Consider the following 55,442-nt stretch of genomic DNA (forward strand, 5'->3'; position numbering starts at 1 on the left):
TAGGCGCCACCCCCCCCGCCTGTACCCGCCAGTTGTTGCTTGGCGTCACCGGCCCCCCCCGGCCTGGGGCTTCCGGGCGGCTACCCCGCCGGCAGGTCCGGTTGCTGCCGGCGGCTTCGCCGGTGAGCTACGCGCGTCGATTCAGCGCATCAACGCTTTACAGATGGATGCGACGGAGAAAGGCAAGGCGTTTCAGGCCGGTGACCCGGAGATTACGCTGAACGATCTGATGATCGACAAGCAAAAGGCCAGCGTGGCCTTCCAGTTTGGTCTTCAAGTGCGCAATCGGCTGGTCACCGCCTATCGTGACGTGATGAATATGCAGGTGTGAGCGCTGTGCGTCGAGCCCCCTGGCTCAGACATGGGCTCAGACAGTGGCCCGGACACCGGCTCAGACTTCGAGGCTGATCAACCCGCCCCGTGCCGCCGTCTGCATCTCATCGATGCGCTCTGCCAGGCGAAGCACTTCCTCAGGCGGGACTTGGCGGATCAGATCACCGGACTCCCGATCAACGATGCGCGTGATCAGGCGTTCGCCTGGTGGGTCGCTGAGTTCGAACTGCACACCGTAATTACTCATCACCTCATTGACCCGCTGCAGCGGCGCTTCGAGTTCGCTGCGGTTGGGGGCCTGGTTGCTCTCGGCTTGGGCGAGAGAAGAGCCTGCGGTGGGTAATGCCTCTAGCAAGGCTTCCACGCGCTGGCGCGGGTTGAGCTGATTCACGGGGGCGGCATTCGGTGCGGTTTGGCTGATGTCGGCGATCGAGGACGACATGATGGTGTGGCTCCTTTGTCAAGAGGGTGGGTGGTTGTTCGATTCGATAGGCTCTGGGGGGTGGTCTCGGTTGCAGGCGTGCTGCTGATCCCTTAGTTGATATCGGCCAACTGCAAGCAAACTTTAGCTGATGCCCAGGCGGCTTGCATCGGAATCAACAAGCCCCCATCACCCGTGCCTAGAAGCGCCTCATCCCTGCTGTACGGAACCCGTCCGGGCTCCGTCTGGTTGGTCGTGCGGTCGCGGTGGGTCGTCGCCATCAAGGTACCGCTGGCCATGCAGCCGAAAGACGCGACAAATAGCCAAGGATTCAAGGGGTTTACGAACGACAACTGTCCGTTTCTGCCTTGTCATTCGGGTGTCAAGCGAGAATTTAACTGTCTTTTTTGTTATTGTCCTCTCATCGCGTATGAGTGCCCGGGTCCCTACGAGGTCTTCACGGACGCGAATGGTTTGACCCGCAAGGACTGCACCGCTTGTACGCTTCCCCACGATGGCTACCAGGCCTCGTGGGCCTTCATCCAACAATGGCTGGCGAAGCCGGTGGTCTGGAATGGCCACCCTCAGCATGAGCGTTACATGCACAAGGCTCGCCTCAAGCCGGAACAGAGGCCGGGGCCGGCCGAGGACTCCGAGGGTTAGTCGCACCATCGGCGCAACCGCGGACCCGGCAAGCGCCGCACGCGCCCCCTCGTTCAAAACCGGACCCAGCAAAACAGTTATGACTGATCGCACCGCCCTCCTGAAGCAACGCCTCGAACAGACCATCCTCATCCTCGACGGTGCCATGGGCACCATGATCCAGCGCCGCAAGCTGGAGGAGGCCGACTACCGTGGCGAGCGCTTCGCGGGCTGGCCGAGCGATCTCAAGGGCAACAATGACCTGTTGACGCTGACACGGCCCGATCTGATCGCCGACATCCACGGCGAGTACCTAGCCGCCGGCGCCGATATCATCGAGGCCAACACCTTCAACGCCACCCGCATCGCGATGGCCGACTACGGCATGGAGGATCTCGCGCGCGAGATCAACGTCGAGGCCGCACGGCTGGCACGCAAGAGCGCCGAAGGTTACTCGACCCCAGACAAGCCGCGCTTCGTCGCCGGTATCCTCGGCCCCACCAACCGCACTGCGTCGATCTCGCCCGATGTCAATGACCCGGGCTTTCGTAACGTCAACTTCGATACTCTGGTCACGGCCTATGCCGAATCGACCCGCGGGCTGATCGAGGGCGGCGCCGATATCATCCTGGTCGAGACCGTGTTCGACACCCTGAACGCCAAGGCGGCGCTGTTTGCGGTCTGGAAGGTCTTCGACGAGGACGGCGTCGAGCTGCCGATCATGATCTCCGGCACCATCACCGACCAATCCGGCCGCACCCTGACCGGGCAGACCACTGAGGCCTTCTACAACTCGCTGCGCCACGCCCAGCCGCTGAGCATTGGACTCAACTGCGCACTGGGTCCGCAGGAGCTGCGCCCCTATGTCGAAGAACTCTCGCGCATTGCCGAATGCAAGGTCTCGGCGCATCCGAATGCCGGTCTGCCGAACGAGCTTGGCGGCTATGATCTCGAGCCCGAGGAGATGGCCGAGGAGGTCAGCGACTGGGCGCGCAGCGGCTTCCTGAACATCATCGGCGGTTGCTGCGGCACCGGCCCGGAGCACATCAAGGCGATCGCCGATGCGGTCGCCGGGATGGCCCCGCGCGAAGCCAAGGTGCTGGAGCCGGCCTGCCGTCTCTCCGGCCTCGAGCCGATGAACATCGGCGCCGAGACGCTGTTCGTCAACGTCGGCGAGCGCACCAACGTCACCGGCTCGGCGCGCTTCAAGCGGCTGATCAAGGAGGACGATTACGACACCGCGCTGAGCGTGGCGCTGGAGCAGGTCGAGGGCGGCGCCCAGGTCATCGACGTCAACATGGACGAGGGCCTGCTCGAGTCGGCCGAGGCGATGCATCGGTTCCTGAATCTGACCGCCGCCGAGCCTGACATCGCCCGCGTGCCGGTGATGATCGACTCCTCGAAGTGGGACGTCATCGAGACTGGCCTCAAGTGCGTGCAGGGCAAGGCCATCGTCAACTCGATCTCGCTCAAAGAGGGCGAGGACAAGTTCATCGAGCAGGCGCGACTGTGCCGGCGCTATGGCGCGGCGGTGATCGTGATGGCTTTCGACGAGGACGGCCAGGCCGATACCAAGGCGCGCAAGGTCGAGATCTGCACCCGCGCCTACAAGATCCTCACCGAGCAGGTCGGCTACCCGGCCGAGGACATCATCTTCGACCCGAATATCTTCGCCGTCGCCACCGGCATTGAGGAGCACAACAACTACGCCCTCGACTTCATCGAGGCCACCCGCGAGATCAAGCAGACCTTGCCGCATGCCAAGGTCTCGGGCGGCGTCTCCAATGTCTCGTTCTCGTTCCGCGGCAACAACCCGGTGCGCGAGGCGATCCACGCGGTGTTCCTCTACCACGCCATCAAGGCGGGCATGGACATGGGCATCGTCAACGCCGGCCAGCTGGCGATCTACGACGATCTGCCCGAGGAACTGCGCGAGGCGGTCGAGGATGTGATCCAGAATCGTCGTGACGATTCGACCGAGCGGCTACTCGACCTGGCGCCCAAGTACAAGGGCGACGGCTCTAGCGCCGAGAAGGTCGAGGATCAGGAATGGCGCAGCTGGGACGTCAACAAGCGGCTCGAGCATTCGCTGGTCAAGGGCATCACCGACTACATCGAGGAAGACACCGAGGCCGCACGCCAGGCCGCCGACAAGCCGCTGCACGTGATCGAAGGGCCGTTGATGGACGGCATGAACGTGGTCGGCGACCTGTTTGGCGAGGGCAAGATGTTCCTGCCGCAGGTGGTCAAATCGGCGCGCGTGATGAAGAAGGCGGTGGCCTACCTGTTCCCCTATCTGGAGGCCGAGAAGGAGGCCTCAGGCACCCAGCACGAGAGCAACGGCAAGTTCCTGATCGCCACGGTCAAGGGCGATGTGCACGACATCGGCAAGAACATCGTCGGCGTGGTGCTGCAGTGCAACAGTTACGATGTCATCGATCTCGGCGTCATGGTGCCGACCGAGACCATCCTGCAGCGGGCGCGCGAGGAGAACGCCGACATCATCGGCCTCTCCGGGCTGATCACGCCGTCGTTGGATGAGATGGTCCATGTCGCCAAGGAGATGAAGCGCCAAGGCATGACCCAGCCGCTGCTGATCGGTGGTGCGACGACCTCGAAGGTGCACACGGCGGTGAAGATCTCGCCACAGCGTGAGGAGCCGGTGATCTATGTGCCCGATGCCTCACGCGCGGTCGGCGTGGTCTCGAACCTGCTGAGCAAGACCCAGCGCGACGGCTATGTGGCGGGTATCGTCGAGGAGTATGCCGAGGTCCGCGCCAAGCGCGAGGCCAAGGGCAAGACCAGCAAGCTGATGGACATCGTCGCGGCGCGCGCGAACAAGACCGAGATCGACTGGGCCAGCTATGAGCCGCCGAAGCCGGCGATTTTGGCCGCTGGCGCCGAGCCGGGGCAGGGCGGCGATGCGGTTGCAGCGGCGCGTGATAGCGACAATGCAGCCGCGACAGGGGCCGGCGGCGACGCGGCGGCAGCGGCGTGGTCAAATGGCGACACGGCGGCGGCCCTCGCGGCCGCGCTGCCGGGGCTCGACGCCAAGGACATCAAGCTCGAGCGCAGTGGCGACGGCGTGATCCTGACCGTCAACAACTATCCGCTCGACGATCTGGTCAAGTACATCGACTGGACGCCGTTCTTCAAGGCCTGGGAGTTGGCCGGCAAATATCCGGCCATCCTCACCGACGAGGTCGTCGGCAAGGAGGCGCAGCAGCTGATCGATGACGCGGTGCCGTTCCTCGAGCAGATCGTCAAGGAGCGTTGGCTGCAGGCAAGCTGCGTCTGCGGCTTCTTCCCGGCCAATCGGGTCGGTGATGACGACATCGCGATCTACTCCGACGAGACCCGCAGCGAGGTCAGCGCGACCCTGCGCATGTTGCGCCAACAGATGCAGCGCACCGCCGGTCGGGGCCAGCCGAACGTCAGCCTGGCGGACTACGTGGCGCCGGCGGATTCACAGAAGCGCGACTGGGTTGGTGGCTTTGCGGTCACTGCCGGCATCGGCATCGATGAGCACCTGGAGCGCTTCGAGGCCGATCACGACGACTACAGCTCGATCATGCTCAAGGCCCTGGCCGACCGCCTGGCCGAGGCCTTCGCCGAGCGGCTGCATGAGCTGGTGCGGACAACGCTCTGGGGCTACAAGCCCGGCGAGCAGCTCGACAACAACGCGCTGATCGCCGAGAAGTACGAAGGCATCCGCCCGGCACCCGGCTATGCGGCTTGTCCGGACCACACCGAGAAGGGCACGCTCTGGGAGCTGCTCAAGCCCGATGAGCGCATCGGCCTGACCATCACCGAGAGCTTCGCCATGCTGCCGACCGCAGCGGTGTCCGGCTGGTACTTCGCGCACCCCCAGTCGCGCTACTTCGGCACCGGCAAGATCATGAAGGATCAGGTCGAAGACTACGCGCAGCGCAAGGGCTGGACGCTTGAGCAGGCCGAGCGCTGGCTATCGCCGGTGCTGGGCTATGATCCGGAGTAAGTAGGGCAAACGAGTGCGCACACGGCTTGGAAGAGGCGCCCCTGGCAGCCTCAGGGCTGCAGTTCGCTCTGAGCCCGCCGGCTGCCAGCAAACAACAGACCCTGTTTCATGACCGACCTCGCCACGCTCTACCAGACCGACTATAGCGCTTGGGCCAAGCGCAACGCCGAACTGCTGCGCGCGCGGCGCTTCGACGCGCTCGATATCGACCATTTACTGGAAGAGCTGAGCGATATGAGCAAAAGCGATCGGCGTGAACTGCACAGCCGATTGCTGGTATTGATCGCGCACTTACTGAAATGGGAATTTCAGTATCAGAACCTCACCGAGCGCTGGCGTGAGTTCGATGGACGCAGCTGGCGCTCGACCATCATCCAGCAGCGTGAGCAGATCATGGACCTGTTGAGCGAATCCCCTGGATTGAAATCCCAGTTCGACGAGGCCATTGCCGGTGCCTATCCCGCCGCCGTCAGGCTCGCGCACAAGGAGACCCGCCTGCCGTCAGCGACCTTTCCTGCGCTCTGTCCATATGCCTCGGAACAGCTGCTGGACGATGATTTCTACCCCGGCGTGCCGCCTCCTCAGATTTGACTCAAGACGCGGCCGATGACCGTCGCGTTGACTCGACAAATGACCGGCCACGCTTGATCTGATGCGCGTCATCGTCGCGGAAAAGCCTAGCGTCGCGCGCGATCTCGCGCGCATCGTCGGCGCGCGTGCTCGGCGCGAGGGCTACCTGGAAGGTCAGGGCTGGCGCGTGACCTGGGCGCTGGGCCATCTGGTGCATCTTGCCGAGCCGGATGCCTATGGTGATGCCTGGGCCGGGCGCTGGTCGTTCGCGCAGCTGCCGATGCTGCCGGAGCGTTGGCGGCTGCGCACCGACAAGAAGACTGCGGCCCAGTTCAAGATCGTCAAGGCGCTGCTCACCGACACTGCGACTGAGCGGGTGATCTGCGCGACGGATGCCGGGCGCGAGGGTGAGCTGATCTTTCGCCTCATCGCTGAGCATGCGCGCTGTCGCAAGCCGGTGCAGCGGCTCTGGATCTCGAGCCTGACCGATGCGGCGATCCGCGCGGGTCTGGAGCAGTTGCGCGATGGCCATGACTATGACGCGCTGGCCGCCGCCGCGCGCGCCCGAGCCCAAGCCGACTGGCTGATCGGCATGAATCTGACCCGCGCCTATACCGTCCACAATCGCGTGCTCTGCACCATCGGCCGGGTGCAGACGCCAACCCTGGCGATGATCGTCGCCCGCGATCAGGCCATCGATGCCTTTGTGCCGACGCCGTTCTACGAGCTGGTCGCGCGGCTGGCCGAGGGCTTCGAAGCCAAGTATCACAAGCCGCCACAAAAACAGGGTGGGGATCGCGATCAGAAGCATGATCCAGCTGAGAATCCAACTCGGCTGGAGAGCAAAGCCGAGGCCGAGGCGCTGATCGAGCGGCTGCGCGAGCGCATCCGGCCAGAGAACCTTGGCCAGGTGGTCGCGATCGAGACCAAGCCACAGCGCAACCGACCGCCGCCGCTGTTCGATCTCACCACGCTGCAGCGCGAGGCCAACCGACGCTACGGCTTCACCGCCGCCAAGACCCTAGAGCTGGCGCAGAGCCTCTACGAGATGCACAAGCTGATCAGCTATCCGCGCACCGAGAGCCGCCATATCGGCGAGGACCTGGTGCCGGAGCTGCCTGGTCTCCTGCGGCGGCTCGCGCACCCGCTGGCTGGCGAGGCGCTGGCGCGGCTCGAAGGCGGGCATCGGCTCGGGCGCGCCTATGTCGATCAGACCAAGCTGACCGATCACCACGCCATCCTGCCGACCGCGACTAGCCCGCCAGCCTCGCTGCCAGAGCCGCTGCGGCGCATCTATGACCTAGTCGCCGCGCGCTTCGTCGCTGTCTTCTTACCCGATCAGCTAGTCGAGGAAACCCAGGTTCAGCTCGACATCGGCGACGAGACCTTCATCGCCAAGGGGCGACGGGTCACCGATCCGGGCTGGACGCGGGCTGATCCGCGCCAGCTCGGCCGCTCGGATTGTTCGGATAATGCGGCGACGGAACCTTTACTGCCAGCACTCACACAGGGACAAAACGTGCATGTCGCCGCCTTGGAGCTAGCCGAGCGCGAGACCCAGCCGCCGCGACGCTTCGAGGACGCGACCCTGCTCAACGCGATGAAGTTCGCCGGCCGCGAGATCGAGGACAAGGCCCTGGCGGCGGCGATGAAGGGCGCAGGGCTTGGCACGCCGGCGACTCGCGCCGAGACTATCGAGAAGCTGATCCGCACCGGCTACATCGAGCGCAGTCGCAAGCAGTTGGTGGCGACCGAGAAGGGCCGGGCGCTGATCGGCCTGGTCGCTGAACCGCTGAAGAGCGCCGAGCTGACCGCTGGATGGGAACAGCGGCTGAAGGATATCGAAGAGGGGCGCGCCGAGGCCGCCGCCTTCCATGCGGATATCAATCGCTTCGTCAGCGAGCTGATCCCGCAGGTGGCGCGGGGTGCCGCGCTGCCGCCGGGGCAGGTGGTGGCGGCGCGAGCTGGGCGTTTGGATCCCAAGGCGGGCAAGGTGGGCACAGCGGGCAAGGAACCAAGTGAGATCCGTCGCGCCTTACAGCAAAGGCCGCTGCGCTGCCCAAAATGCCAACAAGATCAACTCATCGTTGGGCGGCGTGGCTATGGTTGCGCGCGCTGGCGCGAGGGTTGCAATTTCGTGATCTGGCAGGTCATCGCCGAACATCGGCTGACGGAAACCGAGTTGCGCGCCCTGGTGGAGCAGGGTGAAACGGCGCCGATCGATGATCTGCGCGGTGAGGATGGCCATGTGCGTCGGGGCGTGCTGCGTCTTGGTGCTGATGGTCAAGTTGTGGTGAGCTGGTAGCAGCTGCGCCAGCCTGGGACAGTCCATGCAAAACAGACCGCCCGGAGGCCTGACCTGTGGAAGTGAAACAGCAGCCGTCAATCCGGTAGTTCGTCGGACGCTTACGTATCGCGCCAGCCGAAGTCAGCAAACTTTACAGTCACGCCACCGAGTCTGAAAAAAGGATTTGGCATCAACAAGCGCTTCGCGGCAACGCTTCGAAGCGACACTGACGCAAAATCGAAGATCTCCAGCTGCGGCAATGCTAAAGGCGTGCTGCACAAACACCTGGCGGCGGGCCAATAGATCGCATGATCGATCACTAGGTCGCGGACGTTAGTCAAATTCATTCGATGCGGCATGACCCATACAAGTGTTGGGTCAAGGCGAAAGTGTGTGTAAAACATGACTGAAAAATGACGATTATGAAAACATAAGGTAACAATAATGAAGTCTATTTGTAAAAACGTCAGCGTTATTTACATTGTTGCATTGGCCTCTAGGAATCTGTCATTTAACTATTTGTTTTATTGGGAAAATACTAAATTGGCGCAGAATCTGCTATGACGCGGAAAACCTCTGCGTGGCCATTTGAGCTTTTTTCGTCGGCAGGAATCGAATCTCGACCCTGATGGTCATCACGACCAAGGGATTCTCACTCGATGCAGGAAAACCATCTACGTTGTGACGACCCAAGACGCACCAGCGCATCCACATGATTGTGTGCGTTTAGCAGATGGGCCCTACAGCTGCTCCGTGAAGCCCTTGTCACCGCTCTTTCACCAGTCCGCTGTCTCGTAATCTACTGTTGGAGTTGACGATGTCTATTGTCCTGAATCCTATCGGAACTTACCAAACCGGCGTCTTCGACGAGGGCGCGCAAGAGATCAATGCCTACGATTCAGTGACACAACGTCTATTTGTCGTCAACGCCAATGCCACGACGATCGACGTGCTTGATCTGAGTGATCCCGCTAATCCCATCAAGCTGGGTAGTATCGACGCGTCCGCTTTTGGCTCCGGAGCCAACAGTGTGGCGGTGAAGGGTGGTCTGATCGCGGTGGCGATCGAAGCCCCGGTTTCAACCGATCCCGGCAAAGTCGTGTTCTTCAATGCCAACGAAACCGACTTTGCTTCCCCCACTTTGGTCGCCGAGGTGGACGTCGGTGCCCTTCCCGATATGGTCGCCTTTACCCCCGACGCCACCAAGCTCGTCGTCGCCAACGAAGGCGAGCCCGCAGGTGGCGTCGATCCGGAAGGGTCGGTCAGCATCATCGATATCGCCACGTTTACCGAGCAAAAGGCGACCTTCGACGCCTTTAACGCGCAACAGGCCGCGCTGCAAGCCGCAGGACTGCGGATCTTTCCTGGCAAGACGCTCTCCGAGGATGTCGAGCCCGAATACGTGGCGATCACGAGTGACGGCGCACAGGCCTATGTCAGCCTGCAAGAGGCCAATGCAGTGGCGGTGGTCGATATCGCCAGTGCGACCGTCACCGACATCCAGCCGCTGCAGCCGATCGACCACAGCCAACCCGGTAATGGCCTTGACCCCAGTGACCGTGACTCCGGCATCAACATCCAGACCTGGCCCGTCTTTGGCCTGCAGATGCCGGACGCGCTCGCCGTCTACGAGGTCGGTGGTGAGACCTATTATGTCACCGCCAATGAGGGCGACGATCGCGGCGATGCCGATGAAGACGCGACCGGTGATGCCGTCCGTCTCAAAGATCTCGCCGATGTCACCTCCTTTGGCCGTGATGGCCTCGCGCTGGATCCCAGCATCACCGATGCGTTTCCCAACATCGCCGACGATGACCAGCTCGGCCGTCTCACCATCTCCACGGTCGATGGCGACACCGATGGTGATGGCGACATCGACCAGATCCATGCCTACGGCAGCCGCTCGTTCAGCATCTTCGACAGCCGAGGCAATCTGGTCTTCAACAGCGGCGATGACTTCGAGCAGATCACCGCGCAACACTTTCCTGCCGACTTCAACGCCAACAACGACGAGAACGATAGTTTCGAGAGCCGCAGCGATAACAAAGGCCCGGAACCCGAAGGCGTCGCCCTCGGCGAGATCGATGGCAAGACCTATGCCTTCATCGGTCTCGAGCGCGTCGGCGGCATCATGACCTACGACATCACCGATCCGGCCAATGCCTCGTTCGTCAACTACATCAACAACCGCAACTTCAGCGTCGAGGCCGAACGGTCCGATGGTTCGACCAATCCCGAAGTCGGCGACCTTGGCCCGGAAGGGCTGACCTTCATCGCTGCCGAGGAGAGCCCGCACGGCCAGCCGCTGTTGGTGGTCTCGAACGAGGTCAGCGGGACCACGACGGTGTACGGGGTCGAGTCAGAGTCGAATGAAGACCGCGCCTATACCCTAGAGCTACTCCACGTTGCCGACCAAGAAGCGGCTGTGGCAGCCATTCAGGATGCCCCGAACCTCTCCGCTGTGCTCAATGCCCTGCGGAATCAGGATCTCGGCAATGACGGTCTTCCCGATAACACCCTGACGCTCTCATCCGGCGACGCCATCATCCCCGGTCTGTTCTTCGATGCCTCCGAAGCGGTGTTTGGTTCCGCTGGCATCGCGGACATCCAGATCCAAAACGAACTGGGTTTCCAAGCACTCGCGCTTGGTAACCACGAGTTCGACTTCGGCACCGCCATGCTGGCCGGCTTGATCGACGGTTCGGCGACCGGCGACTTCTCGGCGCTCAGCAGCTCGGACTTGGCCGGGCAGGATTTCAACGGGGCGGACTTCCCCTACCTCGCCACCAACCTCGACTTCGCGACCGACGCCAACCTCGCACCTTTGGAGGTGCCTGGCGGGCAAGCCCCACAAGCCAACACGGTGACTTCCTCGGTGGTCATCGATGTCCACGGCGAGTCGATCGGCGTCGTCGGTGCGACCACGCCGACCCTCGACATCATCTCCAGCCCCGGCGATCTGGCCATTGCGCCGGCTGATTTCGATACAAACCCAACCCCCGCGCAGCTCGATGCGCTGGCCGCCGAGATTCAAACCGAGGTCGACGCGCTGCTCGCGGCCAATCCCAGCATGGATAAGGTCGTACTGTTGGCGCATATGCAGCAGCTCAATATCGAGCGGGCCTTGGCCGAGCGCTTGAGTCATGTCGATATCATCGTCGCCGGCGGTTCCAATACCCGGCTGTTCGACGACAACGATCGCATCCGCGATGGCGACAGCGACCAAGGCCCGTATCCTCAATTCGTCACCGACGCCGATGGCGTGGCAACGGCAGTGGTCAATACCGACGGCAGTTACAAGTACGTCGGCCGCCTGGTGATCGACTTCGACGAAAACGGCCATATCATCCCCGACAGCTACGACCCCGACATTTCCGGCGCCTATGCCACCGACGCTCAGGGCGTCGCTGACCTGAATGCCGAAGACCTGATCGATCCCGAGGTTCAGGCCATTGCCGATGCGATCGAGGCCCAGATCATCGCCACCGAAAGCAATGTCTTCGGCGTCTCCGACGTGTTCCTCAACGGCAACCGCTCCGGGATTGACACCGCCGAGGACACCGATGGTGTGCGCACCCAGGAAACCAACCTGGGTAACCTGACGGCCGATGCCAATCTGGCACTCGCCAAGGAGTTCGACGAGAGCGTACTGGTGTCCATCAAGAACGGTGGCGGCATCCGGGCCTCGATCGGTGAAACCATCGTGCCGCCTGGTGGCAGTGAGGCAGTGCGTTCCCCGAACGAAGCGGTGATCGATAGCGATGGCAACGTCGTCAAGCCAGCCGGCGGGATCAGCCAGAACGATATCCAGACCACGCTGGCGTTCAACAATGACCTCAGCCTGTTAACCCTGACCAAGGCAGAATTGGTCGCCGTACTCGAACATGGCTTGGAAGCGGTTCCGAATGCTGCGGGTGGGTTTCCTCAGGTCTCCGGGGTCAAGTTCTCCTACGACGCGGACTTGCCTGAAGGGGATCGCATCCTCAATGCTGCCATTGTCGACGAGAACGACACCCTCATTGCCGAACTAGTCCGCGATGGCGAGCTTGTCGGCGATGCCAACGAATCCTTCCGTGTCGTCACCCTCAACTTTCTCGCCGGTGGCGGCGATGGGTACCCATTCCCGGCCGGCCCTGAAGCCAATCGGATTGACCTCACCGACCTTGATGGCGATGGCGAGCCGGATGAAGGCCTGACGGGCGATGCCACCTTTGCGTTTGACGGCACCGAGCAGGATGCGCTCGCCGAGTATCTGAACGACCACTTCAATCCAGCCAATGGCGGCGAAGCGTTTGCCATTGCCGATACTGGACGGAATCTCGATGAGCGCATCCAGAACCTGGATTTCCGTGCGGATGCTGTGTTCTATTCTGAAACACGGGCGCCTGAGCTGATCATTTCCGAAATAGCCATGCAAAGGTTAGCTGGTGAGGTTGATCTATCTGAGAATCTATTAAGCATTTTTACCCGTATTCTGAGCCGTCAAGTCACCGTCAATGATGAGACTAACGAGGTCGAATACGGTTCTGCATTCGATAACCTGCTCTCTGTTTTTACCTTTGTCGCCACCGACACAGGTGATCGCCCTGCCTCGCCTTTCGAGTATGGAGATCAGGTTGCGCAGGCGAAGGAAGAAGCAAAGACAGAGGTTCTCGGGCAAGTCAATGCAAATGTTCTGGGGCAATTCGAGGTTGCTCCCAACATTAGCCAACCACAAGGGGTTGAGATCGATCCAGCATGGATGGGCACAAGCGACGAACGTGACATTTTCGTCAGTCCAATCCAAGTCGACAGTAATGGAGCGTTTGCAACGATTGGCAATGCGCTGATTGAAAACCTTCAGCTAGAAGATGGAGACGCGATCCTATTCATGGATCAAAACAACGAGTGGAGCGGCCCCATCGACGGTCTGTTTGTCTGATGACTCTGCATTAACCGTCACTGACGCGTGTTGCTGCTGGCAGGTAGCGGCACGCGTACTTTGACCCTTGGCTTTGACGACGACTGTCTACGCTCGGAGAGCGATTCATCGATCGCATCGAGTCTGTTTTCAGTGGCGCGGTAACGATAAAGCCGCCACACATTGGTCGGCTCATCGCAGCCGCCGGCGCTCCAGGCTGCAGAACCATCAACCACGATGAAGCGACCATCGGGACAGCTGGACAGGCTGCGCGTCTCGACCGCTTCGAATTCGGTGATCTCTGGTGCCGAGAACTTGCCCGTCAGCAGCCAGAAGCCAGTTTGCCGCAACGCTTGCGGGTTTGGCAGCGGCGCGATCCGCCCGCGTCCATACTCCGATGGTCGGGTAATGCCTGGCCATTGACTCACCGCGAGCTGAGGCTGATAGAAGTTCAGCATGGCGGCGAACTGATAGCGATCCGCGATCACCGACTCGGGCAAGCGCGCGGCGTAGTCGGCCAGCTCCGCGAAGCCGTGGCTCTCGCGCAGTACACGCCCGGCTGCATCCGGCAAGGGGGGAAAGGTCGTGACTGCGTACAGCACATAGACACTGATGAGTATCAGGTTGCCAGCGGCTGCGGCCAGCGCAAAGGCGCTGGCCCAGCCATCAGCCCAGCGCCGCAGCAGCAGCGCGACGAAGGGCACGGCACCAATCAGATAGGGCGCCGCCCAGTTCGCCTCGACCTCGCTGCCGAGCGCGACCAGCGCGAACAAGCCCAAGGGCACCAAAGCCGCCGCTCCGAGCAGTGAGACAGCGGCAGGATCGAGCGTGCTGGTCGCGCGATCGTGCTCGTCGGGCTTGATGCCGCCCCCAAGGCGCCAGCTAGAGGACCAACCAAAGCGCCAAAAGAGACGTCGAGCAGGGCGTTCATCTGAGCGACGATCAGGGTGCTGACCAGCGCGCTCATGTGAGCGCTGACCAGAGCCTTCATTCGCGCGCTGGCAAGCGCGTCGACCAGCACGCCAAACTGCAATCCCAATCGGCACCAGCAGTAGCCCCCAGAACAGCAGCTGCTCGCCGATGAAACCGCCGAGGCTGGAGAGCCGCTCGCGCAAGTCCATCGGCTCCGACGGCTCGTGCGTATAGGCATGCGCGCCAGTGACAGTAGGCAGGGCGTCAGCTGCTAGCCTGATCGGGCCGCTATCGGTCGAAAAGCCGTGCCCAAACTGAAACCGCAGGGTCAGCCACTCATTCTGCGTGTTCCAGAGCAGGTTCGGCGAAAACACCAGCAGCGCGAGCAGCCCCCCAAAATAGGGCCAAGGTGTGCGCAGCGCGCGCGGGTCGGCGCGCACCAGCGCCCAGAGGAAGACCGGGCCGATCATGACCATGCTGTACTTGCCGAGCAGCCCGAGCCCGGTCGCGAGACCCGCCGTGAGCCAGCGCCGGCGCTGGCCTTGGAGCGCTCGCAGGGCCTCGTGCAAGGCCAGCGGCCAGCACAGCAACAGCACGCTGTCCGGCGTGGTGATGACGCCGGCGATCAGCCCAGGGATGCTAGCGACCGAGAGGATGAGCGCGAGCAGCAGCCCATTGCCCGCGCGCAGACCACTGGCACGATACAGGCGCCAAAGCACCAGCAGCGCCGCGCTGCCAAACAGCACGGCACCGAGCCGGGCGGCCAGCGTGGAGCCGGGCTCGATGACGACACCGAGCCCGAGCAGGGCGATGGCGGGAGGATGGTCGAAATAGCCCCAGGCGAGTCGGCCCGCCCAGTCGAAATAATAGGCCTCATCGCGCATGACCGGCAGCAGATCGGCGACCAGCAAACGCCAGGTCGTGATGCCGATGATCAGCGCTATGACCCAGCGACGCTCGTCGCCCGCAGCCTGCGGAGCAGACAACAAACGCTTGCTCATGCGGGTCCGGGAGCTTGCGCGCAGTTGCTCTTGCGCAACTCTTGCTCGATCAGGGTTTGCAGCCGTTGATGATCGTTCATCAGCTCGGCGGGCGGCGCCGGTGTCTGTTTCAGCATCGCCTCGGCCTGGCCCAAGCCTTGACAGCGGTCACCGCCGGACTCCTTCAGCAGCGCGTGATAGAGCAACGCCGAGGCGGTGTAGATGAAGCCGAGCGCGCTGTCTGGCACCTGCGCACGCGCCTGGTTGGCGGCCGCCAGCAGCTTCTGGTTCTCACGGTCGAGCGTCCTTTCCCGAACCGAGGCATCGAGCCGGTTGCGCCGCTCGCTCAGGGTCAATAACAAGCCGCCGTGATAGGACGCCATACTTGGCGACTCGCTCGAGCGCTGCAGCAGCAAGGCTTGGCGGTAACCGGATTCGGCCGCGTCGAGCAATTGCCGGGTTCGCCCCCTGGTCGCGGAGGCGTCAACCGGTAACTGGATGGCGAGTCGCAAACAGGCGTCGGCGCGAATGGCGTGGACCTCGGCGCAGTTATCGGAGGGCTCGCCGCAGTTGATGTCGGCGGCCACGATCGCCTCCCAGTCACTGGCCGCGACCAACGCCTGCAACTGCTCCAAATCCAGCTCGGGGCCGGAGCCGACGATGGGTTGGGTCTCGCAGCCCACGGCGAGGCCGAGGAGGGCGACCACGCAGCATGCTCGGAGCCACGTGCAAGGCAGTGTATGGCGCGAATGGCTCATCGAGCTGTCCGCTCCTCGCGCGTCTTGAACTGGGGCTCGATAGGCGTCTCGATAGGGGCGTTGAGCGGAAGGAGACGTTGCAGGATGAGAAAACCCATCCAAACCAGCAGGATCGAGGTCAGCGCATCGCTGAGGAAATGCGCGCCTGCGGCCATCCGCGCGAGCACCATCGCCAGCAGATAGAGCAGGGCCAAGCCGGTCCACACCGAGCCGACCCCAAACACCACCACCGGCACCGCGACCAGCCAGGCCGCAGCCGCGACATGGCCGGATGCGAAGGCGCCGCCGCCCTGGTCAGAGACGATGAAGGCCGGCGAGAAGGCGCGATTGCCGCTGAACTGCTCAAGCTGAATCGGGCGCGCCCGGCCCCAATGCTCCTTGAAGAGCGTATTCACGATGAGGCCCGGCACCAGCGCCAGCAGCAGCAGCAGGAAGACGAGTCGTCGGCCGGTGACGCGCTTGGTGTCTCGCGCCGATGCACGCCAGCGTCCGATCGCCCAGGCGCCGATCAGGCCGAGGCCGATGATCACCAACAGCTTGTCGATAGAGCCATACATCACCTGCTCCCAGAAGGTACCGCGCGCGGCAAAGTTGTCCTCCGGTGTCCAGAACAGGCTAGCAACGGCGAGATCGATCTGCGGAAACGCCAGCCAGAGGTCGGCCAGCGCAAAGAATAGGATCGAGACGGCAAGCAGCGGCGAGGCGCGCATGGGCAAGACGGGGTCGGCTTCAGAACAGGGTGTAGATGAACGGCGCCACCGCCGAGCCCTGCGCGAGTACGATCAGCACCCCGAGCAGTAGCATGACGACGATGATGGGCGCAAGCCAGAACTTCTTGCGCTCACGCATGAAGCCCCAGAGGTCTTTGAGCAGGTCGAGCATCGGTAGCAGTTTCTCGTCGGTCAGGTTGTGCGTCAGTAGGGTCGTTCGAAGGAATTTGGTGAAATCGGTTGGCTTGGCTCCCGGTAGCTCTTGGCTTCGGGCTGCAGCCGGCGCCGCATTGGGTCATGGCGGAACAGGCGCATCACCGCGCCGACCGGCACGAACAGCACAAAGAACACCAGGCCCAGGATCAGCGGCGTCGTGATCCGACTCATCAGCAGGCCGAAGCGCATCCAACCGCGATAGACCGGGCGCAGACTGCGCGGTGCCAGCAGCCCCCAGAGCGCCAGCACGGCAGCCAACGGCCAGGGCCAGATTGGCCAGCCAAGGCTAAGCAGCCAGGGTAGCAAGAGCCCGAACAGCAGGGCGATGATTGTTGCCGTGGTCAGCGCGAAACGGCGCAGACCGGCGCGGTCGAGTTCGGGGATTGGGTGCATGGGGTCAGTCCAGCTCGAAGGTCTGTTGCCAGCTCAGGTCCTGCTCCTGCGCGGGTTGCGCGGACTTGGCAAGCAGGCAGTTCTCGAGCACCAGATAATCCATCTCGGTCCGCATGAAGCAGCGATAGGCGTCCTCGGGCGAGCCCACAATGGGCTCACCACGGACATTGAATGAGGTGTTGACCAGCAGCGGACAGCCAGTGCGCTCGGCGAAGGCCTCGATCAGCCGGTGAAAGCGCGGGTTGGTCTCGCGGTGCACCGTCTGTAGCCGCGCCGAATAGTCGACATGGGTGATGGCTGGGATCTCGGAGCGGGCGATGTGCAGCTTATCGACCCCGAACAACTGCTGCTCCGCCGCAGTCATCCTGATGCGCTTTGACTCTGCCACCGGCGCGACGATCAGCATATAGGGGCTCGGCTGCGACTGCTCGAACCAGTCGCCAACCTGCTCGGCGAGCACTGCTGGCGCGAACGGCCGAAACGACTCGCGGTACTTGATCTTCAGGTTCATCACCGACTGCATGCGCGGATTGCGTGGGTCGCCAATGATCGAGCGCCCACCGAGCGCGCGTGGGCCGAATTCCATCCGTCCCTGGAACCAACCGATGATCTTGCCGTCATCGATCAGTTCGGCCAGCCGCAGCATTAGCGCCTCATCGTCGAGCCGTTGATAGCGGATCTCGGCGCGATCGAGAAAGGCCTGGATCTGGGAGTTCGTGAAGCGCGGCCCGAGATAGGCGCCCTGCATCCGGTCCGTCTTGGCACCGGAGCGCGGCTGATCCAGATACTCATGCCAGACCGAGAGCGCGGCCCCAAGTGCGCCGCCAGCATCGCCTGCGGCGGGCTGAATCCAGATATCCTCGAACGGCCCTTCGCGCTGTAGGCGGCCGTTGGCGACACAGTTCAGCGCCACCCCGCCAGCCAGGCAGAGCCGATCGACGCCCAGCTCGCGATGCAGGCTGCGTGCAAGCCGTAGCACCACCTCTTCGGTCACCACCTGGATCGAGCGTGCCAGGTCCATCTCGCGCTGGGTCACCGGCGACTCGGGTTTGCGCGGCGGGCCGCCGAATAGCCGCTCGAAGGCGCGGCTGGTCATAGTTAGCCCGTTCGCATAGTTGAAGTAGCGCATGCCCATGCGGAAGCTGCCGTCATCCTTGAGCGCGATCAGGTGCTCAAGGATCAGGTCGACATAGCGCGGCTCGCCATAGGGCGCCAGCCCCATTAGCTTGTACTCGCCGGAGTTGACCTTGAAGCCGGCAAAGTAGGTGAAGGCCGAGTAGAGCAGGCCGAGCGAATGCGGGAAAGGGATCTCCCACTGCGGGCTGAGGCGGTGACCTTCGCCGAGCCAGGCGCTGGTGGTCGCCCACTCGCCGACGCCATCAAGGCAGAGCACCGCAGCGCGCTCAAACGGGCTCGGGAAGAAGGCCGAGGCGGCATGGGATTGGTGGTGCTGGGTGAACAGCAGCGGCGGCAGTTGCGGGATCGGCACCGCGCCGAGCTGGGCCAGCTCCTTCTTCAGCAGGTCCTTTAGGAACAGCTTCTCCTTGAGCCAGACCGGCATCGCGGTGATGAACGAACGCAGCCCGCGCGGTGCATAGGCCAGGTAGGTCTCGAGCAGGCGCTCGAACTTGATCAGCGGCTTGTCATAGAAGACGATCTGATCGAGTTCGGCCAGCGTGATGCCGGCCTCATCGAGGCAGTAGCGGATCGCCTCGGCCGGGAAGGCGGCATCGTGCTTCATGCGCGAGAAGCGCTCCTGTTGCGCCGCCGCCAGCACCTCACCGTCGTGTACCAGAGCGGCCGCGCTGTCGTGATAAAATGCCGAGATTCCGAGGATGTTGACCGCCATGTGCGCCGCAATCGTGTCTGCCGAAGACCGTTCTGCGGCAAGGCCGCGTTAGCCGGCGGAGTATAGCGGAGTTCGGGGTCGGCTGATCTGTCGGGCTGGTTGACCCGGTTGACCTGCTCGTGCCTTCGGCTGGTCTCTTGCAGAACGCATGGCATGAGCGTTGGACGCGGAACGCAGCTCGGCTGTTTCGCAGTGAGGAATCGGCATGGTGCGACGTCTAATTCCAGGGGTGGTCTGGCTGCTGTTCGTCTTTCTGCTGCTGCAGTTGGCGGGCTTTGTGTTCTACACTTTCGTGGTCAGCCGGCCGATCAGTGGTTATGGCTACCCGGCCGGGCTCGAGCGGCCGCATCCCGAGCTTGGCTACCATTACCAGCCCAACTTCTCAGGGCACTTCAAGGGCACCGCCTATCAGCACATCCTGATCGAAACCAATGCCCAGGGTTTTCGTGACGCCGATTTCGCCCCGCAACCGGACGAGGGACTCAGGGTGGCCGTGTTGGGCGATTCGGTGGTGCTCGGTCCAGGGGTCGAGGCCAAGGAGCGCTTCACGCACTGCCTCGATGAGCCTGTGACCGCGCGGGCAACGCCTCCCGCGCGGTCACAGGGCTGGCGGGTTCTCAACCTCGGCGTGCATGCGTATAGCGTCGGGCATTACGTCACGCTTGCCGAGCTAGATTTCCTCGGCGCCGAGCCAGATGCGGTGCTGCTCGGCATCACCTTGAACGACTTCGCGCCGATGGAGAGCGTCGGTCCGGCGCGCCGCGCGCGCCGCCAGGCTGAGGGACTGCATAAGCCGGACTGGATCGCGCGCATCCAGGCACGGGTCGCGCGCACCTATGCCGCGCGCTTCCTCGATGAGATCGACACTCGCATCCGCTATGCACTGCTCAGCGCCGACGAGCGCGAGGCCTATCACACGACCTGGATGCGCTCCGTGGTCGCGGCCTGGCAGCAGGACGAGAACCGCGAGCGTTTCGCCACCCGCCTGGATCAATTCACCGACCTGATCGAACAGCGTGGTCTGCCGCTCGGCATCGTTCTCTTCCCCGAGTTGAACGCGCTACGCGATTCCGAGACCTTCGATGGTCCGCGCCAACAGGTGCGGGCGATGTTCGAGGAGCGGGGGCTGGACTACTGCGATCCCTACGAAGACTTTGCCCGGCAGCCAGACTTGGAGGCGCTGTTCCTGCTGCGCGACAGCGTGCACTTCACCCCGAAGGGGCATCAGGTGCTGTGCGAGGCGGTCGAGCGTTGTCTCGACAACGGGGCGCTGCCTGATCTCCAGGCCGCAGGTGCTGGGGGGCTATTGTGGTCTGAAGCATCGCCCGCCGAGACGCCAGTTACTGTCGGCACCAGGGTTTTTGCAGGGCGGCAATAGTTGAGAGCGATGGCCCGAGTGGCCTGATCCAGTGGTTCGGCGCCCTAGGGTCCGTCCTGAGCAATGATCAGCCTGGCTCGGCGAGTGGCTCCCTATTGATGCCGAGCGCCGCAAGATAGGCGCGCGCGCTGGCGCTGACCGAGAAGGCCTGCGCGCGTTCGCGCAACAGCGCTGGCGTCGGCGGATGCGCCAGGGTCTCGCTGATAGCCCGCGCCAGTTCCCGATGGTCGCCGACCGGTACTAGGGCCTCTGGGCAGCAGGAGCCGAGGATCTCGCGCGGGCCGGACGGGCAATCGGTACTCACCGCCGGCGTGCCGCAGGCCAGCGCCTCGACCAGCACGATCCCCAAGCCCTCCCAGCGCGAACTCAGCGCAAAGACCGCCGCTTGACGCATGTACGGGTAAGGATTGGCGACGAAGCCGGGGAGGTCGACCGCGTCCGCGACGCCGAGATCGGACGCCAGCGCTAACAGCCGTTCGCGCTGGCGTCCGCGACCGAGGATGAGTAGCCGACAGGTGCGCTCGGCCCGTACCAGCGCGAAGGCGCGGATCAGAGTGGCAAAATCCTTGCGCGTGCCGAGTTCGCCGACACCGAGGATCACCGGTGGCTCGCCGGCCGAGAACCAGGGATGCTCGATCGGCTCCTGCGCCAAGTGCTCCAGCCGCGCCGAGACGATCGGGCTATGAGCGACCTGGATGTGCGCGCGGGCGACGCCGAGCTGTTCGACCAAATCGGTGGCGACCCCGACCGAAGGCACGATGAGGCGATCGGCGAGCCGATAGAGATAGCGAATCGAGGCGCGCTGCAGCACGCGCTCACTGAGGCCGCGACTGGCGAGATTGACCGAGACCGTGGTGCCGAGACGCACGGCGAGCCGGGTGTTTGAGCCAGACAGCATTCGCGCCAGGATCGCGATGCGATTGACGCGATCCTTATCCGAGAGCAGGGCGCTCGGGCGCCCGCGCCGCAGATAGCGCACCAGCGCTGGCAGCGCGCTGTTCACATGCGAGCAGCCGAGATCGATGCAGCGCACGCCTTCCGGGACAGGTTCAAGTCGTGGTCCATGTCGACGCACCTGCAGCAGATCGACCCGCAGCCCCCAGGCAGCCCATTGCTCGATCAGGTTGACCAGGATACGGTCGACGCCGCTGTGGCCCGAGGTGGCGGCGAAGATTGCGATGCGTTCGGCCGCTAATGGTTCGCCGCGAGCCAATGCTTAGTCCGTCCCAGGATGGCCTGTCTCTGACCTGAAAGCGCTCCCCCCGACCCGGGAACGCTTAGCCCGAGCACTTCAGCATAGCGCGCGGCGCTGCGTTTGGGATCGAAGCGCGCGGCACCGGCGCGCAGTCGCTCGGCCGGTAGTGGCGCCTCGAGCACCGAACGCATCGCTTCAGCCAAGGCAACCGGGTCATCAACCGGCACCAAGGGGCCGAGGCGGCCGTCGTCGAGGATCTCGCGCGGGCCGCTTGGACAGTCGGTCGAGACGCAGGGCGTGCCGAGCGCGATGGCCTCAATCAGGGCATTACTCGAGCCCTCGAACAGCGATGAGCAAACGAACAAGTCGGCGGCGGCGACGTAGCGAAACGGGTTCGACTGATAGCCGAGCAATTCGATTCGATCCGCAATCCCGAGCTGCGTCGCCAGTGCCTGCAACCGATCATGCTGGCCACCACTGCCACAGATCATCAGGCGCGCGTCGAGTGCCGGCCGTAGCAACGCGAAGGCACGCAACAACAGGCCGAAATGTTTGGCGCGCACCAGACGGCCAACACTGACGATCACCGGCCCGGTCTTCTGCTTGAGCCAGGGATGCAATATCGGCTCACTGGCCAAGCGGGCGATGGCCTCGGCATCGACCGGATTCAGGATGGTTTCGATGCGCGGTTGGCGGTAGCGCAGTATCGATCCCCGGCTCAGCATGCGCCGCAGGGCGGCACTAACCCCGGCTGAGTTGCCGATCAGCAGATCGGCTTGACGATAGAGCGCGGCGAGCCGCCAGCCATTCCAGGTCGCCGTCCAGGGACTATTGCGCTTGAGCCGTTCCGGAACATTGGTCCCAATACGAAAAGCGGTGAAGGGACGCTCCCCGGCGAGTGTGCGCCGCAGGAGCAGTCGATGACTCTGATCTCGGTTGCTGAGGATGGCGTCTGGCCGTCGCTGGCGCAGATAATCAAGCAGCGTCGACTCGGCCAGCTTGAGTTGATCGAGATCGATGACGAAACGATTGACCTCGCCCCTGAGCGCGCTCAGGTCTGGATGCTCCGCGTTCGGCAGCAGTAGATCGATGTCAATGCCGCCATCAAGCAAGGCATCTATCAGCGTCGTCATCACGCGCCCGATACCGCCGCTCCCCTGGCGGAAGCCGATCATGGCCAGTCGCCGTCGTGGTGCGCCCGCGCTCGCATGCGTGAGTGCTCTGTTATTGGTCATGCTCGGTGCCTTCATCAGTCTTGCACCCCAGTTATAGTACAGTGTTCGATCGTGTCATCGCTGTTGTTCGCCCTCGAAGACCCTGCTCGCCATGTCCTTGCTACTGCTTTTGTGACCACTGCAATCACTCGCCCCAGGAAAGGCACGCTAGACGCCTTGCGTCTGTTCAGCCTCTACGGATTGTCTATCAGCCTGTTTATGGCGCCAGCTGGTGTTTCGGCGGGGCTGCTCCTGATCTGGGTTTGGTTCTTGGCGCTGTTGCTGAGCCGGCCCCACCAGCCTCAGCCCCAGCTGCCGCGTCATCCGCTGGTTTGGCTGATGGTCGCGTTCGCGCTCTATTGTCTGCTGCAGGCACTCTTCCCTCGCGTTGCGAGCGCCGAGTTGATGCAGCGTTGGGAGGCCGCATTCGGTTGGGCGCAGCTCGCTGTCATGGTGCCGATCGCCTATGCGCTGCGCGGTGAGGAGCGGCTCGTGCTGCGCTTGTTCTTGCTGGTGCTGATTGGGCTCTTGCTCGGCACCCTATGGCGACTGGACTGGGCATTGTTGCTTGGCGATGCCGAGGTCTTCTTCGAGTCACGCCCGGGCTTCGGCTTTCCGGCACTCGCTTATGCCCTCTATGCGGGGACGGCGCTGATCGGGCTGCTGGTGCTACGCCGGCGCTGCTGGTACCGGCGCGATGGCCGGCTGTGCTGGTGGGCCTTGCTGCTGTGGCTTGCGGCGCTGGTCATGCTGGCTGAAGGTGTGGTGCTGACCCAGGCTCGTGGTAGCTGGCTTGGGCTGATCCTGGTTGCGTTGCTCGGGGCTGGGCTGTGGCTGCGCGGGCAGTGGCGACAGCACGGGCGGATTCCGCGCCCCCCTTTGTTGGTGGCGGCAAGCGCGCTGCTGCTGCTCATCGGCTTGAACGCCAGCGAGATCGGCGAGCGCCTGAGCGAGGAGCAAACGGTCGCCGAGCAACTGCTGCGCGGTGAGGTGCCGCCCGATCAAGTCACCTCACTGACATTGCGTTGGCATGCCCAAAGCTTCGGCCTTGAGATATGGCGAGAACGGCCTTGGCTGGGCTGGGGGCCCGGCGCCAGCGCTCCGCTGATGGCCGCAAGCGTAGCCGCGCTCGCTGTGGAGACTGAAGTCGATTCTTGGACAGGGGTAGGGACCGGTACTGGTGCGGCAGAAGCTGGTGCTGGTGTGGTAGGGACTGATGGCGCTGATGAGGTGGCGGGGCTTGCGCGTGGCGGCAGGGCGAGCGTCGTGGACGTTAGGCTGGCCGTCGCTGCGAGCGGGATCTGGCATCCCGAGGATGGCGTCATCAAGCATCTGCACAACAGCTACCTGGAGCTTCTGGCCCAGCTTGGTCTGGTCGGCTTCGGACTCTGGATGCTGATCGCCCTGCTGTTGCTCTGGTCGGTCTATGACGCGGTTCGGCGTAAACGGCTGAGCCAGGATTTGGGCCTGTTCCTGATCCTTGCGCTGCTCTACCTAGCGGTTTGGAGTCTGTTCAACTTCCGCATGGTGCATCAGGACTTCCGCAGCTATTGGGCGTTGCTCGCGGGAACGGCGCTGAGCATGGCGTTGTACCAGCGTGGCAGCATTGAGGACGGTCTCGGCTCATGATGGCTTCGCGTGCGGATCAGGGGGCAGGGACCCACAACTCGCTCGATGTCTCGATCGGGGCACCCAAAAGCATTCTACTGGTGCGCCTGAGCGCGATCGGTGACATCGTCTTCGCCTCGCCGCTGATCGCAAGCGCTCGGCGCGCCCATCCACGGGCGCACATCGCCTGGCTGGTGCAGCCCGAATGTGCGCCGCTGCTAGCGCATCACCCGGACCTTGACCAGGTGATCGAGTGGCCGCTGCCGCGCTGGCGCCGGCTCTGGCGCCAACGGCGTCTCCTCGGGCTGATGGCGGAGGTCATCGCGGCGGTGAAGGCGTTGCGCGCGTGCCGCTTCGATCTGGCGATCGATCTGCAAGGGCTGCTTAAGAGCGCGCTTCCTGTGCGCTGGTCCGGAGCGCCGGAGCGCATCGGCCTGGGCGCGCGCGAAGGCGGCCAGTGGCTGATGACGCAGCGGGTCGAGCGGGGGCCAAACAGCGACTGGATCAGCTCCGAGTACCGTCACCTAGCCTCCAGTCTGGGCTGGCCGAGCGATGATTTCCGCCCACGAGTGTCTCCAGGCCGCGAGGCCGAATCGGCGGCCGAGGCGCTGATCGCCGAACATGGACTGGACGCCGGCTATGCCGTCATCTGTCCGTTTACCACGCGCCCGCAGAAGCATTGGATCGATGCGCGTTGGTCGGCGCTGGCAGCGCGGATTCACGCGCGCTTTGGGCTGCCGACGCTGATGCTAGGCGGTCCGGGGGATCGTGAGGCTGCGCAGCTGATCAGCAGCGGGCCACTGGTCAATCTGGTCGGTGCGACCAGCCTACTGAGCGCGGCGGGGCTGATCCGTAGGGCTCGCCTCGTGGTCGGCGTCGATACCGGGCTCAGCCACATGGGCATCGCCTTTGATCGGCCGACGCTGCTGCTATTCGGCTCGACCTGCCCCTATACCGAGACCGGCAGCGCAGCCGCACGCGTGCTCTATCATCCGCGCCACTGCTCGCCCTGCCGCCGCCGGCCGACCTGTGATGGCGCCTTCACCTGCATGCGCGAGATTCAGATCGACGAAGTCATGGCGACGTTGGTTGAATTGCTGGACCGGGCCGAACAGACGAACCGGGCGGATCAGGTTGGTCGGGCTGATCGGCCTGATCAGGCGAATCAAGCCGATCTCTCGGTGAATCGAACATCAGGATGAAGGTGCTGCACGTCGAGGGTGGGGCGCACCTCTATGGCGGCGCACAGCAGGTACTCTATCTGCTGGAAGGACTGGCGGCGCGCGGCATCGAGAATCATCTCGCCTGCCGCCGTGGCTGCGCGCTGGGAGTCCGTGCCGAGCCCTTCGCCGAGGTGCATGGCATGCCGATGCATGGCGATTTGGATGTGCTGATGATCGGGCGCCTGTATCGGCTGATCCGCCGCGTACAGCCGGAGCTGGTGCATCTGCACAGCCGCATCGGCGCCGACCTGATGGGCGGCCTTGCGGCGCGGCTGACTGGGGTGACGGTGCTGCACACGCGTCGGGTCGATAATCCAGAGCCGCGCTGGCTGGTGGCGCTCAAGTATCGGCTGCATGATCGGGTGATCGCGATCTCCGAAGGAATCGCGTGCGTGCTGTGTTCCGAGGGGCTGCCGGAGGCCAAGCTGCGGGTGGTGCGCAGCGCGGTCGTCGCCGAACGCTTCGCTCAGCCCTGTCGCCCGGGGCTGATCCGCGAGCGGCTCGGGTTGCCGGAGAATGCGTTGGTGCTCGGGGTGGTCGCGCAGCTGATCGCGCGCAAGGGGCATGCGGTGCTGCTGCGAGCGCTGCCAGCCTTGCTCGCCGAGCAACCACGGCTGCGAGTGGTGTTTTTCGGTCAGGGGCCACTGGCCGACGCGCTCACACAGCAGATCGACGCGGCGGGGCTCAACGGGCGCGTGCATTTGGTCGGCTTTCGCGATGATCTCGCCGAGCTGTTGCCTTGCCTGAGGCTGCTGGTGCATCCGGCGCTGATGGAGGGGCTCGGCGTGTCCTTGTTGCAGGCAGCGGCCGCTGGGGTGCCGATCGTCGCGAGCCGCGTGGGCGGTATCCCGGAGGCGATCGAGGATGGTGTCACGGGGCTGTTGGTGCCTCCCGGCGAGGCGGCGCCCTTGGCGCAGGCCATGCGCGCCTTGCTCACTGATCCCGCGCGGCGCGAGCGGTTCGGGCAGGCTGGGACCGAGCGGGTGCGCCGGGTGTTCTCTGTCGATGAGATGGTTGAGGGGAATCTGAGGGTCTATGACGAACTGCTTGCGGAGGCTCAGCGATGAGTGCCAAGCCCGGATCAGCGCCCGATACCAGGGCTGACACGGGCGCTCAGATGAGCGCTAACGCCGAGGCTCATCCTGACAGGCTGGTCTCGGCCCACTGGCCCTCGAGCCTGCAACTGATCGGCAGCAAGGGGCTGGGCGGCGCCGAGCGCTGGTTCCAACGCTTCTGCGAGGCGCTTGCCGACCGGCAGGCACCGGCGGCCATCGGTATCCGCGCCGGCGGTGAGCTGGATCGCTTGTACGGACAGGAGCTGGGTGCACGGCTAACCTGCCATCGGTTGCCGTTTCGCACCGTTTGGGACCCGGCCTCGCGGCTGGCCGTCGAACGGCTCGTGCGGCGCGTGCAGCCGCAGATCGTGCAGACCTACATGGGCCGGGCGACGCGACTGACCCGTTTGTCGCACCGCCCTGGCTTGGTCAGGCCGGTCCATCTGACACGGCTCGGTGGCTACTATGCGCTGTCTCCATACCGGCATGCGGATGCGTGGATCGGCAATACGCGCCAGCTTTGCGACTGGATGCTGCAACAGGGATTACCTGCGCAACGGGTGCATCAGATCTATAACTTCGTCGATCCGCCGCAGCCGCTCCCGGCGGCTGAGATCGAGCAGCTGCGTCGAAAACTGGGATTGAGTCCCGAGGAGCAACTGCTGCTCTGCATGGGCCGTTTCGTCACCGTCAAGGGCCAGCGTTATCTGCTCGATGCGCTTGCGCGTTTGCCAGCCGAGCTAGGTGGCCGCCGCTGGCGCCTGCTGCTGCTTGGCGATGGACCCTTGCGACAGCGCCTGCAACAACAGGCGCGCGAACTCGGCATCGATCGACGCATCCTCTGGCTGGGTTGGCAGCCGGAGCCGGCGCCCTATCTGCAGCTCGCTGACCTGGTGGTGTTTCCGTCGCTCGAGACCGAGACCCTGGGCAATGTCATCCTCGAGGCCTGGGCCTGGCGCCGGCCGCTGCTGACGGCGGCGTTTCGCGGTGCGCGCGAGATCGCCCAGCACGGCGAGGATGCCTGGTGCGTGCCCTGCGAGGACGCGCCAGCACTGGCTGAGGGTATTCGGTTGCTGCTGCGGGAGCCGGCCTTGGCCAAGGCGTTGGTGGAGCGGGGCGCCCAGCGGGTCGAGCAAGCTTTTTCGCGCACTGTGATCATGCAGCGTTACCTTGAACTCTACACCGACCTGACCAATGGCTGATCCCGTTCCAAGCCCAAGCCCAAGCCCAAGCCCAAGCCCAAGCCCAAGCCCAAGCCCAAGCCCAGGCGCGGATGAAAGCGGCGACAGCCGGCTCGTGCCACGTCTGTCGATCCTGATGTACCACCAGGTTGGGCGTTTCAAGCCGATGCGCGCGCATCGCGCCAACTATTGCGATGCCGGGCGTTTCGCGCGCCAGATGGCCTTGCTGGCCTATGGCGGCTTCCATGTGATCTCTCTCGAGCGGGCACTGGCGGGACTGTATGGTCAACAACCCTTGCCACCGCAGGCGGTGCTCTTGACCTTCGACGATGCCTACGCCGGCTTCATCGAGCACGCGCTGCCGGTGCTGATGGCGCATCGGTTTCCGGCCGTGGTCTACGCTATCAGCGATTGGGTCGGACAGCGCATGCGCTGGGCCGAGCAGGTACCAGGTCGCGCCGAGCCGGGCTTGATGAGCGCCGTCCAATTACGCGCGCTCAAGGAAGTCGGCATCAGCGTCGGCTCGCATGGGGTCTCGCATCGCAAGCTCGCTGAGCTGACGCCGGCGGAACAGGCCCGGGAGCTGAATCAGAGTCGGCTGGCGCTCGAAGACCTACTCGGGCAGCCGGTCCAAGATCTTTGCTATCCCTTTGGCCGCTTCAATCAGGACACGGTGCGCCTCGCTGCCGAGGCGGGCTATCGCAGCGCGATGACCTGTCTACGTGGTGCGGCCACTGGCTTGGATCATCCCCTAGTGCTGCCGCGCAAGGCGGTCTCATTCGGTGATAGCTGGCTTGGCTTTGTCTGGAAGCTGGCCAAGCATCGACCAAAACCGGCGCTGGAGGACTGGCGCCGCTGGAGCCGCCAGCGCGCGGTCGGTGTCCGAGGCGGTTGTTGACGATGCGTTACCTGTATTCACTCCTGCTCTCGCTTTTGCTGCCGCTGGTGCTGCTGCGTCTGCTCTGGCGCGGCTACCGCAATCCGGCCTATCTCCAGCGCTGGCCGGAGCGGCTTGGGGTTTGGCGACCGCCACCGCGTCCGGTTGACCTCTGGATTCACGCGGTCTCGGTGGGCGAGGTGCAGGCGATGCAGCCGCTGATCCGCGAACTGCTCGGGCGTGAGCCGGCGCTGGAGCTGATCGTCACCACCACCACCCCAACCGGCGCTCGGCGGCTGCGGGATCTGTTCGGCGATCGCGTGCAGCACGCCTATACGCCCTACGATCTGCCGGTGGTCATGCGCCGGTTCCTGCAGCGCGCCCAGCCGCGTCTGGTGTTGGTGGTCGAGACCGAAATTTGGCCGAATATGCTCGCGGTGTGCGCCGAGCGCGGCATCCCGGTGATCCTGGCGAATGCCCGGATGTCGCCGCGCTCGGCGCGTGGCTATGCGCGGTTTGGCGGCTTGACCGCGCGCACGCTGCGCGGCTTTGCGTGGATCGCGGCGCAGAGCCAGCCCGATGCCGAGCGCTTCATCCAGCTCGGTGCCGACGCGCGTCGGGTGCGGGTGACCGGCAGCATCAAATTCGATGTCCGGCTGCCGGCGAGCCTGCGCGATCGCGCCGAGGCGATGCGCCGTGCTTGGGGCATCAACCGTCCGGTCTGGGTGGCCGCGAGTACCCATGAGGGCGAGGAGCAGCCATTACTCACCGTGCAACGCCGGCTACGGGCGGTGTTCCCCGAGGTCTTGTTGGTCTTGGTGCCGCGCCATCCGGAGCGCTTCGATCGGGTCGCGGCCTTGGTCCGCCGCGAAGGCCAGGCGCTGGTGCGGCGCAGCCAAGGGCAAGGCTGCGATGCCACCTGCTCGGTCTATCTGGTCGATAGTATGGGCGAGCTGCCGATGTTTCTGGCCGCTGCCGACGTGGCCTTCATCGGCGGCAGTTTGGTGCCGGTCGGGGGCCATAACCTGTTGGAGGCTGCGGCGTTGGCCGTGCCGGTGGCGATTGGCCCGCATTGCTTCAATGTCGCCGAGATCACCCGCCTGTTGGTTGCGGAGGAGGGGGCGGCGCGGATCAAGGATGCCGAGGCGCTGGGCCGCTTGCTCGAAGGTTGGCTCGGCGATGCCACCGAGCGTGCTCGCATCGGCGAGCAGGGGTTTGCCTTCGTCGAGCGCAACCGGGGCGCCTTGCAGCGCCTGCTGGCGCTGCTGGATGCGGAACTCTAGGGCGCTGCCGGCTCGGCTGTAGCCTGAACTGCGCTATTTGAACAGGCGCGAGACTTCGCGGAACTGCCCGTGCTGGGAGTCGCTGAGCCATTCAAAGGCGACCGACTCGGTATTGCTGACATGGATACCGGAATGACGCATGCGCTCGAGGGCGTTATCGGCTTTCTCCGGATGCCGCGAGCAGATGCCATCGGCGGCGACGAAGACCTGATAACCCCAGCGTTGCAGGCCAGAGGCGGTCTGGATGATGCAGATATGCGCCTCCATGCCGACCAGGACCACTTGCTTGCGCTCGGGCTGCTCGGTCAGCGCGCGCTCGAAGCCGGCGGCGGTACAGCACGAGAAGCAGGTCTTTTCGGTCGGCGCGGCGGTCTCGGGTAGCTGTTCGCGTATTGCGCCGATGGTTTTGCCGAGTCCTTGCGGATACTGCTCGGTCGAGATGATCGGGATCTCGAGGGTTTTGGCCGCGCCGATGAGTCGGTTAATGTTGCTGACCGTGCGCTCGAGCACGTCCTCGGGCATGGCGGCGGCTAGGCGCTCCTGCGCATCGATGATCAGCAGCTGCGCGAACGCGGCCTGGCACAACGGCATCGGGGCCTGATGGATGCTCATGACGATCTCCTTGCGGGGGGTGAATCAGCAGCGCGTTCGGGCGCTGCTCAGTAGGTCGGCATTTCGGGGTCGACGTCGCTCGCCCAAGCGGCGACGCCGCCGCGCAGGTTGATCACGCGCCGGAAGCCTTGGAGTTCGAGAAAGAGGGCGACCTGATGCGAGCGGATGCCGTGATGGCAGATGACGACGGTGGGGCGCGTCTGATCGAGCTGGGGGGCGGTGGCCGGGATCTGGCGCATCGGTAATAGCTCGCTGCCGTCGATCCGGCAGATGGCATGCTCCCAGGGCTCGCGCACATCGAGCAGCAGCGGTCGCTGTTGGTCGAGCGTGCTGTTGCTATCGAGCAGGTCTTTCAGGGATTGGGGAGTGATTTGTTCTATCACCTGCGCCTCGCATCGGTTGGGTGGGATTCAGAACGCGAAGCGTTCCGGCAGCGGGGCATTCTCGAGCGCAGCGATGCAAGTCTCGAACAGGCTTTCGCGGCGAAAATCGTTGCCGATGCGGGTGATGCGCATCGCCTCCATCAGCGGTGGCTCGCCGACGACGATGAACAGGCGGCCGCCATCGGTGAGCCGTTGCTCGAGTGCCGCAAGGGGCTCGGCGGTGGGCACCGAGCCGGTGACCGCGATGACATCGAAGGGGCCGCCGTCGATGCGCCCGGAGAAGGCATCGGCTGTGTGCACCTCGGTGTGTGAGAGCCCCAAGGCGCTAAGGCGCGCGCGGGCACCCTCGGCCAAGGCCGGGTCGATCTCGAGGCTGAAGACATGCTCGCCGAGGTGCGCAAGGCAGGCGGTGACGTAACCCGTGCCGGTGCCGATCTCAAGCACCGTCTCGTGCGGCTGCACATCCATTGCCTGCAACAGGCGGCCGACCATCCTGGGCGCCAGCATCGCGGTGTGGTCACCGAGCGGGATCTCGATATCGGCATAGGCCAGCCCACGATACGCATCGGGAACGAAGGCCTCGCGCGGAAGCGCGCGCATCACCGCGAGCACCCGCTGATCAAGCACTTCCCAGGGACGTACTTGCTGCTCGATCATGTTGAACCGTGCGCGGTCCGTGGTCGCTTGCATCGGTTTGGATCCTCTTCTTGCGATGGTGGGCGGTCGCTCGATAACGCAGTTGACCACCAATAAAGGGTATAAATTTTGATCCGGGGAGGCAAGCGCCTTGCGGAGCACTCAGTCTCGAGCGCTAGATCAGGACCAGATTATCTCGATGGATCAGCTCTTCGTCATCGATGTAGCCGAGGATGTCGATGAAGGCCGCACTGGGCTGGCCCTGGATGCGCAGTGTGTCTTGCACGTCATAGTTGACCAGCCCGCGGGCGATCTCCTGGCCTTGCTCGTCGACGCAGGCGACCACCTCACCGCGTTTGAACTGCCCGCGCACCGCTTTGACGCCGACCGCGAGCAGGCTGCGGCCCTGTTCACGCAACGCGCGCGCGGCGCCGGCATCCAACACCAGGCGGCCGCTCACGCGTAGATGGCCGGCCAGCCATTGCTTGCGTGCCGCTTGCGGCTCTTGCACCGGGCTGAGCAGGGTGCCAATCGGCTCGCCCTGGCCGAGCCGCGCGAGACCGTCGGCGGCGCGCCCCGAGGCGATGATGGTGGTGCAGCCGGAGCGCGCAGCGAGGCGTGCGGCGCGCACCTTGGTAACCATGCCGCCGCTGCCGAGACCGCCGCCACTGCCGCCGGCCACTGCATCGAGTCGATTGTCATCGACCCGCGTCTCGGTGATCAACCGGGCCTCGGGGTGGGTGCGCGGGTCGGCCTCGAAGAGGCCATCCTGATCGGTCAGCAGCACCAGGAGTTCGGCCTCGATCAGATTCGCGACCAACGCCGCCAGGGTGTCGTTGTCGCCGAAGCGCAGCTCGTCGGTGGCGACGGTGTCGTTCTCGTTGACCACCGGCACCACGCCGAGCGCGAGCAGGGTGCGCAAGGTGCTGCGGGCGTTCAGGTAGCGCTCGCGGTTGGCGAGATCGTCGCGGGTCAGCAGGACCTGCGCGGTGTGCAATCCGTGGCGGGCGAAACAGGTCTCCCAGGCCCGGATCAGGCCCATCTGGCCGATGGCGGCGGCGGCTTGTAGCTCATGCAGCGCGCGCGGTCGTTGGCTCCAGCCCATGCGGGCCATGCCCTGGGCCACGGCTCCGGAGGAGACCAATACCAGGTCATGGCCGGCAAGCCGGCGCGCGGCGAGCTGGGCGACCCAGGGTTCGAGCACATCGATGTCGAGACCCGCGCCGTCGCGCGTCAGCAGCGCGCTGCCGATCTTCACGACCCAGCGTCGGGTCCGCAGGATGCGCTGGCGGTTGAGCATGTGGGCGCGGAGGCTTCAGTTGAATGGATGCAGGCGAGGCTAGTCGAGCGGATGCCAGCCGCTGGCGGCGTCCGGATCGGCCTCGCTCGCGTCCTGTTCCGGCTCGAGCGGGTGTTGGATCTCGGTGAGCCGCTGCATCAAAGCGCCGATCAACGCATCGGTGCCGGCGCCGGTAACGGCCGAGATCAGGAACACCGGGCCGGACCAGCCCAGGGCCGCGACCAGCGCGCGTTGTGCCTCGGCGCCCTGCTCGGTGTCCAGCACATCGCTCTTGTTCAGGACCAGCCAGCGCTCCTTGGTGGCCAGCGCCTCGCCGTGGGCGACAAGCTCGTCCTCGATGATCCGCGCCTGCTCGAGCGACGTCGGACTGCCCTCGAGCGGGGCGATGTCGATCAGATGCAGCAACAGGCGCGTGCGGGTCAGGTGCTTCAGAAAGCGCGTGCCGAGCCCCGCGCCTTCGGCGGCGCCGGCGATGAGGCCAGGGATGTCGGCAATGACGAAACTCTTCCGGGGGCCGAGCCGGACCACGCCGAGATTGGGATAGAGGGTCGTGAACGGATAATCGGCGACCCGCGGACGGGCGCTGGACACCTGCCGGATCAGGCTCGATTTGCCGGCATTGGGCAGCCCGACCAAGCCGACATCGGCGAGCAGGATCAGCTCGAGCCTCAGAAAGCGCCGTTCCCCGGGTGTACCCGGCTTCGACTGCCGGGGCGCGCGGTTGGTGCTCGACTTGTAGCGTGCGTTACCGAGGCCGTGGAAGCCGCCTTGGGCGACCAGCAGGCGCTGCTCAGCGGTGAGCACCTCGCCGATGCATTCCTCGGTCTCGGTATCGAAGACGCGGGTTCCGAGCGGAACCTGGATCGAGAGATCCTGTCCGCCACGGCCGGTGCGGTTCTGGCCCATGCCATCGCGACCACGCTCGGCGCGATGGCGGCGTGCTTGGCGAAAATCGACCAGGGTATTCAGCCCCGGATCGCCGATCAGGTAAACGCTACCGCCGTCACCGCCATCGCCGCCGTCGGGGCCGCCCTTGGGGATGAAACGCTCGCGCCTGAAGCTGACGCAACCGTTGCCGCCGTCACCGGCCTCGACCCGGATCTCCGCCTCATCGACGAATTTCACGCACTGGTTTCGATCGGATCGATGCTGACGAATTTGCGGTTGCGTGGGCCTTTGACCTCGAAGCGCACCACGCCATCCTTGAGCGCGAACAGGGTGTGATCGCGACCACAGCCGACATGCACGCCGCCGTGAAAATGGGTGCCACGCTGGCGCACGATGATGCTGCCGGCCTGCACGGTCTGACCGCCGAAGCGCTTGACGCCAAGGCGTTTCGATTCTGAATCGCGGCCGTTGCGAGAGCTGCCGCCTGCTTTTTTATGTGCCATGGTGTAATCCTCTCAGCCGTTGCTGATCGCGGTGATCTTGAGCTGCGTGAAGCATTGGCGATGACCCTGCCGCTTCATGTGGTGCTTGCGCCGCTTGAATTTGATGATGCGCACCTTGTCATGCTTGCCGTGGGCCGCGACCTCGGCGGTGACCTTGGCGCCGTCCAGATACGGCTTGCCGAGCTGGACTGAATCGCCATCGGCGAGCATCAGGACGCGCGGCATATCCAGGGTCGCGCCCTGATCGACGTCGAGCTTCTCGACGGTCACGAGATCGCCCTCGGCGACGCGGTACTGTTTACCGCCAGTTTCGATGATTGCGTACATAACGATGTCGAGATGCCTCGGAGCAGAGAAAGGGGTTGGCTGAGCGCGAGGGGCCGCGCGCTGGTGCCTTATCCGGGGCGCCGCTCGCAGGAACCAGTTCATCGCGCAAGACCCCCTAGTATGCCGGATCGCGCGGGGGGCGTCAAAGAGATGCGATCGGGTCAGCAACTCAGGCGCTGCTCGCTGCGGCCGTCGCTGGCGCCGGCTTGCCGAAGAGATAGCCTTGGAAGGCGCGGCATCCATGCTCGATCAGGAACCGGTGTTGGTCTTCGGTCTCGACGCCTTCGGCGATCACTGAGAGCCCCAGCCTCGGGGCCAATGCGAGGATGGCGCGCACGATGGCGGCATCGTTGACGTCCGTGGTCACGTCGGCGACGAAGGAGCGGTCGATCTTCAACTCGTCGAGCGGCAGGCGCTTGAGATAGGCCAGCGAGGAGTAACCGGTGCCGAAGTCGTCCAGGGCGAAGCGCAGCCCGAGCGCGCGCAGGGCGGTCATCTTGGTGATGGTTTCCTCCACATCCTGTAGCAGCAGGCTTTCGGTCAGTTCCAGCTTGAGCCGGTGCGGATCAACCGCATGCCGCAGCAAGGCGCTCTGAACCCGCTCGACAAACCGTGGGTCGAGGAATTGGCGGGCACTGATGTTGATTGCGATCGATGCGGCGGGCACCCCGTGCTGGAGTGACCAGTGGGATAACTGCGCGCAAGCCGTGTCGAGCACCCAGGCGCCGAGGTCGAGGATGAAGCCAGAGGTCTCGGCGAGGGGGATGAACACATCCGGGGTCAGCAGGCCGCGTTGCGGATGCTTCCAGCGCAGCAGCGCCTCGGCGCCGAACACGCGCCCGCGCTCATCGACCTGCGGCTGATAGTAGAGCCGCAGTTGTCCTTGCTGCAGCCCTTCATGCAACTGCGCTTCCAGACTGGTGCGCAGCTCCAAGGCGGTCTGCATCTGCGGATCGAAGAAGCGCAGCTGGTTGCGGCCGGCGTTCTTGGACTGGTACATGGCCAAGTCGGCGCGCTTCAGCAGCTCCTCGACGCTCGACTGGGCGGCATCGATCAGGGTGGCGCCGATGCTCGGGGTGCTGTGGTGGGTGTGAGCGCCAAGTTGATAGGGTTGGCTCAGGGTCTGCCACAGTTTCAGGCCGATTTGGCGCGCGTCTGCGGCGGCCTCATCGGGCTCGTGACTGAGGTCATTGAGCACGACGACGAACTCATCGCCGCCGAGCCGGGCCACCGTATCGCTGGCGCGCATGCAGGCCTGCAAGCGCTGCGCGACCTGCATCAGGAGCAGATCGCCGACATCATGCCCGAGGCTGTCATTGAGATCCTTGAAGTGGTCGAGATCGAGGAACAGCAGCGCGCCGTGACCGCCTTGGCGCTGGACATCTGTCTGAATCTGGCCGAGGCGGTCCAACAGCAGCCGGCGATTCGGCAAGCCGGTCAGGGCGTCGTAGAACGCGAGTTGCTCGATGCGATCCTCGGACGCCTTGCGCTCGGTGATGTCCTGATTGAGCACCACCGCCCCTGCGATCTGTCCATTGCCGTCGCGGATCGGCACCGCTGAGTTGAGGATGATCTTGTGCGTGCCGTCGAAGCATTCGATCTCGAGTTCTTCGTTGAGCCGGGTCTCGCCGTGGCTGATGGCGCGCGCGGCCGACCAGTCTTGCGCGACCAAGGGGTGGTGTTGGTGCGGCGCCCAGGCCTTGTAGTCGTCGAAGTGCTCGGGGCCGACGAACTTGGCTCCGCCCCAGATGCGCTGAGCGGTGGCGTTGCCATAGGTGATCTTGCCGGCGGCATCGAGAAACCAGACCCCGATGGGCAGATTCTCGACGATGGTCTTGAGCCGCTGTTCACTGACGCGCAGCGCCTCCTCGGCTTGCTTCTGCGCACTCAGGTCGGTGGCGACGACGCAGAAGGCGCCTTGCTTCTCGGCCAGAGGGAGTTCGGTGAACGAGAGATGACAGGGCAAGGCCGTGCCCCGTGCGTCCAGCAACGCCATCTCTAGGCGTTGCTGCGGACGTGGCGAACGGCTGTGCAGCCAGGCCTGATAGCGCGCTCGATCCGCCACCGCGATGTGCTCGGCGAGCGTCCGGCCGAGGAGGCACTCACGCGCGATCCCCAACATCGTCGCCAGGCGCCGATTGGCGAAGTAGATGAGCCCGTTGGCGGTCAGGGTCATGGCGCCTTCGCCCATCTCCTCGACCAAGAGCCGATAGTCGTGCTCGGCGCGTTTGAGCGTGAAGACCTGCTCGCCGCGAGTGTCGGAGACCAGTAAGGCGTCGACCTGCCCACCGCGAATGGCCTCGAGCACCGCCTCGGCCTCGGCGAGGCGCGCGCGCAGGATCTCGATCTCGGTGGTTGAATCGCTGGCGGGATCAGTCGGAGTGGCGGTCAGGTTCATGGGATCGTGATTGAGCAGCCCGGATAACGTTGCCGCGCCTCAGTCTCGGACCTGGGGCTAGACGAGCACGCGTTAGCCGCAGACCGGAGAGAGGCGGCAATCGGCCGCTAACGGCTGCTAGGAGGGGGCGCTGGACGGAGATCCAGTCCAACGAGCGCGCGTTCGGTATCGGAAAGGTCTCCGATGATCTTGCGGATCGGCAATGGCAGCCGACGCACCACGGTGGGGATGGCCAGGATCTGATCTCCTTGAGCCAGTTGCGGCTGCTCGAGCAGATCCACCACCTCGATCTGATAATGGCCAGCCAGGTGCGCCTCGCACATCGCCTGCAGATTGGCGAACGCGGCGATGGATTTCGGCGTCTGTCCGGCAATGTAGAGGCGCAGGGTCCACAGCTCCTCGGTATCGGATGATGCACTCATGAAGCCGGTGACTCCTGCGATTGCGCGGCGTCGGCCCGCCGTGATGAGGCCATCGAGGCCTGCACCTCGCGTGAGCGCGCCTCGCGGCGCTGTTCGCGCTCGATCAGGGCGATGGTCTCCGCCTCGCGCGCCTGATACTCCTGCTGCAGGGCGGCGATCTGCGCCGCGAGCAGGGTGCGGCGTTGCTCGAGGTCGCGTTGGTGGCGCTCGATCTCCTGACGGCGTTCGAGCAGCTCAGCGCGTTCGGCGGACTCTTGCGCGAGGCGTGCCGAGCCGGTCAACACCCCGCTCGGGCCGACGTAGACGTCGCGCAGCTCGATGCCCTGGCTGGTGATGCGGAACTCCCGGGTCTGGTTGGAGTGCGCCATGCCGCGCGATTTCAGAATGCTGAGGACACGGTTGCGCTCGCCGCCGGTGTCGACGGCCATGAGCAACAGCCAGGTGTCGATGAGGGAGGAGATGGCCGAATCGGTGGCCTCGACGGAGGCGCCGCCCGAGGTCAGATTGGTGAACAGCCCGGTGATCTGGCGATGCTTGAGGAAGTCGATCAAGCGCGTCAGCATCGCCTTGACCTCGAGCTGATTGCTGCCGGCGATGAAGCTGTTGATCGGGTCCAGGATCACCACCGAGGGCTGAAACCGCTCGACGGCGCGATGGATCAGCGTCAGATGCATCTCCAAGCCGGCCAGGGTGGGGCGCGCGGCATGAAAGCGCAGTTGATCCTGTTCCACCCATTGGCCCAGATCGACACCGATAGAGCCGATGTTACGGATGATCTGCGATTGCGACTCCTCGAACGCGAAGTACAGCACCCGCTCGCCTCGACGACAGGTGGCGTCGGCAAAATGTCCTGACAGGCTCGACTTGCCGGTGCCGGCGGTGCCGGAGACGAGCACGCTGCTACCGCGATAATAGCCCGCATCCCCGAGCATGGTGTCGAGCCGGGGGATGCCGCTGGAGATGCGCTCAAAGCTGACGGCCTGATCCAGTCCGACCGAGGTGATGGGCAGCACCGAGATGCCGTCTTCGTCGATCAGGAAGGGATAATCATTGGTGCCGTGGCTGGAGCCGCGGTATTTCAACACCCGCAAGCGTCGTGTCCAGATCAGGTCGCGCTCCTGGTGATCGAGCGTGAGGACGCAGTCCGAGACATATTCTTCAAGACCTTGGCGCGTGAGCTGACCGTCCCCGCGCTCGGCGGTGATGATCGCGGTGACGCCCTTCTCCTTGAGCCAGCGAAACAGGCGCCGCAGCTCTGCGCGCAGGATGGCGGGGTTGGGCAGCCCGGTGAACAGGGTCTCGATGGTGTCGAGCACCACGCGCTTGGCGCCGATGGCATCGATGGCGTAGCCGAGCCGGACGAACAGGCCGCTGAGATCGAAATCGCCGGTCTCGCTGAACTCACTGCGCTCGATGGCGACGAAATCGAGCGCGAGCAGCCCCCGGGCGATCAGGTCGTCGAGGTCGAAGCCCAGCGAGGCGACGTTCTGGGTCAGCTCGGCGGCGGTCTCCTCGAAGGCCATGAACACGCCCGGCTCGCCGAATTCGGTCGCGCCTCGGAAGAGGAATTCCATCGACAAGAGGGTCTTGCCGCAGCCCGCGCCGCCGCAGATCAGGGTCGGCCGGCTGCGGGGGAGGCCGCCGCCGGTGATCTCATCGAGCCCCGAGATACCGGTGGGAGCCTTGGGGAGTGTAGTTTGTACTGTGCTCACGCGCGCTCTACATTGGAACGTTGCTTGGTCATAAGGCGTTATGGCCGTATCTTAACGGAAGTGCAGTTTTTAGGTGCCGGTCGATGCGATGAGGTGTTTAGGTCGTTGACGGGGGCTCTATGTTCCATTGGCGTTGGCCGTATTATCGGGATGCTGTGCTCGCGGATGCTGGTGCTCGCGTGCTGGTCGATGCGAGCGCGCACACGCGGATCGATACTGCGGTAGCGGATGGCGAGCCGGCGCGTCGCTTCCCGATCGCGCCGCCGTCGCTGCTTGGGCTGGCGCGCGCGTCCTTCGTCGAATGGCGCTATTTCTCGGTGCTCTCGCAGGCCTTTCACGGCATCGTCGGCCTTGCCCTAGTCAATCCCGATCGTCGCTTTGCGCGCATCGCCGAAGGTGGGCTGCTGCTGATCGTCGCCGGGGTGATCGATCGCCCGCCCTTGCCGAGAATGGCGGCCGCCGACGCTGATAGCGGCGCTGGTGCCAGCACTGGCACTGGCACCGAAACTGGCACCGGCGCTGATACCAGCCCTGGCGCCGACACCGATGCTGGCCCGCTCTTTGCAGACGATACCGCCGAGCTGTGCTGGATGCACCTGTTTGCACCCGCGTCCTGCGAGTTCGATCCGCCCAGCGAGTTCGACCTGCCCGGCAAGTCGTCATCCGCCACAGCCGGACTCCGCGCTCGCGACGCGCATTGCCGCCTCGAGCTGGAGCAAACGGATGCGTCCCGGGCCGTGCTTCACATCGAGGCCGGCGCCGGGCTCAAGTTGCATCTGTCGCATGTCGGCCTACCGGAAACCGCCTTGCCCAGCGCGCTCGATGCCGACCTCGACGGCTGGCTCGGACGCGCACTCGGCGCGCATTGGCAGGTCCAATGCGCCTCGCCGGTGGCGCGCTCGGACGGCGAGCTGGTGCTTCAGCCCGGCCTGCTGAGCGGGCTCGCGCAAACGCCCGGTGGCGATAACCCCTCGTATGCTTCGGCGGCATTACACGCGCGCCTTAAGGCCGGCCATGCGCGCATTGCCTGGCAGGCTGCTAGCGGCTACGCAGAGCATAGCTTCGGGATTCGGCCGCTGCCGTTGCAGGGCTGGGATTTTCTCTTCGTGCCCAAGGCCGAGACCGGCGAGGCGCTGGTGCTGCAGACCTATTCAGGCAGTCAGGCGTTGCGCTATCTCGAGGTCTGCTGGCAACAGGATGGCAAGGCCCGCCAGCATCGCTTCAGAGCCGAGGCGCTGCGGCTGGACTGGGTAGAGCAGACGCGCGATCCGGTCCTGGGCGTGTGCCGGCCGCTGCGGCGGCGGATCAAGGCCGAGGCCGATGGGCTGCGGTTGACCTTGGAGAATCGCGTGCTGCATCGCATTCCGCTGCTGCGCCGCGACCGCTTCGCGGTGCGACATTTCTTCATCAGCGAAGAGATCGGGGTTGCCGATTGGCGTTTGAGCGATGAGTCGGGTCGGGTGCTTGCCGAGGTGCGTGGACAGCCCTGTGGCGGGGAACTCGCGCATCGACGCCTGCGCGTGCCACGCTGTGCGCTCTGATCAGCCTTGTCAGCGTCCAGCTTGACCGGCCTGAGCCTGAACATGAACCAGCATCAGCATCAGCATCAGCAGGTCATCGTCGTCGGCGCCGGTCCCGCCGGTAGTGCGACGGCCTATCATCTTGCGCGGGCCGGCGTTTCGACCCTGTTGATCGACAAATCCGCATTTCCGCGCGACAAGGTCTGCGGCGATTGCCTGAGTCCGCGCGCTCAGCACGCGCTCGCCGATCTGGGGCTCTTGGACGCAGTTGCCGCCGAGGCCCATCAGGCGACCCGGATTCGGTTTCGCGCGCCAAGCGGTGCCGAGGCCGAGACGGCGATCATCGGCGATGGCGCGCTGCCGAACCGAACCCTGGTGTTGCCGCGCCAGCGCTTCGATCATCTGCTCCAGCAGCAGGCGCTCGCGGCGGGGGCGCAGTTCCGCGTGGGGCATGTGCGTACCCTGTGCTCGAGCGGCGGTGTCGAACTCGATGGCGAGACGCTGCCGGCGCGGCTCGTCGTCATCGCGACCGGCGCCGCGTTGTCGCTGATCAAGCACACGCCGCTGGCGCCGAGCGGCCCGGTGCATAGCATTGCCGCGCGCTGCTACTTGCCGGCGATACCGCCGCCTGGGCCGGATCTGCGCTTTTTCTTCGATCATCTGCCCTTGCCCGGGTATGCCTGGCTGTTCCCGACCGGACCGAACAGCGCCAACCTCGGCTACTGGTATAGCGGCAGCGGCGGCGGCAGCGGCGGCGTCAGCGCGGCCTCGCTGTTATCCCAACTCTTCACCCAGCATCCCACGCTATCCCGGCTCAGCGCCAACGGCCAGGCGGCGAGCGCCATCGCGGGCTATCCGATCCGCAGTGATTTCCTGCGCGCACCGACGCGCGCCGATGGCCTGCTCGCGGTGGGCGAGGCGGCCGGCTTGGTCAATCCGTTCACCGGAGAGGGGATCGACTACGCGCTGGAATCGGCGCAACTGGCGGCGGCGTCGATTCTGGCGGCGCTGCGCCAAGCCCCCGCCGAGGGAATGCTGCCGGCGGCGGCGCTTGCCGGCTATTCCTCCAGCCTGCGCCAGCGCTTTGGTTCGCTGTTTCTGCTGATGCAGTTGGCTCAGCGGCATGCCTTCACGCCCTGGGTGTTCGACCGGCTGTTCGGACGCGGTGCCAAGGGTCAGCGGTTGGTCGATACCCTGATCCAGGTCTGTTTTGGCGCCGCGCCGCCACGGCGGGTGCTGGCCCCGGTCGAATTGCTCCGGCTCCTGATCTCGCAGCCCGCGCCAGTGCGGCACGATGGCTGACAGAATGGTGAAGATACCCGAGGATTCAGGTAGACTTAGAGGCCCTAACAAAATGCACATCAGGCCATCCGCTTCAAAAGCTTACGCGAGATCCTTGGTCATTCTGGCGATTGATCAAGGCCGCGACTATAAAGTGCGGGTGGCGCTTAGGCGGTGTCATAAAATCGTCATGAGACTGTCACTATACAACAACACTTCAGGTTGAAAATACGAGGCTCGATTCACCGCTGCTGGAGTCTCTCCATGAAGAAATCTGTACTTGCCGTTGCTGTCCTAGGCGCGCTTTCGATGTCGTCGCAGGCAATGGCCCGCGACACCATCAACATCGTCGGCTCGTCGACAGTCTTCCCGTTTGCCACAACCGTCGCGGAGCGCTTCGGTAACACCACCGAGTTCCCGACGCCAAAGATCGAGTCGACCGGCTCGGGCGGCGGCATGAAGCTGTTCTGCGCGGGCGTCGGCGTTCAGCAACCCGACATCACCAATGCCTCGCGTCGGATGAAGGTCTCGGAGTTCGAACAGTGCCAGAAGAACGGCGTCGAGGAGATCACTGAGGTCAAGATCGGCTACGACGGCATCGCCATCGCCAACTCGAAGAAGGCACCGCAACTGGAGCTGTCGCTGCGCGACGTCTGGCTGGCGCTGGCCAAGGATGTGCCGAACCCAGAGGGCGGCGAGGAGCTGGTCCCGAACCCCTATAAGACCTGGAAGGAGGTGAATTCTGAGCTGCCCGATGTTGCCATCGAGGTGCTCGGCCCACCGCCGACCTCTGGTACCCGTGACGCCTTCGCCGAGATCGCGATGGAAGGGGGCTGCAAGACCTTCGACTGGATCGCCGACATTAAGGGCGAGGACAAGTCGAAGTACAAGTCGATCTGCCGCACCGTGCGTGAAGATGGCGCCTATGTCGAGGCCGGCGAGAACGACAATCTGATCGTGCAGAAGCTCGACCGGAACGCCGATGCACTCGGCATCTTCGGCTTCAGCTTCCTGGATCAGAACGCCGACAAGCTGCAGGGCACCATCATCGATGGTGTCGAGCCAACCTTCGACAACATCGCCAGCGGCGACTATCCGGTGTCGCGCTCGCTCTTCTTCTATGTCAAGAACGCCCATGTCGGCACCATTCCTGGCATCCAGGAGTTCGTCACCGCCTTTACCAGCGACAACGCTTGGGGGCCGGATGGCTACCTGGTTGATAAGGGTCTGATCCCGCTGCCGGAAGACATGCGGGCTGACGTCGCCAAGACCGCACAGAACCTGGAGCCGATGTCGAGCCCTAAGTAAAGGTTGGCTCGATGCCCTGATGTCGTCTCCAGGCGGCATCGCGGCTGATGAACGCCGGTGGCCCGTAAGGGCTGCCGGCGTCTTGCATGATTGTTATTTTGTCTTTTGTTAAAGAACACTAGCCGCTATGAGCCCCACGCTGTTGTTGTTCGTTGTTCTGGCCGCCATGGCGCTGGCCTATCACCTCGGGCGTAAACGCGCCATTAGCGTGGTTGGCGGCGTTTCCCAGATCAATCGCCTGCATTCTCTTCCCGCCTATTACGGCTACTACGCGGCGCTCTGGGCCGGTCTGCCGGCGCTGCTGCTGCTGTTGTTCTGGATTGGGCTGCAGGAGCAGATCCTGACCGCGCTGACCGTCGCCGAGCTGCCGCCAGAGGTAACCGCAGACCTCTCCAAGGGTCGGCTCAGCCTGCTAGTCAGCGACATCCGCAGTGTGGCCACGGGCAATATCTCCTCGGGCGAGATCAGTCCCGAGGTCGCCGCCGCCGCCGAACACTATCGACGTCTCGAGGGCATCGCCGACCTCGCGCTCTGGGGACTGATCTCGGCCTTGGTGCTCGCCGGAATGGCCTGGGGCTGGCAACACGCCAAACCCAGCTTCCGCGCCCGCAATCGGGTCGAGTCGATCGCGATGCTGGTGCTGATCCTGTTCTCGTCGATCGCGATCCTGACCACGCTCGGCATCGTTCTGTCGGTGCTGTTCGAGTCGATCCGCTTCTTCCAAAAGGTGCCTTGGACCGAGTTCCTGTTTGGCACCAAATGGAGTCCACAGATCGCGCTGCGCGCCGAGCAGGTTGGCGCCTCTGGGGCCTTTGGCGCCATCCCGCTATTCACCGGCACCTTGCTAATCTCCTTTATCGCCATGGTGCTGGCGGTGCCGATTGGGCTGCTCTCGGCCGTCTATCTGGCCGAATACGCGCCGCGCACGGTGCGCGCCTGGGCCAAGCCGGTGCTCGAGATTCTGGCCGGCATCCCGACCGTGGTCTATGGCTTCTTTGCCGCGCTGACCGTGGCGCCCTTTTTGCGCGGATTCGGCGAGAGCGTTGGCCTGGATATCGCCTCTCAGAGCGCGCTCGCGGCGGGCTTGGTGATGGGCATCATGATCATCCCGTTCGTCTCCTCACTCTCCGAGGACGTGATCAATGCCGTGCCGCAATCGCTGCGCGACGGCTCTTATGCGCTCGGCGCCACGCAGTCCGAGACCATCCGTCGGGTGATTTTTCCGGCCGCGCTGCCGGGCATCGTCGGTGGTGTGCTGCTGGCGGTCTCACGCGCCATCGGCGAGACCATGATCGTGGTGATGGCCGCTGGCCTGGCCGCGAATCTGACCGCGAATCCGTTGGAGAGCGTCACCACCGTCACCGTGCAGATCGTCACCTTGCTTACTGGTGATCAGGAGTTCGACAGCGCCAAGACCCTGGCCGCCTTCGCGCTCGGGCTCACTCTCTTTGTCGTCACGCTAATCCTCAATGTCATCGCGCTGCACATCGTGCGTAAATACCGTGAACAGTATGACTAATTCAACCACCGCCAGCGGCCCCGCCCGCAGTCCGAAAGAGATCGTTGAGGCCAGCCTCAAGCGTCGCTATGCCTCCGAGCGCCGCTTCCGGCTGCTTGGCGCCAGCGGTGTGGTGCTGGGGCTCAGCTTTGTGCTGATCCTTTTCGTGAGCATCATCAGCGAGGGCTACACCGCCTTCTTTCAGTCCTACGTCGAGCTGCCGGTGGCCTTCGAGGCCAAGGCGATCGATCCGAACGGGACGCTGCATGACGGAGCGCTCGATGAGACCGAGGTCGCGCGTCAGCTCAGAGCCGTGAACTTCAGGAAGCTCGCCCTTGATGCCTTGCACGCTGAGTTTCCGCAGGTCACCGGTCGCACCGAGCGGCGCAACCTGGATGCGCTGTTGAGTCCGGGCGCGCCGCTGCAACTGCGGCGCATGGTGACCGATGACCCGACCGTGATCGGCACCGAGCAGTCGGTGCGTCTGCTCGTCGATGACGATGTCGACATGTTCATGAAAGGCCGCTCCACACCGATCGTGCGCTCGGGAGGCGCCGGTACGCTGAGGCTCGAAGGCCGCATGGGCGAAAGCGGTGACGAGGTGAGGATCGAGGGCAGTGACAGCGCCCTGCTGCCCATCCTCGAGCAGGCACGCAAGCGTCTCACCGACGTGGCCGATGAACTCGAGCGCCAGCAGGGACTGACGCAGAGCGATCGCGACCTGCGGGCCAATCAACTCGAGCGATCCGATCTCCTGGAAGAGCAAGCCGACGAGTTCGAACGTGAGATTGCCCGCAACGAGCGCGATATCGAGCGCTTGGAGACCAGGATTCAGGCCCTGCGCGAGGAGGCCACAGGCAGCGATGAGCTGGTGCTGAGTGCCGATGCGCCGAGCTTCCTGCTGCGCATCAACGACGGCCTGATCAAGCTGGTGGCCCTGGAGGCGGATCGCGCCCGCGGTGAGGTGCTGGTGCCACCGGCCTCGGCGGCGCCGGCCGAGTCGGGCGCCTGGCAAATCATCGAGCTGACCACCCCCGAGGATGCGCGCCGACTCAGTGATCAGCAACTCGCCTGGGTGCTGCAGTTGCAGCACGATGGTCTGCTCAGCAAGCGCTTCAACCTGCTCTTCTTCACCAACGGGACCTCGCGCGAGCCTGAACTCGCCGGTATCGGCGGCGCGGTGCTGGGATCGTTTTACACCCTGGCGCTGACGCTGCTGTTCTCGTTCCCGATCGCGGTTGGCGCGGCGCTATATCTGGAGGAGTTCGCGCCGAAGAATCGCTTTACCGACCTGATCGAGGTGAATATCAATAACCTGGCGGCGGTGCCGTCGATCGTTTTCGGTCTACTGGGTCTGGCGGTCTTCATCAACTTCTTCGGCGTGCCGCGCTCGACACCGCTGGTGGCGGCGATGGTGCTGACCTTGATGACGCTGCCGACCATCATCATCGCCAGCCGCGCGGCGCTGAAATCGGTGCCGCCCTCGATCCGCGAGGCCGCGCTCGGGGTTGGCGCCTCGCCGCTGCAGGCCAGGATGCACCATGTGCTGCCCTTGGCGCTGCCGGGCATGATGACCGGCACCATCATTGGCATGGCGCAGGCCCTTGGCGAGAGTGCGCCCTTGTTGATGATCGGCATGATCGCCTTCATTGTTGATGTACCCCAGGGATTTACCGATTCGGCGACGGTGCTGCCGGTGCAGATCTTCCTTTGGGCGGATAGTCCGGAGCGCGGTTTCCTCGAACGCACATCGGCCGCGATCATGGTGCTGCTGGCCTTCCTGATCCTGATGAATCTGACTGCGGTGCTACTACGTCGGCGCTTTGAGCGGCGCTGGTAGCCTGTAGCTATTGCTGCGGTGCACGAGCAGTAAACGAACATGAACAACCTGGATGATGTCTCGAAGGTCGCTGTCGAGGCGCCCGCGTCATCCGAGCCTCATCGCCCATCTTCAGAGTCTCCAATGAACACGACCGCCGAAGCCATATTAGCGAAACCCACTAACCGGACCTCCGATGATCTGGTCAAAGATCAGTCCACCGCGACCACGGTCGGCGAGATTACCTCGCCGAATCCGCGCATGCGCTGTCGGGATGTCAACGTCTGGTACGACAACAACCACGCGATCAAGAACGTCAGCCTCGATATCGGGCAGAACGAGGTGATCGCGATGATCGGCCCCTCGGGCTGCGGTAAGTCGACCTTCCTGCGCTGCCTGAACCGGATGAACGACACCATCTCGACAGCGCGGGTGGAGGGCTCGATCCAGCTCGACGACCAGGAGATCCAGGACAACAGCATCGATGTGGTGCCACTGCGCGCCCGCGTCGGCATGGTGTTCCAGAAGCCAAACCCGTTCCCGAAGTCGATCTACGAGAACATCGCTTACGGCCCCCGTATCCATGGACTGACCAACAACCGCGCCGAACTCGATGAATTGGTCGAGACCAGCTTGCAGCGCGCAGGCCTGTGGAAGGAGGTCAAGGACCGGCTCGACGCGCCCGGTACCGGTCTCTCCGGCGGTCAACAGCAGCGCCTCTGTATCGCCCGCACCCTCTCGGTCTCACCCGAGGTGATCCTGATGGACGAGCCCTGCTCGGCCCTGGACCCGATCGCGACCGCGATCATCGAGGAGCTGATCGATGAGCTGCGCGCGCAGTACACGATTGCCATCGTCACGCACTCGATGCAGCAAGCGGCGCGCGTCTCCCAGCGCACCGCCTACTTCCACCTCGGCGATCTGGTCGAGGTCGGCACCACCGATGACATCTTCAATCAGCCGCAGCACAAGCTGACGAATGACTACATTACCGGGCGCTTCGGCTAAGGTGCTAATGCCCCGGCGCGGGCCGGGGCGATCGGTGCCCGCTCGGGATAAGCGGGTGACTCGCGGCGGTGATTAGGCGGGGCGCCGGTTGCTCAGGCTATCGATGAGCAGCTCGCGGTTGCGGAAGCGCACATCTTCACCGGTGATCACATAGATCACCTGTTCGGCGATATTGTTGGCGTGATTGCCGGTGCGCTCGAGCGCATGGGTAATCGTCAGCAAGCCAGCGAAGTGGTCGCCGCTCAGCCCTGCGGCGGGATCGAAGAGGGCGGTGCGCAACTGCTCACTCGCGTCATTGAGTTGCGACTCGGCCTTGAAGACGGCGATCGCCTTGTCGAGATCGGCCTCAACGAGACCGGCAATGGCGCCCTGTAGCAGTTCACAGTCAATCTCCATCAGCTTGTGCATGGGCTTGAGTGCCTGCTCGGGCACAAGGGGGGGGGGCGTCTCGGCCTCGAGCAGCTTCAGGGTGTGCTTGGCGATGCGCTTGGCCTTGTCGCCCGCGCGCTCCAGATCGCCGACGATGCGCGCGGTCGCCAAGACCAGGCGCAGGTCGATCGCCGTTGGCTGGCGCTTGGCGATGACCCGAAACACCTCTTCATCGGCGGCGAGGCTCTGGGCGTCGATCTCTGGGTCGCGGTCGATCACGGCACTTGCGTTGGCATGACTGCTCTGCGTGAGTGCTTCGACCGCAGTACGCGTCTGTTGCACCACCGAGGTGCCCATCTCAACAACTAGGCTGCGGAGATGGGCCAGTTCGAGGTCGTAGGCGCTTACGATGTGATGGTGATCGTCATGCGGCTGCATTGCTTTTAGTCTCTGGTGTCGGGAAAGAATGAGTGATTGAATTTTCGCATAGAAGCGCTTGGGAAAGAGGCTTTTCTCTCTCCCAGCGCTGCGATTGGATGGCCGCCTGCTCGCGCTGCGAGCTTCGTCTCAGTCGTCCTCAGTGGGCGCCGATGGCAGCAGTTGGTTATCGTTCGGATCGGGAACCAGCGGCGCGACCGGGGGTGAAACCGGAGGCACGATCTGGGACGGGTCATCCTCGTGCAGCACTGTCCGGTTGAGGGCATTGAAGGCCCCGTCCAATGAAGGCTCCATCGAGACCCGATAGCCAACGTTGGTGATGAAGCGCACCAGTTGCGGGATGTTCGCGCGCGTCTCAGCCTTCAGGAAGACGCCTTGGACATAGGTGATCACCCCATCGATTGGCATGACGATGAGCCGGCCACGCTGGGCTTGCGCGCCCCGACGGTTCCAGAGTGCGAATTCCTGGGTGACGATCGGATCCTGCTTCAAGAAACCATCCGCCTGCGCGGGACCATAGACGAGTGAGCCGCGCGGGAAGCTGTAGGCCATGATACGGCCATAGTTTTCACCGTCGTTTCCGACCACCAACAGGGCTCGCATGTTGTTCTTGTCCCTGGGGGTCATCGGGGCGAGCAGGCTGAACTCGAACCGGTCCGGATCGAGCAGATTGATGGTCACATAGTAGGGCGTCATCACATGCAGCTCGTCCTCCCACTGCACTTCGGAAAACTCCCAGAGATCTTCCTGTTTGAAGAAGGTGCCCGGGTCGGTCTGGTGATACCGGCCGTAGACATCGAGCTGGATGTTGAACAGGCGTTTCGGATAGCGCACATGCTGCTTCAGCTCCTCCGGCATCTCGTCGAAATCCTTGAGCAAGCCGGGATAGGCGCGGGCATAGGCGCGAATGATGGGATCATCGGGCTCGGTGATGTAATAGTCGACGCTGCCGTCATAGGCGTCGACCACGACCTTGGCCGCGTTGCGGATGTAATTGAAGTGGCGACGCTCGCCATCGACATCGGCCGTTGTCGAGAACGCGTAGGGGAACCAAGAGGACAGGGTGTAGGTATCCTGAATCCAGTAGACCCGCTCGGAGGTGACGACCGGGTAGGGATGGGGGTCGAGGTGCAGAAAGGGCGTCAAACGCGCGATCCGCTCGGCGATATTACGTCGGAACAGGATGCGGCTGTCCTGGTTGATTTGGTTGGTGAGGATCAGGTTCACCTCGCGAAAATAGAGCGCGAAGATGGCGCGCCGGAACAGGCTCGAGAAACCAACGCCGCCCTTGCCCTCGTAGTCCGATAAGACCAGCTCGTCATCGCTGGCATAATCGATCTCGCCGCTCTCGTTTGGTGCGATCACTGGCGAAGCCTGTCCGGTGCCGTAATAGATGCCCGGCTGCTCGATGGCGAGATCGAAGTTTGAGCGCGGCGGGATGCCTTGCATCAGCCAGTCGATGGGGCCGGCCTGGATTTGCGAGGTAGGGGCCATCACGGCCCCAAAGCCGTGGGTATATTTCATCCATTCATTGACCCAATTACGGGATTCGGCCGGCAGTTTGTCGAGATCGATCTCGCGGGCGGCGACCGCGACCTGCTGGTAACGGTCGTTCACCGTATAACGATCCACGTCCAAGGTGTTGAAGATGTAGTAAGCGCGAATCTCCTGGAGTTCTTTGAAGACCTGGCGCAGCAGGGCTTCATCCCAGATCGGGATATTGATCAGGGTCTTCGTGAAGTCGGTGGCGCCGGTATCCCAGGGAATGTCCTGCACCGCGTATTGCCGGGTTTCGACATCTTGTAGATCGTAGGCCGCGAGTGTCGCTTGGATATTCTGCTTGATGTAAGGCGCCTGCAGATCGAGTTCGTTGGGCTTGACGACGTACTTCTGGAGCTGCTCCGGAACGAACGACGAATAACGGAAGGACAGGGTGCCGACGAACAGGATCGCAACCGCCAGCAGGCCGAGCAGGCCCTTGCGCGTTTCGAGATACAGGATGGCCAGAGCGCCCAGGATCAGGAACAGGATCAGGCAGGCCCAGATCAGCGCCAGGGTGAAGCTCATCTCTACATAGCCAGGGCCGGAAAAGATCGGCACATGCGCATCGCTGTAGAGCAGCATGTGGCGGTCCATGACGAAATACCAGACACCGACCAGGACCACGAAGCCCATGGCGAGTCCGAGGTGGATTCTCGCGCCACGGCGCATCTGTCGACCGTATCCGGCGACCATCTGCTGCTCAAGCCAATAGAGGGAGGCCAGACCGATGAGCAGGATCAGCGAGGCCGCGAGCAGCTCATGCCAAATCAAGGAGAACAGCGGCAGCGAAAACAGGTAGTAGCTGATGTCCTTGCCAAAGGCGGGGTCGGTCAGACCGCTGTTGGGCGCGAAGAAGAACAGCAGCGCTTGCTCCCAGTGCGAGAACACCGGCAGTGCGACCAGGAGGGCGAGGCCAAGGCACAGCGGGAGGTAGAACCACAGCGAACCGCGCTGGAACTGATCATACAGCCGTTGGTACTTGGACCTGGGTCTTGCGGCCGCGCCGACCGCCGTTGGATCGTCGGGCGTCGGTCCATGTTCGAGGTCGTAATGGGCCGGGGTTTCCGCGCCCAAATAGCGTGATCCGATCCAGAAGTTGAGGAAGAACAGCAGGAAGAAGAAGAGGGAGACGACCAGGAAGATGAGCGATTGGTAGAGCACCCGCGCCCAGAAGTACAGGCCATAGTCGAGCGCGCTGAACCACCAGAGGTCGACGACGAGGGCGTTGAAATAGAAGACGGCGAAGAGGAGTCCGGCGGCGACGAGAACGACGCCCAAGATGATGAGTAGAGGTTTCCAGGACATCGACGGTTGTCTCCGTGTGCTGAGGGCCCCCGCATGAGGTGACCGATGCCAACGCGCGTCTTCCAGCCTGCCAGTGGGGGCTCAATTCAGTGGTCTCGGTAGCGAACATCATACTCTTGGTCTGTTGAGCGGCGCCGGAGTGCGGGCTGAGCAACCCGCCCTCAGCGCGCCGGAATCGGCGTCAGCGCCTCGGTCTCATTGATGAAGACAAAGGCGTCGTAGCGTCGAGGTAGCACCGTCGGCACATAGTTGCCGGGAACCTCGCGCTCGGGTCGGTAGACCACGCCGATGGCGCGATGCCCATGGGGTTGGCGCAGCGGCGCCGGGACCGAGGCATCGAACAGGAACAGCAGATCCTCACCATCACCGGCCGCGTGCATGGCGGCCTCGATGCTGTCGGGCGCCGCCGGGGGCGCGGTCATCCGTTCCATCGGTGCCTCCCAGGCGCGGCCGGCGAGTACGCGGCCGCGCTCGGTGCCGAAGCCGACCGCCGCGACCTGCTCGGGCCCGAATCCCTCGCGGGCGAGTTGACCGATATTACGCCGCTGTTGACGCGCCATGTCGGTTGCGCGCGCATCGCCGACATGGGTGTTATGCGCCCAGACAATCCCTTTCGCATCCGTGCCATAGAAGTCGAGCAGGCGCTGAAGCGTCTGATAGAAGTGATCGACCCGGGTATTCCAAGACTCGGGGCCGCGGCCGGCCATGCCGCCGTAATGCTGCTCGGCATTCTTCACCACCCAGGCCATCTGCTTGAGATGGAGATATTCCGCCGCATCGATCTCCAGGTGATCGCGCTGCTCCCGCAGACGCTCGACCACCGCGCGCGCGCTACCGCCGAGTCCGTCTTCGCCGCGCTGAAGGCTTCGCACATAGGCGCGGGTATCGTCCACCAGCGCATCGAAGGGTGCGTACTGCTCGCGCAGCCACTCGGCCTCCTCGGCGTCGATCAACGCCATCGAGGCCGGTAGCTCGCGCAGCGCGTCGGCCTTGCCGTAGACATCGAGGCCATAGAAGCCGACCCGTCGCTCCGCTGGCAGCTTGGCATTGTAGGTCTTGAGCCACTCGATCAGCGCGGCGGTCTCCTCATTGGCCCACATCCAGGTCGGCCAGCGCTCGAAGGTACGCATGATCTCGCGTGCGCTTGTCGCGTCCTGATCATAGCCTTTGACGTAGCGATTGAGGCGGTAGAGCGCATTCCAGTCCCCCTCGACGGCGATGAAGCGAAACCCATGCTCGGCGATCAGGTCGCGGCTGATCTCGGCGCGCAGGCTGTAGAACTCAGAGGTCCCGTGGCTGGCCTCGCCCAGCAGCACTACTCGCGCCGGGGCGATCCGCTCGATCAACGGAGACAGGTCGGGTGGCGCGCCGAGCGGGATCGCGATCTCGCGCAAGGCGCTCACCAAAGCCTCCTCGGCCAGGGTCAGCTCCGAGCCAAGCATCAGCAGCAGCACCAGTAGGCATCGGTCTAAGGTCTTACGAGGCGGATTGTTCAGGACCATCATGTGATCTCTCCCTGTTCGAGAACCGGCGGCTGTCACTTTTCATCGCGGCGCCATCGCGGCGCGTAAGGCATGCCCCGCGCCTCCCTCGGACGCGAGAACGGGAAGGGTGGACGTGCATCGACGCAGGTCAAATAGCCGGCGACATCGCCCATGTAGGCCGATAAATACTCGTTGAAGCGGCGCAGCATCGAGATCGGGCGCCCGGTGGCGATGATGGACAGATACTGCAGGATGGCGATCGCGAAGATGCTGTAGTTCAGCACCTCGAACAACAGCGCGTACAGCAGCATGAAGACCGCTTGCAGGAGCGTCAAGCCGATGCGGATGAGCAGGTTCGGGTGATCGGCAAAGTGCGGCCAGCCATCGCCACGGGCCTCGGTCGTGACGGTGGAGGCATCGAGCGGCTCGTGGGCAATTGGGATTTGGTCATCTTGTGGATGCACGGGGTGGCCTCAATCGGTTGGATATGACAGGGTGTCGGCAGCGGTATCATACCGGCATCATTCAGCTGTTGATGCGCCTGATCTGGCCCTGGCACGCCGCTAGAATAGATGACAACGAAAGCGACGATATCGACCATCGACGACCTGCTGGCTGGATTTCCATGATCACCATCGAACAACTGCTCACCGCCTTCGACCGTCCAACCCTGGATTGGATCGCCGATGGGCTCGCCCTCGCGCTGCTGCTTGGTTACCACCTTTATCTGCGCTGGCTCGTCGCCGCGCATCCCGAACGCGCCTACCAGGCGCGTGCGGACACGCTGCGCCATGCCTGGGTGGAGGTGATGCGGGAGCTGGGCGATCACGGCATCCTGGCGGTCAACACCCTGCGCAATTGGGTGCTCTCGGCGAGCTTGTTCGCCACCGTGACCTTCTTGCTCGGACTCCTGGTGGTCGGCTTCGCGCTGCAAGGTTCGGGACTCGATCGCCTGTCCCAGGCGCTCAGCCTGGCAGCAACCGGAGAAGCCGCCGTGCAGGCCAAATTGCTCCTGCTCGCGGCGTTGCTGTTCACCGCCTTCGTGCGCTTCGCGCTGGCGGTGCGTGATTACAACCAGACCGCGCTGCAGATCAGTCTTCCCGACAAGCATTTCCGAGGACTGGCCATCGAGACCATTGCCGATACCCTGAATCGCGCCGGCAACCACTACCACCAGGGCACCCGCACCCTGCTGTTGGGGCTGCCGGTGTTGCTCTGGCTGATCGGTGCCGAGTGGTTTCTGCTCGGCGCCCTCCTCACGCTGGTGCTGCTGCGGGGCTTCGACCTGCGCGCCGATGCGCAGTCCTTGCGCGCGCCGCCAAATACCGCTGAGGGTACCGTCGTCGGCGACCCGCACGCGCTCGAGGCCAGCGCTGTGCTAGCGGCCCTGCACAGTGAAGCACAGGGCCTCAGCGGCGCCGAGGCGGCGCGACGGCTGGATGCCGTCGGCGAGAACCGGCTGCCGGAACCGCCGCGCGACGGCCCCATCAAGCGCTTCTTCAAGCATTTTCACGATGTCCTGATCTACATACTGCTCGCGGCCGCCGTGGCCACTGCGTTCATGGGGCATTGGATCGATACCTGGGTGATCCTGGGTGTGGTACTGATCAACGCCATCGTCGGTTTCGTCCAGGAAGGGCGCGCCGAGGAGGCGCTGGCCGGGATTCGCAAGATGCTCTCGCCGAGTGCACTGGCGCGCCGCGATGGCGCCTGGAGCGAGATCGATGCCGTGCAGTTGGTGCCGGGTGATGTGGTGCGCCTGCGCGCTGGCGATCGCATCCCGGCCGATCTGCGCCTGCTTGAGGCGGCCAATCTGCGCGTCGAGGAGTCGGCGCTGACCGGCGAGTCGGTGCCGGCCTCCAAGCGCGTCGCGCCGGTGCGCGATGATGCCAGCATCGGCGATCGCTTCAGCATGGGCTATTCCGGCACCCTGGTGGCCGCCGGTAGTGGCCTCGGCGTGGTCACCGCCACCGGCCCGCACACCGAAATCGGCCGCATCAACCGCATGATCGCCGAGGTCGAAACCCTGGTCACGCCGCTGATCCGCCAGATGGGCGCTTTCGGTCGGGTGCTCTCGGTGGTGATTCTCGGCCTTGCAGCAGGCATGACCCTGGCCGGCTGGTTGCTCCACCACTGGGGCTGGGGTGATCTGATGATGGCGGCGATCGGCTTTGCGGTGGCAGCGATTCCCGAAGGCCTGCCGGCGATCATGACTATCACCCTCGCGCTTGGTGTGCAACAGATGGCGCAGCGCAACGCCATCACCCGCAAACTCCCGGCGGTGGAGACGCTCGGCTCGGTGACGGTGATCTGCTCGGACAAGACCGGCACCCTGACGCGCAACGAGATGACCGCGCGGCATCTGATCAGCACCCGTGGCCAGTACGATATCGCTGGGGTCGGTTACGCCCCGGACGGGCATCTCTCGTTCGACAACACAGGCATCGAGCTGGCTGAGCATGCCGACCTGCAGGCCCTGATCGAGGCTTTTGCGGTCTGCAACGATGCCGATGTGATCGAGGACGCGGGGCAATGGCGCCTGATCGGCGAGCCGACCGAAGGTGCCTTGCGCACCCTGGGGCTGAAGGCCGGCTTCGACACCAGCGGCTATCAACGCCGGGCCGTGATCCCGTTCGACTCCGAGCATAAGTTCACCTGATTAGCAAGCTTCTTCAGCCAAGCCCCTTTTCCGCCGAGGAAAGGCGCA

The 55,442-nt window shown here is 64.1% G+C and carries 42 protein-coding genes and 2 pseudogenes; 21 read left to right on the plus strand and 23 right to left on the minus strand.

The genetic code is table 11. The annotated features are described in order from the left end of the window. On the plus strand, nucleotides 1-331 hold a 331-nt coding region (gene fliE / locus AC54T3_RS11205), incomplete at its 5' end, for a flagellar hook-basal body complex protein FliE (protein ID WP_496624752.1). A 60-nt stretch (nucleotides 332-391) separates the two neighbouring features. On the opposite strand, the gene AC54T3_RS11210 is transcribed toward fliE, so the two are convergent. Continuing rightward, nucleotides 392-775: a flagellar protein FlaG gene (locus AC54T3_RS11210; RefSeq protein WP_496624754.1), complete on the minus strand. Its 384-nt coding sequence runs from the start codon at nucleotides 773-775 to the stop codon at nucleotides 392-394. 276 nt (nucleotides 776-1,051) lie between these two features. Between AC54T3_RS11210 and AC54T3_RS11215 the strand changes: the two genes are divergently transcribed. From AC54T3_RS11215 to AC54T3_RS11235, 5 genes are all read left to right on the plus strand, one after another. Then, the gene (locus tag AC54T3_RS11215; RefSeq protein WP_496624756.1) at nucleotides 1,052-1,417 is read left to right on the plus strand and encodes a cysteine-rich small domain-containing protein; all 366 of its coding nucleotides are present in this window, start codon (nucleotides 1,052-1,054) and stop codon (nucleotides 1,415-1,417) included. 79 nt (nucleotides 1,418-1,496) lie between these two features. After that, the gene (gene metH, locus AC54T3_RS11220; protein WP_496624758.1) at nucleotides 1,497-5,393 is read left to right on the plus strand and encodes a methionine synthase; all 3,897 of its coding nucleotides are present in this window, start codon (nucleotides 1,497-1,499) and stop codon (nucleotides 5,391-5,393) included. Nucleotides 5,394-5,501: 108 nt separating this feature from the next. Continuing rightward, nucleotides 5,502-5,984: a DUF29 domain-containing protein gene (locus AC54T3_RS11225; protein ID WP_496624760.1), complete on the plus strand. Its 483-nt coding sequence runs from the start codon at nucleotides 5,502-5,504 to the stop codon at nucleotides 5,982-5,984. A 61-nt stretch (nucleotides 5,985-6,045) separates the two neighbouring features. Further along, nucleotides 6,046-8,268 (plus strand): type IA DNA topoisomerase, encoded by a 2,223-nt coding sequence (locus AC54T3_RS11230; protein ID WP_496624762.1) that lies wholly within the window; start codon nucleotides 6,046-6,048, stop codon nucleotides 8,266-8,268. A gap of 799 nt (nucleotides 8,269-9,067) precedes the next feature. Then, the gene (locus AC54T3_RS11235) at nucleotides 9,068-13,171 is read left to right on the plus strand and encodes a choice-of-anchor I family protein (RefSeq protein WP_496624764.1); all 4,104 of its coding nucleotides are present in this window, start codon (nucleotides 9,068-9,070) and stop codon (nucleotides 13,169-13,171) included. 17 nt (nucleotides 13,172-13,188) lie between these two features. Here the strand turns inward: AC54T3_RS11235 and AC54T3_RS11240 are convergent, their stop codons facing one another. The 6 genes from AC54T3_RS11240 to AC54T3_RS11265 are packed head-to-tail and all read right to left on the minus strand — an operon-like array spanning nucleotide 13,189 to nucleotide 18,968. Then, the gene (locus tag AC54T3_RS11240) at nucleotides 13,189-15,048 is read right to left on the minus strand and encodes a glycosyltransferase family 39 protein (protein ID WP_496624765.1); all 1,860 of its coding nucleotides are present in this window, start codon (nucleotides 15,046-15,048) and stop codon (nucleotides 13,189-13,191) included. A gap of 11 nt (nucleotides 15,049-15,059) precedes the next feature. Continuing rightward, the gene (locus AC54T3_RS11245; RefSeq protein WP_496624767.1) at nucleotides 15,060-15,749 is read right to left on the minus strand and encodes a hypothetical protein; all 690 of its coding nucleotides are present in this window, start codon (nucleotides 15,747-15,749) and stop codon (nucleotides 15,060-15,062) included. A 47-nt stretch (nucleotides 15,750-15,796) separates the two neighbouring features. Then, nucleotides 15,797-16,510, minus strand: coding sequence for a phosphatase PAP2 family protein (locus tag AC54T3_RS11250; RefSeq protein WP_496624769.1), 714 nt, complete (start codon nucleotides 16,508-16,510; stop codon nucleotides 15,797-15,799). Between the two features lie 19 nt (nucleotides 16,511-16,529). Further along, nucleotides 16,530-16,682, minus strand: a complete 153-nt coding sequence (locus tag AC54T3_RS11255; RefSeq protein ID WP_496624770.1) for a DUF5989 family protein — start codon at nucleotides 16,680-16,682, stop codon at nucleotides 16,530-16,532. Between the two features lie 32 nt (nucleotides 16,683-16,714). Then, nucleotides 16,715-17,119: an SxtJ family membrane protein gene (locus AC54T3_RS11260; RefSeq protein ID WP_496624772.1), complete on the minus strand. Its 405-nt coding sequence runs from the start codon at nucleotides 17,117-17,119 to the stop codon at nucleotides 16,715-16,717. 4 nt (nucleotides 17,120-17,123) lie between these two features. After that, nucleotides 17,124-18,968 (minus strand): carbamoyltransferase family protein, encoded by a 1,845-nt coding sequence (locus AC54T3_RS11265; RefSeq protein ID WP_496624774.1) that lies wholly within the window; start codon nucleotides 18,966-18,968, stop codon nucleotides 17,124-17,126. A gap of 205 nt (nucleotides 18,969-19,173) precedes the next feature. Here AC54T3_RS11265 and AC54T3_RS11270 point away from each other — a divergent pair, with 205 nt between their 5' ends. Continuing rightward, a complete protein-coding gene (locus AC54T3_RS11270; protein ID WP_496624776.1) occupies nucleotides 19,174-20,346 on the plus strand; it encodes an SGNH/GDSL hydrolase family protein in 1,173 nt (390 codons plus the stop codon). A 67-nt stretch (nucleotides 20,347-20,413) separates the two neighbouring features. Here the strand turns inward: AC54T3_RS11270 and AC54T3_RS11275 are convergent, their stop codons facing one another. Both AC54T3_RS11275 and AC54T3_RS11280 read right to left on the minus strand, forming a co-directional pair. Beyond that, nucleotides 20,414-21,559, minus strand: a complete 1,146-nt coding sequence (locus tag AC54T3_RS11275; RefSeq protein ID WP_496624777.1) for a glycosyltransferase — start codon at nucleotides 21,557-21,559, stop codon at nucleotides 20,414-20,416. Beyond that, complete coding sequence (locus AC54T3_RS11280; protein ID WP_496624778.1) at nucleotides 21,538-22,776, minus strand: glycosyltransferase; 1,239 nt, start codon at nucleotides 22,774-22,776, stop codon at nucleotides 21,538-21,540. Before AC54T3_RS11280 ends, AC54T3_RS11275 begins: the two co-directional genes overlap by 22 nt. A 198-nt stretch (nucleotides 22,777-22,974) precedes the next feature. Here AC54T3_RS11280 and AC54T3_RS11285 point away from each other — a divergent pair, with 198 nt between their 5' ends. The 6 genes from AC54T3_RS11285 to waaA are packed head-to-tail and all read left to right on the plus strand — an operon-like array spanning nucleotide 22,975 to nucleotide 29,982. After that, nucleotides 22,975-24,384 (plus strand): O-antigen ligase family protein, encoded by a 1,410-nt coding sequence (locus tag AC54T3_RS11285; RefSeq protein ID WP_496624780.1) that lies wholly within the window; start codon nucleotides 22,975-22,977, stop codon nucleotides 24,382-24,384. Further along, nucleotides 24,381-25,565, plus strand: coding sequence for a glycosyltransferase family 9 protein (locus tag AC54T3_RS11290; RefSeq protein WP_496624782.1), 1,185 nt, complete (start codon nucleotides 24,381-24,383; stop codon nucleotides 25,563-25,565). The genes AC54T3_RS11285 and AC54T3_RS11290 overlap by 4 nt, the downstream gene beginning before the upstream one ends. Continuing rightward, nucleotides 25,562-26,653: a glycosyltransferase gene (locus AC54T3_RS11295; protein ID WP_496624784.1), complete on the plus strand. Its 1,092-nt coding sequence runs from the start codon at nucleotides 25,562-25,564 to the stop codon at nucleotides 26,651-26,653. The genes AC54T3_RS11290 and AC54T3_RS11295 overlap by 4 nt, the downstream gene beginning before the upstream one ends. Continuing rightward, nucleotides 26,650-27,843: a glycosyltransferase gene (locus AC54T3_RS11300; protein WP_496624786.1), complete on the plus strand. Its 1,194-nt coding sequence runs from the start codon at nucleotides 26,650-26,652 to the stop codon at nucleotides 27,841-27,843. Before AC54T3_RS11295 ends, AC54T3_RS11300 begins: the two co-directional genes overlap by 4 nt. Next, nucleotides 27,836-28,720 carry a polysaccharide deacetylase family protein gene (locus AC54T3_RS11305; protein WP_496624788.1) on the plus strand — a complete coding sequence of 295 codons (885 nt, stop codon included), beginning with the start codon at nucleotides 27,836-27,838 and terminating at the stop codon, nucleotides 28,718-28,720. Before AC54T3_RS11300 ends, AC54T3_RS11305 begins: the two co-directional genes overlap by 8 nt. 2 nt (nucleotides 28,721-28,722) lie before the next feature. Continuing rightward, the gene (gene waaA / locus AC54T3_RS11310; RefSeq protein WP_496624790.1) at nucleotides 28,723-29,982 is read left to right on the plus strand and encodes a lipid IV(A) 3-deoxy-D-manno-octulosonic acid transferase; all 1,260 of its coding nucleotides are present in this window, start codon (nucleotides 28,723-28,725) and stop codon (nucleotides 29,980-29,982) included. Between the two features lie 33 nt (nucleotides 29,983-30,015). Here the strand turns inward: waaA and AC54T3_RS11315 are convergent, their stop codons facing one another. The 10 genes from AC54T3_RS11315 to kaiC all read right to left on the minus strand — a co-directional run bounded on the left by AC54T3_RS11315 (nucleotide 30,016) and on the right by kaiC (nucleotide 39,163). Next, entirely contained in the window at nucleotides 30,016-30,594 is a 579-nt protein-coding gene (locus AC54T3_RS11315) for an isochorismatase family protein (RefSeq protein WP_496624792.1), read from the minus strand. Between the two features lie 47 nt (nucleotides 30,595-30,641). Beyond that, on the minus strand, nucleotides 30,642-30,974 hold the full coding sequence (locus tag AC54T3_RS11320) for a rhodanese-like domain-containing protein (protein WP_496624825.1): 333 nt from the start codon (nucleotides 30,972-30,974) through the stop codon (nucleotides 30,642-30,644). A 30-nt stretch (nucleotides 30,975-31,004) separates the two neighbouring features. Then, nucleotides 31,005-31,667 (minus strand): protein-L-isoaspartate O-methyltransferase family protein, encoded by a 663-nt coding sequence (locus tag AC54T3_RS11325; RefSeq protein ID WP_496624794.1) that lies wholly within the window; start codon nucleotides 31,665-31,667, stop codon nucleotides 31,005-31,007. A gap of 121 nt (nucleotides 31,668-31,788) precedes the next feature. After that, nucleotides 31,789-32,913, minus strand: coding sequence for a glutamate 5-kinase (gene proB / locus AC54T3_RS11330; RefSeq protein WP_496624796.1), 1,125 nt, complete (start codon nucleotides 32,911-32,913; stop codon nucleotides 31,789-31,791). Nucleotides 32,914-32,952: 39 nt separating this feature from the next. Next, entirely contained in the window at nucleotides 32,953-34,038 is a 1,086-nt protein-coding gene (gene cgtA / locus AC54T3_RS11335) for an Obg family GTPase CgtA (RefSeq protein WP_496624797.1), read from the minus strand. Next, nucleotides 34,035-34,304, minus strand: coding sequence for a 50S ribosomal protein L27 (gene rpmA, locus AC54T3_RS11340; protein ID WP_496624798.1), 270 nt, complete (start codon nucleotides 34,302-34,304; stop codon nucleotides 34,035-34,037). Before rpmA ends, cgtA begins: the two co-directional genes overlap by 4 nt. Before the next feature lie 12 nt (nucleotides 34,305-34,316). Continuing rightward, nucleotides 34,317-34,631, minus strand: coding sequence for a 50S ribosomal protein L21 (gene rplU, locus AC54T3_RS11345; protein WP_496624800.1), 315 nt, complete (start codon nucleotides 34,629-34,631; stop codon nucleotides 34,317-34,319). A gap of 169 nt (nucleotides 34,632-34,800) precedes the next feature. Further along, nucleotides 34,801-37,029: a putative bifunctional diguanylate cyclase/phosphodiesterase gene (locus tag AC54T3_RS11350; protein ID WP_496624801.1), complete on the minus strand. Its 2,229-nt coding sequence runs from the start codon at nucleotides 37,027-37,029 to the stop codon at nucleotides 34,801-34,803. A 107-nt stretch (nucleotides 37,030-37,136) separates the two neighbouring features. Beyond that, nucleotides 37,137-37,451, minus strand: coding sequence for a circadian clock KaiB family protein (locus tag AC54T3_RS11355; protein ID WP_496624803.1), 315 nt, complete (start codon nucleotides 37,449-37,451; stop codon nucleotides 37,137-37,139). Beyond that, nucleotides 37,448-39,163 carry a circadian clock protein KaiC gene (gene kaiC / locus AC54T3_RS11360; protein ID WP_496624805.1) on the minus strand — a complete coding sequence of 572 codons (1,716 nt, stop codon included), beginning with the start codon at nucleotides 39,161-39,163 and terminating at the stop codon, nucleotides 37,448-37,450. Before kaiC ends, AC54T3_RS11355 begins: the two co-directional genes overlap by 4 nt. A 119-nt stretch (nucleotides 39,164-39,282) precedes the next feature. Here kaiC and AC54T3_RS11365 point away from each other — a divergent pair, with 119 nt between their 5' ends. From AC54T3_RS11365 to pstB, 7 genes and pseudogenes are all read left to right on the plus strand, one after another. Beyond that, nucleotides 39,283-40,704, plus strand: a complete 1,422-nt coding sequence (locus tag AC54T3_RS11365) for a hypothetical protein (protein ID WP_496624807.1) — start codon at nucleotides 39,283-39,285, stop codon at nucleotides 40,702-40,704. Between the two features lie 42 nt (nucleotides 40,705-40,746). After that, entirely contained in the window at nucleotides 40,747-41,985 is a 1,239-nt protein-coding gene (locus AC54T3_RS11370; RefSeq protein WP_496624809.1) for an NAD(P)/FAD-dependent oxidoreductase, read from the plus strand. A gap of 243 nt (nucleotides 41,986-42,228) precedes the next feature. After that, the gene (locus tag AC54T3_RS11375; RefSeq protein ID WP_496624810.1) at nucleotides 42,229-43,272 is read left to right on the plus strand and encodes a substrate-binding domain-containing protein; all 1,044 of its coding nucleotides are present in this window, start codon (nucleotides 42,229-42,231) and stop codon (nucleotides 43,270-43,272) included. A gap of 127 nt (nucleotides 43,273-43,399) precedes the next feature. Next, nucleotides 43,400-44,791, plus strand: a complete 1,392-nt coding sequence (pstC, locus tag AC54T3_RS11380; RefSeq protein WP_496624811.1) for a phosphate ABC transporter permease subunit PstC — start codon at nucleotides 43,400-43,402, stop codon at nucleotides 44,789-44,791. Further along, nucleotides 44,784-45,290 (plus strand): annotated as a pseudogene (locus AC54T3_RS11385) (DUF3333 domain-containing protein); the annotation flags it as partial. The gene pstC and the pseudogene AC54T3_RS11385, both read left to right, overlap by 8 nt. Before the next feature lie 513 nt (nucleotides 45,291-45,803). Continuing rightward, nucleotides 45,804-46,610: pseudogene (gene pstA, locus AC54T3_RS11390) on the plus strand (phosphate ABC transporter permease PstA); the annotation flags it as partial. Nucleotides 46,611-46,733: 123 nt separating this feature from the next. Continuing rightward, entirely contained in the window at nucleotides 46,734-47,597 is an 864-nt protein-coding gene (pstB, locus tag AC54T3_RS11395; protein ID WP_496624813.1) for a phosphate ABC transporter ATP-binding protein PstB, read from the plus strand. A 72-nt stretch (nucleotides 47,598-47,669) separates the two neighbouring features. Here the strand turns inward: pstB and phoU are convergent, their stop codons facing one another. The 4 genes from phoU to AC54T3_RS11415 all read right to left on the minus strand — a co-directional run bounded on the left by phoU (nucleotide 47,670) and on the right by AC54T3_RS11415 (nucleotide 53,199). Next, nucleotides 47,670-48,404 (minus strand): phosphate signaling complex protein PhoU, encoded by a 735-nt coding sequence (gene phoU, locus AC54T3_RS11400; protein WP_496624815.1) that lies wholly within the window; start codon nucleotides 48,402-48,404, stop codon nucleotides 47,670-47,672. Nucleotides 48,405-48,533: 129 nt separating this feature from the next. Then, nucleotides 48,534-51,251: a UPF0182 family protein gene (locus AC54T3_RS11405; protein ID WP_496624817.1), complete on the minus strand. Its 2,718-nt coding sequence runs from the start codon at nucleotides 51,249-51,251 to the stop codon at nucleotides 48,534-48,536. A gap of 161 nt (nucleotides 51,252-51,412) precedes the next feature. Then, nucleotides 51,413-52,756, minus strand: coding sequence for an erythromycin esterase family protein (locus AC54T3_RS11410; RefSeq protein WP_496624819.1), 1,344 nt, complete (start codon nucleotides 52,754-52,756; stop codon nucleotides 51,413-51,415). A gap of 32 nt (nucleotides 52,757-52,788) precedes the next feature. Beyond that, the gene (locus AC54T3_RS11415) at nucleotides 52,789-53,199 is read right to left on the minus strand and encodes a DUF4389 domain-containing protein (RefSeq protein ID WP_496624821.1); all 411 of its coding nucleotides are present in this window, start codon (nucleotides 53,197-53,199) and stop codon (nucleotides 52,789-52,791) included. Between the two features lie 161 nt (nucleotides 53,200-53,360). On the opposite strand from AC54T3_RS11415, the gene AC54T3_RS11420 reads away from it, so the two are divergent. Continuing rightward, nucleotides 53,361-55,394, plus strand: a complete 2,034-nt coding sequence (locus AC54T3_RS11420; RefSeq protein ID WP_496624823.1) for an HAD-IC family P-type ATPase — start codon at nucleotides 53,361-53,363, stop codon at nucleotides 55,392-55,394. Nucleotides 55,395-55,442: the final 48 nt, after the last annotated feature.

It is taken from the genome of Halochromatium sp. NSM3 (genome assembly GCF_059621085.1).

What these genes read in the sequence shown, in the direction of transcription:
- AC54T3_RS11210 (WP_496624754.1), bottom strand. Translation starts at nt 775, where the DNA reads ATGTCGTCCTCGATCGCCGACATCAGCCAAACCGCACCGAATGCCGCC.
- AC54T3_RS11215 (WP_496624756.1), top strand. Translation starts at nt 1,052, where the DNA reads ATGCAGCCGAAAGACGCGACAAATAGCCAAGGATTCAAGGGGTTTACG.
- metH (WP_496624758.1), top strand. Translation starts at nt 1,497, where the DNA reads ATGACTGATCGCACCGCCCTCCTGAAGCAACGCCTCGAACAGACCATC.
- AC54T3_RS11225 (WP_496624760.1), top strand. Translation starts at nt 5,502, where the DNA reads ATGACCGACCTCGCCACGCTCTACCAGACCGACTATAGCGCTTGGGCC.
- AC54T3_RS11230 (WP_496624762.1), top strand. Translation starts at nt 6,046, where the DNA reads ATGCGCGTCATCGTCGCGGAAAAGCCTAGCGTCGCGCGCGATCTCGCG.
- AC54T3_RS11235 (WP_496624764.1), top strand. Translation starts at nt 9,068, where the DNA reads ATGTCTATTGTCCTGAATCCTATCGGAACTTACCAAACCGGCGTCTTC.
- AC54T3_RS11250 (WP_496624769.1), bottom strand. Translation starts at nt 16,510, where the DNA reads ATGCGCGCCTCGCCGCTGCTTGCCGTCTCGATCCTATTCTTTGCGCTG.
- AC54T3_RS11255 (WP_496624770.1), bottom strand. Translation starts at nt 16,682, where the DNA reads ATGCTCGACCTGCTCAAAGACCTCTGGGGCTTCATGCGTGAGCGCAAG.
- AC54T3_RS11260 (WP_496624772.1), bottom strand. Translation starts at nt 17,119, where the DNA reads ATGCACCCAATCCCCGAACTCGACCGCGCCGGTCTGCGCCGTTTCGCG.
- AC54T3_RS11265 (WP_496624774.1), bottom strand. Translation starts at nt 18,968, where the DNA reads ATGGCGGTCAACATCCTCGGAATCTCGGCATTTTATCACGACAGCGCG.
- AC54T3_RS11270 (WP_496624776.1), top strand. Translation starts at nt 19,174, where the DNA reads ATGGTGCGACGTCTAATTCCAGGGGTGGTCTGGCTGCTGTTCGTCTTT.
- AC54T3_RS11280 (WP_496624778.1), bottom strand. Translation starts at nt 22,776, where the DNA reads ATGACCAATAACAGAGCACTCACGCATGCGAGCGCGGGCGCACCACGA.
- AC54T3_RS11285 (WP_496624780.1), top strand. Translation starts at nt 22,975, where the DNA reads ATGGCGCCAGCTGGTGTTTCGGCGGGGCTGCTCCTGATCTGGGTTTGG.
- AC54T3_RS11290 (WP_496624782.1), top strand. Translation starts at nt 24,381, where the DNA reads ATGATGGCTTCGCGTGCGGATCAGGGGGCAGGGACCCACAACTCGCTC.
- AC54T3_RS11295 (WP_496624784.1), top strand. Translation starts at nt 25,562, where the DNA reads ATGAAGGTGCTGCACGTCGAGGGTGGGGCGCACCTCTATGGCGGCGCA.
- AC54T3_RS11300 (WP_496624786.1), top strand. Translation starts at nt 26,650, where the DNA reads ATGAGTGCCAAGCCCGGATCAGCGCCCGATACCAGGGCTGACACGGGC.
- AC54T3_RS11305 (WP_496624788.1), top strand. Translation starts at nt 27,836, where the DNA reads ATGGCTGATCCCGTTCCAAGCCCAAGCCCAAGCCCAAGCCCAAGCCCA.
- waaA (WP_496624790.1), top strand. Translation starts at nt 28,723, where the DNA reads ATGCGTTACCTGTATTCACTCCTGCTCTCGCTTTTGCTGCCGCTGGTG.
- AC54T3_RS11315 (WP_496624792.1), bottom strand. Translation starts at nt 30,594, where the DNA reads ATGAGCATCCATCAGGCCCCGATGCCGTTGTGCCAGGCCGCGTTCGCG.
- AC54T3_RS11325 (WP_496624794.1), bottom strand. Translation starts at nt 31,667, where the DNA reads ATGCAAGCGACCACGGACCGCGCACGGTTCAACATGATCGAGCAGCAA.
- proB (WP_496624796.1), bottom strand. Translation starts at nt 32,913, where the DNA reads ATGCTCAACCGCCAGCGCATCCTGCGGACCCGACGCTGGGTCGTGAAG.
- rpmA (WP_496624798.1), bottom strand. Translation starts at nt 34,304, where the DNA reads ATGGCACATAAAAAAGCAGGCGGCAGCTCTCGCAACGGCCGCGATTCA.
- rplU (WP_496624800.1), bottom strand. Translation starts at nt 34,631, where the DNA reads ATGTACGCAATCATCGAAACTGGCGGTAAACAGTACCGCGTCGCCGAG.
- AC54T3_RS11350 (WP_496624801.1), bottom strand. Translation starts at nt 37,029, where the DNA reads ATGAACCTGACCGCCACTCCGACTGATCCCGCCAGCGATTCAACCACC.
- AC54T3_RS11355 (WP_496624803.1), bottom strand. Translation starts at nt 37,451, where the DNA reads ATGAGTGCATCATCCGATACCGAGGAGCTGTGGACCCTGCGCCTCTAC.
- AC54T3_RS11365 (WP_496624807.1), top strand. Translation starts at nt 39,283, where the DNA reads ATGTTCCATTGGCGTTGGCCGTATTATCGGGATGCTGTGCTCGCGGAT.
- AC54T3_RS11370 (WP_496624809.1), top strand. Translation starts at nt 40,747, where the DNA reads ATGAACCAGCATCAGCATCAGCATCAGCAGGTCATCGTCGTCGGCGCC.
- AC54T3_RS11375 (WP_496624810.1), top strand. Translation starts at nt 42,229, where the DNA reads ATGAAGAAATCTGTACTTGCCGTTGCTGTCCTAGGCGCGCTTTCGATG.
- pstC (WP_496624811.1), top strand. Translation starts at nt 43,400, where the DNA reads ATGAGCCCCACGCTGTTGTTGTTCGTTGTTCTGGCCGCCATGGCGCTG.
- pstB (WP_496624813.1), top strand. Translation starts at nt 46,734, where the DNA reads ATGAACACGACCGCCGAAGCCATATTAGCGAAACCCACTAACCGGACC.
- phoU (WP_496624815.1), bottom strand. Translation starts at nt 48,404, where the DNA reads ATGCAGCCGCATGACGATCACCATCACATCGTAAGCGCCTACGACCTC.
- AC54T3_RS11405 (WP_496624817.1), bottom strand. Translation starts at nt 51,251, where the DNA reads ATGTCCTGGAAACCTCTACTCATCATCTTGGGCGTCGTTCTCGTCGCC.
- AC54T3_RS11410 (WP_496624819.1), bottom strand. Translation starts at nt 52,756, where the DNA reads ATGATGGTCCTGAACAATCCGCCTCGTAAGACCTTAGACCGATGCCTA.
- AC54T3_RS11420 (WP_496624823.1), top strand. Translation starts at nt 53,361, where the DNA reads ATGATCACCATCGAACAACTGCTCACCGCCTTCGACCGTCCAACCCTG.